The following is a 56,964-nucleotide window of genomic DNA, read 5'->3' on the forward strand; positions in this document are numbered from 1 at the left end:
GTTGTTGAAAAAAGCCAAAACATCGATTATTGAGCAATGCAAACTCTTCTTTACAACCACCTGTTATCATTTTGTGTGTAGTCTCGACCGCAAACAAAAAAGGGACCTGCGATTTCTCGCAGGTCCCTTTTTTGCAATTTGGCGCGCCCGGCAGGATTTGAACCTGCGACCCTCGGCTTCGGAGGCCGATACTCTATCCAACTGAGCTACGGGCGCTTGTGGGTGCGTATCGTAACCGTGCGGGGCGGCTGTGTCCAGCCGCGAAGCGGTTTTGCGGGCTTGTTCAATTGACCCTTTTCCCTTCTCTAGTGCATGCTTTGGAAGCACTTCTGCACCTTAGAAAAATCGGGAACACAATAATATGAAAACTTTTGCACGTAGCACGCTGGCACTGGGCATCTCACTGGCGCTGGTCAGCGCCGCGAACGCCGCTGATTTTGCTGATATGGACCCCGTTACCCTGCGCTTGGCCCACGTGGTCAATGAGCAGGATGGTTTCCATATCGCCGCCACCAAGTTTGAAGAGCTGGTGGAAGAGCGCACCGACGGCAAGGTCGATATCGAGATTTTCCCCAACGCCACCCTGGGTGACGAGCGCACGCTGCTGGAAGGCATGCAGATCGGCACCGTGGATATGGGCGTGATTACCAACGGGCCGGTGGCCAACTTTGTGGAAGAGATGGCGGTGTTTGAACTGCCGTTCCTGTTCCCCTCCCCGGAAGCCGCTTACGAAGTGCTTGATGGCGAGATCGGCCAGGAGCTGCTCGACAAGCTTTCAGAAGTGAACCTGAAAGGCATGGCTTACGCCGAGCGTGGTTTCCGTAACCTGACCAACAGCGAGCGGGCGATCAATACGCCGGAAGACCTGGATGGCCTGCGCATTCGCGTGATGGAAAACCCGGTTTATACCGACACCTTCCGCGAGCTGGGCGCCAACGCCATCCCCATGGCGTGGACAGAAGCGCTTACCGCCATGCAACAGGGCACCATCGACGGCCAGGAGAACCCAGTGAACGTGATTCACTCGTTCAACCTGGATGAAACCCAGAACTACATGACCCTTTCGCGCCACACCTACGCCCCGGCGATTTTTGTGATGGGCATGCCTGTCTGGAATCAGCTGCCAGAACAGGCCCAAGAGGTACTGCTAACGGCCGCCCAGGAAGCCGCAGAGCATGAGCGTCAGGTGAACGCAGAAATGGAAAGCGAGCAGCTGCAAGCGCTGCGCGATGCAGGCATGGAGATCAACGATAATCCGGATATGGAAGCCTTCCAATCCGCCGTGGCGCCGGTGTATGAGAAGTACGGCGAACAGTTCGGTGACTACCTGCCGCGCATTCAGGAGGCGCTCAAGTAAGTGACCACCACGACTCAACCGCTGTTAAAGCTGCTGCGTCGAATCGAGCGCGGGCTGGATGCCATCATCCAGCCCGTGGTCTTTGCGGGCATGGCAGCGCTGATTGGGGTGATTACCCTGCAGATCGTCTCGCGGGTGCTGTTCACCGCCGTCGGCTGGACGGAAGAGGTCGCCCGCTTTCTGCTGGTGTGGATCACCTTTCTGGCCGGCACCCTGGCATTTCAGCGTGGGCGACACATTGCCGTGACCTTTGTAGTGGACGCCCTGCCCGGCCGCCTGCGCCAAATCGCGAGCATTGCTGCCCTGCTGATTGTTTTGGCGTTCATGATCACGCTGATCGTGATCGGCTACCGCTACATGCAGGTGCAGAGCTTCCAGAAATCCGCCTCGCTGCGTCTATCCATGACCTATGTCTACGCAGTGATGCCGATCTGCGCGGCGATCATGGCCTGGTATGCGCTGGTCGATATCATTGAACTGCTGCTAGGCGACGAGACGACCCACGCTCAGGAGGAGCCGCTATGACGCTGCTGCTCTTTGGGCTGTTCTTCCTGTTTATGCTGCTAGGGGTGCCAATTGCCTTTGCGATTGGCGCCAGCACGCTCTACGCCCTGTATCAATCCGGCGTGCCGCTAATGGTGGTCACCCAGCAGATGTTCCAGGGCATCAACTCCTTCGCTTTGGTGGCGATCCCGATGTTTATCCTCGCCGGGGATCTAATGGCCCAGGGCAAGGTGAGCGAAAAGCTGGTCAGCTTTGCCGATTCGTTAGTTGGCTTTATGCGCGGCGGGCTGTCGGTGGTCTCGGTGATGGCGGGCATGTTCTTTGCGGCCATCTCCGGCTCCGGTGCCGCAACCACGGCGGCGGTGGGTTCCAGCCTAGTGCCGGAGCTCAAGCGCAAAGGCTACGACCCCGCCTCAGCGGCCAGTTTGATCGCCGCCAGCGGCACCATCGGGGTGGTGATCCCGCCCTCGGTGCCGATGATCATCTACGCGGTCATCGCCCAGCAGTCCGTCTCCAAGCTGTTTCTGAACGGCTTTTTGCCGGGGCTGGCGATGGGGCTGGGGTTGATGGCTATTGCGATAGCCCAGGCCTACAAGCGCCAATACCCCAAGGGTACACCGCTCTCGCTAACCACCATCTGGCATACCTTTAAAGATGCCAGCTGGGGGTTGATGACCCCGGTGATTATCCTCGGCGGTATCTTCTCGGGGATCTTCACGCCTTCAGAAGCGGCGGTCGTGGCGGTGAACTACGCCATGTTGGTGTCGCTGTTCGTGTACCGTGACCTAACCCTCCCGCAGGTTTATAAGCTGCTGATCCGTTCGGCGATGACTACCGCAGTGATTATGCTGGTGATTGCCATGTCGGCAGTGCTGAGCTGGACGCTCTCAAGCTGGCAGGTGCCGGGGGCGATTGCCCAAGCCGTGCTGTCGCTCTCCACCAATCCTTACGTGATCATGCTGCTGATCGTCGGAATTATTCTGCTGACTGGGGTATTCATCGAAACCGCCAGTGCGCTGATTATCCTCACCCCGGTGCTGTTACCGCTGGTGCTGCAGCTGGGCATTGATCCGATCCACTTTGGCTTGATTATCGTAGTGGGGCTCTCCATCGGGATGATTACCCCGCCGGTGGCGATCAATCTGTACGTGGCATCTTCGATTACCCAGCTGCCGCTGGAACGCATTACCCGCGCCATCATTCCTTACCTGCTGGGGTTGATCGGGGTGTTGCTGCTAGTCGTCTACGTGCCGATTTTATTAGGCTGGTCAGGTGGTTAGCCACGCGCTTTCTGAGGGCGGTAAACGCAACGGGGCTTGCCACTTGGCAAGCCCCGTTTTTTACTGATGGCTAAGCAACCGTTAGAACGCTTCCCACTCATCCTCTGCCTGATGGCTAGATGACGGCTGTGACGAAGGTTTTGCAGCAAGCGCTGGGCGTTTCAGCCCGTTGGCATTGCCCCGCTGGGAGGCAGATGGCGAGGCCAGCGCTTGGTGCCGCGGCGTGGGCTCATCGTCACCTAGCACAAAGGAGTTGATTAGCTGGTTCAGGTGCTCCGCATGACGACGCATGTTAGCGGCGGCGGTAGTCGACTCTTGCACCATGGCCGCGTTTTGCTGAGTCATGGTGTCCATCTCTGCCACGGCGGTGTTGATCTGTCCGATGCCGCTGCTCTGCTCTTTAGCACCGGCAGTGATTTCGCCAATCACATCGGTGACTTTCGCTACACTGGAAACGATTTCGCGCATGGTATCGCCAGCATTGCGTACCAACTTCGCGCCGGAATTCGTGTGCTGCACAGAGGCATCGATAAGCGTCCGGATCTCTTTGGAAGCATCGCTTGAGCGGCTGGCCAAAATGCGCACTTCTTGAGCAACGACGGCAAAGCCGCGGCCATGCTCCCCTGCCCGCGCAGCCTCTACCGACGCATTAAGCGCCAGAATATTGGTCTGAAAGGCAATCGCGTCGATCATGCTAATGATGTCGCTAATGCGCGATGCGGAGTCGTTGATATCCTGCATCGTCGTTTCGACCTGCCCCATCGCGGCCTCGCCTTCGCGGGCGACTTCAGCGGTGGAGAGCACTAGCGTATTGGCCTGCTGGGCATTGTCAGCGCTGTGATTGACGTTGGAGGTAATCTCTTCCATGGAGGCGGAAGTTTGTTGCAGATTAGCCGCCGCCTGCTCGGTGCGTGTGGCGAGTTCTTCAGAGCTTTGCGAGATTTCACCCGCTGCCTGATGCACGCTAAGCGTGCTGCTGCGCACGTCACGTAGCGTCTCCTGCATGCGTGCCACGAAGGCGTTGAACTGAATGCCCAACTCGCCAATTTCATCACTGCTCTCGACCGTTAACCGGCGGGTTAGGTCACCGCGCCCTTGGGCGATATCGTGCATAGCCGCAGAGGTGCGCTTGATAGGCCCTACGGTGCGACGCACCAAGCCGTACGTCAGCAGAGCAATGACAACAAATAGACCCAGTCCCAACAGGGAAGAGAATATAATACTTTGGCGCAAATCGGCGGCAGCCGCGGCTTCAAGCTCGGCAACGGCGTCGTCGACATCGGTCATATAAACACCAGCGCCGACTATCCAGCCCCACTTCTCTAGTTGATCAATGTAAGAGTGCTTAGGCTCTGGTTCGTTGGTGCCAGGATACTCCCACGGGTATTCGTAAAAACCGCCGCCCCCTTGGCCCACCGAGATAAAATCACGCACGATATAAGTACCGTCAGGCGCCTGTAAGTCGTTTAGATTGGTGCCTTCACGCGCAGGCGAGAGGGGTAACACCACATTGGTGCCGTCAAACTCATAAACGAAGATGTAGTTTTCACCTTCAAAACGCATCGCGCGCAATATTTCTGCAGCGCGTGCTTTGGCTTCACGGTCGTTCGCGTCAGCTTCGGCATAAATAGGGGCAATCGCGGTGGTCGCCATTTGTACGATGTCACGTACCGACGCTCGACGCTCTTCAATCAACAGCTCTCTCTGTTCGGCTAGCGTGTCATTGGTATCTTGGGTAGTGCTAAAGGCGTTAAACCCCACCAGCGCCACGGTCACGACCAAAAGAGGGAGCAACACCAGTATCAACACCTTGGTTTGCAAGCCAAGACCTGACTTAGGGGGAGCCGTATTAGAAGGGATAGGCAAAGTGGGCATTGTGTGTCTTCCAGGTTCGATCTTTAGAAAGGGTTTTAGTAAAGAGATGGAGTATATATCGACTTACTATGTGTCAACTTTAACCACTTTTTTGGTTTTTTTACTTTATAGGCAACTATTTAGCTAAAAAAATTGCGTACCATAACCTAGATTAAGGTAAAAGCACCCTGATCCATTCATGGTGGGGGAGTGGTGGCCAGGGATGGCCCGTTTTAGCAAGAAGCTAACACATGTTCTTCGGTTGCCTTGACCTTTTCTACCGCCTGGTCAGGGCGACCTTTTTATTGCTAATGTCTTTTTCCCTCTTTTAATAACCTCGTTATCTAATCTCGATCTGACATCTCCTGACGTCCTTGTTATTTGCGCTTGTTACTTGCTTTTGTTACTTACTTGCGCCAGCAGCGTATCATGGCGCTAGCGTACAAGGAGAACGGCAAGCCATGGTTCAAAATTCCTCGTTTATTAGTGCTGCCCTGCTCCTGATCCCTAAGTTGGTACTCTTTGCTTGGCGTGTATTACGCAATTTTCTCAAAAACCACGGCATTCTACTGGCGGGCGGCGTGGGCTATAACATTTTGCTCTCTATCGTGCCGCTATTTGCGCTGCTCGTGGTGCTATTAACCCAAGTGGTCGATCAGCAGCATCTGCTCAACGTGCTGGCTATTCAGGCCCGCCACATGGCGCCCGCCCACGCTGAAGTACTGCTGGATGCCGTACGCAGCCTGCTTGAAACCCGTGATGTGATCGGCATTTTGAGCTTTCCTATTCTGCTACTGTTCAGCTCATTTGCCTTTCGCATGCTTGAAGATGCCCTAGCGATTATTTTCCATGCGCCGGATAGCCCGCATATCAAGCGCAGCGTGTGGGTGTCGGTGATGCTGCCTTACGCTTTTATGGTGGTTCTCGGGGCCGCACTAATGGTGTTAACCCTGGTCGTCACCCTCGCCAGTTCGCTAAACACACTGGTCATGCTGCTTTTCGACCGCGAGTTGCCCTTAGCGGGGTTGTCAGAACCGGTGCTTAACCTAGCCAGTTTCATCGGCGTTTTCTTACTCTTCAGCGCCATCTACAAAGTGCTTCCGGTGGTCAAGATCGCTTTACACCGAGCGATAGTGGGTGGCTTCGTCGCGGCCTTAATGTGGGAGGGAGTGCGGCTAATATTGGTTTACTATTTCGTCAATCTGTCTTTCGTCAACGCTGTTTACGGCTCGCTGGCCACCCTGGTAATCGTGCTGATCAGCTTGGAAGTGGGCGCAATCATTTTACTGCTTGGCGCCCAGGTGATTGCCGAACTGGAGCGCAACACCCGCCTTGGTCTGCCATGGCACATCGACCCAAGCCGTCAGCCGGTTACCCGGGTTGATTGAGCAACTCTGGCGCGGCTGAGCTAGTCTTTAAAACGCTTACTGCAAAACGATGCTTAAAAATACAATGCTACAAGGGGTGAGAACGATGACGTTGTTCGATCTAACCGGCCGCACGGCGCTGATTACCGGTTCATCCGGCGGGCTGGGGCTTGCGATGGCTCGCGGGCTGGCGCAGTCAGGCGCTCAAATTATTATTCATGGGCGCAATCAGGACAAACTTGAAGCCGCACGCAAGACGCTCTCTGAGGAAGGCCATAAAGTGCTCACAACATCGTTTGATGTTGCTGACGAGGACGCCATTGAGCAGGCCCTTGAAGCACTGAAAAATGATGGAATCAGTATCGATATACTGGTCAATAACGCAGGTATGCAGCTCCGCCGCCCGCTGCTTGAGGTCGAACACGACCAATGGGATAAGGTCATCAACACGAACCTAACCAGTACGTTTCTACTGGGCCGTAATGTTGCTCGGCAAATGATTGAGCGCGGCAAGGGCGGCAAAATCATTAATATTGGCTCATTGATGAGTTCTGTTGCGCGGTCAACGGTGGGTGCTTATACGGCGTCTAAAGGCGGCGTTCGCCTGTTGACCCAATCCATGGCAGCGGAGTGGGCTGAACATGGCATTCAGACTAACGCTATCGGCCCAGGTTACATGATCACCGAAATGACCCAACCGCTGGTCGATGACCCAACATTCAATGATTGGCTCATTAACCGCACTCCTTCCAAACGCTGGGGCGTCCCTGAGGATCTTGTGGGAACGGTGGTTTTCCTCGCCTCTCCGGCGTCGAGCTACGTCAACGGTCAGATCATTTACGTCGACGGTGGGTTGCTGGCGGTTATTTAATCGCTTTCATACCAGCAGCTGCCAGTCGGACGTCCACAAAGACCGCCTTACATTTGGCGGTCTTTTGCATAGAACGTCGTTAAATAACATTCACCCAGCGGAAGCCGCAGCCCCTTCACTGCTCTGCGGGCGCCGCTCATCCAGCATTCCTTTGTCGAGAATAAAGCGGATGATCTCTTCAAGCCCTACTCCGTCATAAAGGTTGGTAAATACGAAGGGGCGTTCGCCACGCATTTTCTTCGAATCGCGTTCCATCACTTCTAATGAAGCGTGAACATACTCGGCGATATCGATTTTATTAATGATCAGCAGGTCAGACTTGGTGATACCCGGCCCACCTTTGCGGGGAATCTTGTCGCCTGCGGAAACGTCGATGACGTAAAGCGTCAGGTCGGAAAGCTCGGGGCTGAAGGTGGCCGAGAGGTTGTCACCGCCCGACTCGACCATGACCAGTTCCAGCTTTGGGTGGCGCGTCTGTAGCTCATCGATGGCGGCCAGGTTCATTGAGGCGTCTTCGCGAATCGCGGTATGTGGGCAACCGCCGGTCTCTACGCCCAAAATACGATCCGCCGGGAGGGCGTCGTGCTTGAGCAAAAAGTCGGCGTCTTCACGGGTATAGATATCGTTAGTGACCACGGCGATATCGTAGTAATCCCGCAGCGCTAAACAGAGCTGCTTGAGCAGCGCGGTTTTGCCGGAGCCTACCGGGCCGCCCACACCAACGCGTAAACAGTGAGTCATCGTTCTCTCCTCGTTAACTTCTAAGCTTTTCAATTTATGAGCTTTTTAACTTCTAAACAGGCGCGAATATTGCGTTTCGTGCAAGGCGCTGGCCAGTGCTAGGCCGGGCAGCACCGGGCCTAGCTCGTCATCTTCCAGCATTAACGCCTGATTGACGGCATCCACTAGCGCTGGGCGCAGTTGCTCAATCACGCGCTGAGCAGCTGTATGGCCCAGCGGAAGCGCTTTACAGGCCACCGCCAGTTGGTTCTCTAGCCACGCCCAGGCAAATCCCAGCAGGGTTTGGCGCACGGACACGCCACGCAAGTGAGCCGTGTAGGCAAACAGCGTCACATAGCCTGCCTGATGCGGGAGCAAAGGCGTTAGTAAGTCCTCACTTGGCAGCTGTTGGTCTCTTGGCAATAAATCCAAGCTACCCAATAGGCGCTTAAGCGAGGCGCCTAGGCGGCTGTCTTCAGCGGCCAGCTCGGCGGTTTCCCGAGTGGCGGCCAGCCACTCATCCCACGCCGCTATGGTTGCGCGACCCGCTTCGCTATCAGCTTGGCCAAACGCCTGATGCAATCGCGCCAGCACGGGAAGCTCGCAGCGGGTTAAACCATCGTCCAGCACGCCGCTTAACCATTCAGCAAGACTCGCTTCATCACGTACCCAGTCCAGCTCAAAGGCGCTCTCTAGCCCTTGTGAAAAGGCAAAGGCGCCAATCGGAAGCGCGGGGCTCACCAACTGCATCAGCCCCAGCAGCGCCAGTTCGTCGCTTTGGCTTTCTAGTGCGGTAAGCTCAGTGTGCATGGTGGTGCTCATGCGGATGGTCATGATCGTGGGAATGGTCATGGTCGTGTGAATGCCCGTGCGAATGGCCATGACCGTGGGAATGCGAATGCCCGCCGCCCACTTGGTTATAAGCGCCTGGCTCCGGGTCGAAGGTGGCGTTGTGGTGCTCTAGTTCGGCACCCAGTAGCTCGGCGAGTTCTTCCAGCACGTGATCCGGCGGGAAGCGCACCCAGCCGCCCTTTTCATCTTCACCCAACGCCAGCTGTACATGGCGATTGCCCAAGTGGTAAGCGAGCCGCGCCAGCGGTAAGCCAGTACTCACTCGCGCGGTAACCACCGGCTCCACTGCCGCGCGGATACGCACGACTTCGCCGCTTTCGGCTTTCAGGCCTTCGCCGCTGCGCAATACCGGACCGCGATCCAGAAACAACCCCAGCTCACGGCCGCTATCGCTTTGCGCTTTCAAGCGCCCGCGAATGCGTAGCTCGAAGGGCAGCGTTAGCGTGTCGCTGGCTGCGCTCTCCTCCACTGGCCCTAAACGTTCTATCAGTTTTAGCATGACTAGCGTCCTTTCTCGCTCGGTGCGGCCGTGCCGGGGGTAGGCCGTAGAGAGGGTCTTTTGCCATGGCCGGAAAATGTTCCATACATTTCCGGCATTTCCTCCATCCATGGAGGGCAGATGGCAAAAGTAGCGTACACGGACGTATTCACAGCGCCCTCTCGTAGGCCTACCCCCGGCGCCCCGGATAATGGCTCAATCAAAACAAGTGATACCGCTGAGCCAGTGGCAGTTCGGTGGCGGGCTCGCAGGTTAAAATTTCACCGTCGCAGCGCACTTCGTAGGTTTGCGGGTCGACGGTCAAATCGGGGCAAGCATCATTGAGCTTCATATCCTTTTTGCGCACTTGGCGCACGTTTTTACACGCTGCTAGCTCGCTATTAAGTCCCAGGGTCTCTTTAATGCCTGCATCCAGCGCGGCCTGGCTGACAAAGCTGAGCCGGGTTTGGCTCGCTGCGCGGCCAAAGGCACCAAACATATAGCGGTAGTGAACCGGCTGCGGGGTGGGAATCGAAGCATTGGGGTCGCCCATGGGCGCCGCTGCAATCATGCCGCCCTTGATCATCATCGCCGGTTTCACGCCAAAGAAGGCCGGTTTCCACAGCACCAGATCCGCCAGTTTACCGACTTCGATGGAGCCCACTTCATGGGCGATGCCGTGGGTGATCGCCGGGTTAATGGTGTACTTGGCGATATAGCGCTTGGCGCGCAGATTGTCAGCGCCCATAGCTTCGTCTTCCGGCAGCAGGCCGCGCTGCACCTTCATTTTATGCGCTGTTTGCCAGGTACGGCAGACCACTTCACCGACCCGCCCCATGGCCTGGGAATCCGAGGCGATCATCGAAATCACGCCCAGGTCGTGGAGGATATCCTCGGCGGCGATGGTTTCGCGGCGAATGCGTGAGTCGGCGAAGGCCACATCTTCGGGGATATTGGGGTCAAGGTGGTGACACACCATCAACATATCGAGGTGTTCGTCGATGGTATTGACCGTGTAGGGCCGCGTTGGGTTAGTCGACGATGGCAGTACGTAGGGTTTGGAACAGGCGGTGAGAATATCCGGTGCGTGACCGCCGCCCGCGCCTTCGGTGTGATAGGTGTGAATGCAGCGCTCTTTGAACGCGGCCAGGGTATCTTCCACAAAGCCTGATTCGTTCAGGGTATCGGTGTGGATCGCCACCTGCACATCGTAGGCATCCGCCACGTTCAGGCAGTTATTGATCGAGGCGGGTGTGGTGCCCCAGTCTTCGTGCAGCTTGAGGCCCATGGCGCCCGCTTCTAGCTGCGCTTCCAGTGCTTCCGGCAGGCTGGCATTACCTTTGCCTAGCAGGCCAATATTCATCGGCAGGTCGTCCACCGCCTGGAGCATTTTGCCAATGTGCCAAGCGCCTGGCGTGCAGGTGGTGGCGTTGGAACCTGTCGCCGGGCCGGTGCCACCGCCGAGCATGGTGGTCACACCGCTCATCAGCGCTTCTTCGACCTGCTGGGGGCAGATAAAGTGGATGTGAGAGTCGATGCCGCCTGCAGTCAAGATCTTGCCTTCGCCGGAAATGATTTCGGTACCGGGGCCAATCACGATCTCCACATCGGGCTGTACGTCGGGGTTACCCGCCTTGCCAATCGCGGCGATGCGACCTTTCTGAATACCCACGTCGGCTTTGACGATGCCCCACCAGTCCAGAATCAGCGCATTGGTGATTACCGTATCCATCACCGTGTCGTCAGCGCGCTGGCTTTGGCCCATGCCGTCGCGGATGACCTTGCCGCCACCGAACTTCACTTCATCACCATAATGGGTGGCGTCTTTCTCGACTTCGATCCACAGCTCGGTATCGCCCAGACGAACGCGATCGCCCACCGTGGGGCCGTACATATCGGCGTAGGCTTGCCGGCTGATCTTGTTGGTCGGCTTCATTGTTTATCCCCCTCTAGCGCGCCCATCACATCACCCCGGAAGCCGTAAATTTCGCGCTTACCCACAAAGGGAATCAGCGTGACTTCCCGGGTTTGGCCGGGCTCAAAGCGAATCGCTGTGCCGGCGGCCACATCCAGGCGAAAGCCTCGGGATTTGTCGCGATCGAACACCAGCGCTGGGTTGGCTTCGGCGAAGTGGTAGTGGGAGCCGATCTGAATCGGGCGGTCGCCTGTATTGGCCACTTCGACACTAATTCGCTCACGCCCCACACACAGCTCAATATCACCCTCTTTTAATTGGTACTGTCCTGGAACCATTGGGCCGGGAATCATGATGCTCTCCTGGTTGCTGACAACTAGTTGATAGGTGTGTGGACAGTGACCAGCTTGGTGCCGTCGGGGAAAGTGGCTTCCACTTGCACTTCATCGACCATCTCGGCGACGCCGTCCATCACATCCTCACGGCTAAGAATCTCGCGACCGTAGCTCATCAAATCAGCCACACTGCGGCCATCCCGGGCGCCTTCCATAATCTCGAAGCTAATCAGCGCCACCGCTTCAGGGTAATTGAGCTTTAAACCACGTGCTTTGCGGCGCTCGGCCAGTTGGGCGGCAGAGAAGAGCAGCAGCTTGTCTTTGTCTCTTGGGGTTAATTCCATGGGGCGTTTCTCCAGCAATCTATTCGATTAGGTTAACCAAATACGCGGTGTGTGTGCGTCTCGCTCGATCCATAGGGGGCGCAAAAGTTGCCAAGCCTGCTCGCATAATGCCCAGGCTTCATTACGCGCGTTACCCAAGTAGCGTAGTAGCAGCACGCCATGGCGGACGGTCACCGCCCAGCGTGCGTTATCCGGCAGCGCTTCACGCAAGGCTTCAATCGCCGCAGGTGCATCTTCAATGCCTACCGCCCAGAGCGTGGCCTGCACCGTGGCACCGCCCTGCCCCCAGCGCCCAATAAAGCGTGGGTGAAGTGGGTCTAACGGTTGGCGCTCTAACCACAGCGGCTTGCCGTCCAGGGTTAAGCGGAAGTGTTGCTCAATGCGGCCAGAAATGTAGGGTAAATCGCTCGCCGGGCGGCCCAGCGCCATCACTTCCCAGCCCAGGCAGCGGGCGCTGCCGTGGAGATCAATCTGGGTGCGCTGCTCGCCTTTCGAGCCATCGAAGGCGATGGTTTCCTGTGGCAGCCATTCCAGAGTGGCGCCATCTTCAACGCTTAACCGGGTGTGCTGAGCCCACGCCACGCCTTGGCTGTCGGCTTTATAGAGTTTATTGGCGGCAGGCGTTGTGAGGAGCGCATGGGCACCGCGCTCGACATGAGCGCTAATGGTAAGCGCGTCGCCGCTGACCAAACCGCCCGGTGGGTGCAGCACGTACACATGGCACGCCTCACCGCGCCCTTCCGGGTAGAACGGCCGCTGCACCCGCAGCGGCCCCTGGTGGCGCGCCTGTACCATTCGGGTAACGCCGTCGCGTTGGGCAAACCGCAGATCTAACGATGCCGCCCAGTGGCGGCCTTGGTCAAAGCGGTGGCCAGAGGCAAGGGGAGATTTTGCGATATCGCATAGCATCATAATTAGCTATCGCTTCCTTTCAGTAAGCCATTAGCTAACTAGTGCAATTAATGCGCCAAAATGGTGAAAGGCGCTGAGCAGCGCCTTTCATCGAACAAAAGCCGCGTTTTGTTAGCGGCACAAACTGAAAAACGCACCAAAAAAGTGCGCATCTGCACTAAAAGGCACCATGCAAGGGCGCCACTATTCGTGCTCTTGACGAATGTGCCATCAACCTGTATATCATTTGATAGATAAAAAGACATCAAATGGAAAACACAATGGATATCCATTTCACTCAATATCAGCCACCCAAAGCTTTGGCGTCCGGATTCTGGCAGCAGGTTGGTCTTCCTGCTCGCGGCCGTAAGCTGCATGAATTGCTACATGCAGGCGTCGAATATCGTGTTTACCCCCAGCTTGCCAAGGTGTCAGGTATTGAGCAGAAGGCGCTGGCACGCTATGTGGATATCCCTTCTGCCACGCTGAGCCGCCGTGCCAAGTCGGGCCGTTTCAAGATGGCAGAGAGTGATCGGCTGTATCGCTTTGCCGAGCTTTTCAAGGCAGCGCTGGACCTGTTCGAGGGTGACGCGGAGGGCGCCCGTGCCTGGCTGCTCAAACCCAATGCCGGACTAGGCGGGCGCCGCCCCGTCGAAATGAGTGCCACCTCGGCGGAGTATCAAACGGTACTGAACCTGATCGGGCGGTTGGAGCACGGGGTGTCGGTATGAGCGAGGTCACCGCTTACCGGCTAGTGAAGCGCAAGTTTCAGGAGAGCGCGTTTGATGGCGAGGGTGCACGGCTTTACGGAGGGCGCTGGAACAGCCCAGGCAATGCCTGTGTGTATGTGGCAAGCTCCGAGTCGTTGGCGCTGCTGGAAATCATGGTGCATCTGGAAAGCCATCGACTGCTCAACGCCTATGCGCTACTGCGCCTGACGCTACCCACCGAGAGCATTCTCAGCGTTGGCGTAGAGGATTTACCCGAAAACTGGCAGGAAGCGCCCGCGCCTGCTGAAACGGCTGATCTAGGCGATGGCTGGCTGGCATCTGGCCAGAGTTTAGCGCTGGCGCTGCCCAGTGTGGTGGTACCAAGAGAGCTTAACTACATGCTCAACCCGGCCCACCCCTTATTCGAGCAAGCCATGGCAACAGCCGAGCCGCTGCCATTTCAACCCGATCCAAGACTTTGAACCGGGTGTGGGTAACTTAAACCGTTCTTAGCAGATTCCAAAGGCGCGTTAATAGCCCGTCTTACGTTTATTCCCGCAATACTCAGAAACCCTTTTCAGCTCACCTCAGCGTCTGTTATCCGCTTGACATTGCATGAATAGCGTCACAAACTTAGCCAAGGCTATACTTCTTTCCTTAGGACAATCAGTTTACACAAAGCAATTTTAACCCATCTACCTCATGACGAGTCTGGAGCTACTACATAATGGCAACAAAATATGCCGTGATTCTATTGGGAACGCTTCCTTTAAGTGCATTGGCAACTGCCGATGAAACGCCCTTAAGCGTGGTGGCAACGATTGGGATGATTGCAGATGTAGCGCAGGAAGTAGGCGGCGAATGCGTTAATGTGGAAGCCATGATGGGCCCCGGCGTAGACCCCCATCTGTATCAGGCAAGCGCTAGCGACGTGGCCTTGCTGCGGGGCGCCGAACACATTCTCTATTCAGGCTACTCATTGGAAGGACAGCTGGGGAGCGTGCTGGAGAATTTCTCGGCACGAACACCCACGCTTGCCGTGGCGCCCGCTTCCATTGATCCGGCGTCGTTGATCACCGCTCAGGATGTCTACGGGGTCGACCCTCACCTGTGGATGGATGTCTCTTTATGGGCCCAAACACTGCCCACCCTGAGCGATGCATTTAGCGAAGCACGCCCTGAGTGCGCCACGACGATTGAAACCAATACCGAGCGTTATCAGGCTCAGTTACTAGCCTTGCATGAGTGGGTTAAAGAGAGCATTGCCAGCATCCCCGAAGAGCAGCGTATTCTCGTCACCGCCCACGACGCTTTCAGCTACTTTGGCCGTGCCTATGACATTGAGGTAGAAGGGATTCAGGGCATCAGTACCGAAACCGAAACCGGGATCGCCGATATTCGCAGCATGGCGGATAGCGTCGTTGCAAATAACGTGCCCGCGGTATTTATCGAGAGCACGATCAATCCGCGTACCATTCAGGCAGTGATCGATGCCGCCAGGCAGCGCGGCCATGAAGTGACCATCGGCGGCCAGCTTTATTCCGACGCCATGGGCGATGAAGGCACGGTAGATGGTACCTATATGGGCATGATCTACCGTAACACCCAGCACATTGTCGAGGCGCTAGGCGGCTCCTTGGCGCCGCTGCCAAAGGCACTGGATGACTGGGCCAGCGAGTGGCAACTCGCTCAATGAGCATTCGATAAGGCAGTGCATCCATGGCGACATCCGACCTTACAGACACCGCTCTGAGCATTAAAAACCTGACGGTGAGCTACCATAACCAGCCCGTGCTTTGGGATATCGATCTGGATATCCCCGCCGGTGTCATGGCGGGCATTGTTGGCCCTAACGGGGCGGGCAAGAGCACGTTGATCAAAAGCCTGCTGGGGCTGGTGCCGTCGTTGTCAGGAGAGGTGATGGTGCATGGGCGACCCTACGCCACGCAGCGTAAACGGGTGGGCTACGTGCCCCAGCGCTCAAGCGTTGACTGGGATTTTCCCACCACTGCACTGGATGTGGTCACCATGGGGCTTTACGGGCGCTTGGGCTGGCTCAAAAGACCGGGGCGCAAAGAGCGCCATGAGGCGCAGGAAGCACTTGAGATGGTCGGTATGAGTGCCTTTGCTGAGCGCCAGATCAGCCAACTCTCAGGTGGCCAGCAGCAGCGCGTATTTTTAGCCCGTGCGCTGGTGCAGCAAGCCGATGTGTATTTTCTTGATGAACCCATGGCGGGCGTCGATGCCACCACCGAGCGGGCCATTATCGATATCCTGCGCCGCCTGCGCGATGCGGGCAAGACGCTGATTGTGGTCCACCATGATCTGCAAACGGTTCGCACCTACTTTGACTGGCTACTGCTACTCAACGTGCGGGTCATCGCCAGCGGCAAGGCCGAGGAGGTGTTCAAGATCGATCACCTACGCCAAGCTTACGGCGGCCAAATCGCGCTACTTGATGACAATGAATCGTTAATGTTTTCCGCCTCAAAGGTGAAGTAACCCATGGCGTGGCTTGAGCTTTTATCTGACTACACCTTTCAGAATGTCGTCATTGGCGCCTCACTGCTGGGGCTGATTAGCGGCCCGCTGGGCTGTTTTGCGGTGCTGCGTCGCCAAAGCCTGCTGGGAGACGCAATCTCCCACGCCGCCCTTCCCGGCATCTGCTTAAGCTTTATTATCACCGGTAGCCGCGATATTGGCGGGATCATTATTGGCTCACTGATCACCGGTTCCGCCGCCGCGCTGATCATGCTGATGCTGACGCGTTTGAGCCGCCTCAAAACCGACGCAGGTCTGGGCGCCTGCCTGAGCATCTTTTTTGCCGTGGGCATTGTGCTGCTCACCTATATCCAGGGCACCAATAACGCCTCTCAAGGTGGTCTTGAGGCCTTTCTGTTCGGCCAGGCCGCCGCGACGCTGCGCTCCGATTTATGGGTGATGGGAAGCATTACGCTGGTCACGCTGCTGCTGCTTGCCGCCTTCTGGAAACAGGCCAAGCTGGTCACCTTTGATGCGGAGTACGCCCGCACGCTCGGCATGCCTACCACCGTGATTGAAGCATCGCTCACCGCTATGGTTGCACTAGCGGTCGTGGTCGGCCTGCAGATGGTTGGTGTGATATTGATGGCCGCCATGATCGTGGCACCCGCGGCCGCCGCGCGACAGTGGAGCCGCCACCTAGGCGGCATGCTCACCATCGCCGCAGGCGTCGGTATTGTCAGTGGTGTTTCAGGGGCGACCATCAGCACCCTGTCGCGTGGCCTGGCAACCGGCCCGCTGATTGTCCTTACCGCAACCGCCATCGTGCTTATATCGTTGGCATTGGCACCCGGCCGTGGCCTGCTATGGGGCATGATAAAGCACTATCGCCAGAAGTCAGCGCTGCAGCAACAACAGCTACTTTATGCGCTGTACAAACACTCGGCCGATCCCGCACGCGCTTCCTCAACACTTGGGTCACGCCGGATGTTCAACAAGCTTAAGCAGCAAGGCTACCTAACCCGCTCTCTACGCGGTGCCACCCCAAGCGACGACGGCTGGGGGCTAACGGCACAGGGCCAGGCGGAGGCTAGAAGAGTGGTCGCGGCCTTTGAGGAATTAGCATCATGATGGCAGAGCTACTGACCACAACTGCCCTGCCCATTATGCTAGTGGGCGCGATGGTAGGCATCGCCTCCTCGGCGGTGGGCACCTTTTTAGTGCTACGCGGCAACAGCATGTTATCCGACGCAATCAGCCATTCGATTGTGTTTGGCATCGTTATCGTCTGGCTGCTGACCAAGCAGCAGAGCGGGCCGGTACAATTGATCGGGGCCGCCCTCACCGGGCTGTTGACCGTCCTGCTCACCGAAGCCTTAGCGAGCACCAAACGGGTCAAGCAGGATACCGCTATCGGGCTGGTCTTCCCGGCATTATTCTCGATCGGCGTGCTGCTATTGAATATTTATGCCAATGATGTGCATATCGACACGCATACTGTGCTGCTCGGTGAGATCGGTTTTGTCTGGCTGGATACCCTCGACATCTTCGGCCTGCCCATCCCCCAGGCGCTGGTATCGATGAGTGTGATGACGGTGCTCAACTACGCGTTTATCGGACTCTTTTATAAGGAGCTGAAGCTGGCCACCTTCGATCCGGCGCTGGCCAAAACGTTCGGTTTTATGCCCTCGATTCTTTTCTATGTGCTGCTCATGCTAACAAGCTCCACTGCCGTGGCGGCCTTTGATGCGGTAGGCGCGGTGCTGTTTATCGCCTTTGCCATTGTTCCCGCCTCCGCCGCCTATTTGCTGACCGACCGGCTGTGGATGATGTTTATCATCGGTGCGCTAATTTCTATCGCCTCGAGTATTTCTGGCTACTACCTCGCCGTGTATCTCAACGTCTCCATTGGCGGCATGATGGCCGTCATGACCGGCGTATTCCTGATCCTCGCCTTTCTGGCAGGGCCACGCTACGGCGTAATTACCCAACTGGTCAAACGCCAACGGGCACGTCAGGCGCCGATGGAGCCGCCGCCCAGCATTTGAAGCCCAGCTTTTGGAAACACGGCTCATCTGCGCGCAAAAAAGCGACCGCCTTTCGACAAACGCTTGGCCAGGCAGGCGGTAACCGGGTGTGGGTAACTCAAACCGTCAAGTGCTGCTTAATCAGCTCATTGGAAAGCTCACTGATCTCGCCTTTGGCTACCGGGCGGCCGCGATCCATAATCACAAAGCGGTCAGCGTACTTGCGGGCGAAAGGCAGTTTCTGCTCCACCAGTAGCACCGTGAGGCCATCCTCGTTGATCAACTGCCGAATCACTTGGCCAATTTGAGCGACGATATTGGGCTGAATACCCTCCCCCGGCTCGTCCAAAATCAACAGCTTGGGTTCAATCACCAGCGCACGGCCAATCGCCAACTGCTGCTGTTGGCCGCCGGATAAATCACCGCCGCGGCGGTTTTTCATCTCTTTAAGCACAGGGAAAAGCTCGTAGACCCGCTCGGGGATTTTCTTCAGTCCGTCACTGCGGGCAGCTAGACCGGTGCGCAGGTTCTCCTCCACGGTCAGCAGCGGAAATATCTGCCGCCCTTGGGGCACGTAGCCAATCCCCAAGCGAGAGCGCGCCTCAACGGCTTTTTTCGTCAGCTGGATCTCGCCTTCCTCGCTGGCGTAGCGCAGCTCGCCACTTTTGACGGCTACCTCACCCATCACGGCTTTCAGCAGCGTGGTTTTACCCACGCCGTTGCGACCCATTACGCAGGTACACTGCCCGGTGGGCACGTCAAGGTCCAAATCCCACAGGGTATGGCTTTCACCGTAGAACTGGTTGAGCTTTTCAATCGCTAGCATCAGGCGGCCTCCTCGTCGTCGGCACCCAGGTAGACCTCGATAACGCTGGGGTCGCTGGAGACTTGGTCCATGGTACCTTCCGCCAGCACGCTGCCCTGGTGTAGCACGGTCACTTGGCGAGCAATGGAGCGCACAAAGCCCATATCATGCTCCACCACGACCACCGATTGTTTACCGGCAAGCCCGGTGAGCAGTTCGGCGGTGCGCTCCATCTCCTGCTCGGTCATGCCCGCCACCGGTTCGTCCACCAGCAGCAGACGCGGGCGCTGCATCAACAGCATGCCAATCTCCAGCCACTGTTTTTGGCCGTGAGAAAGGATCCCGGCGGGCTGATGGCGCAGTGCTGTCAGGCCGATGGTTTCCAGCACTTCATCGATGCGGTCTTTGATCTCCCCCGTCATGCGCGCAGTCAGGGTGGGGAAAATACGCTTGTCGGCGGCCATAGCCAGCTCCAGGTTTTCAAATACCGAGAGCGCTTCGAATACTGTGGGCTTTTGAAACTTGCGACCAATGCCCAGGCTGGCGATATCAGGCTCGTTCATATGCAGCAGGTTGTGGCGGCTGCCGAACCATACGCTGCCGCTATTGGGCCGGGTTTTGCCGGTGATGATATCCATCATGGTGGTTTTGCCCGCCCCGTTGGGGCCGATAATGCAGCGCAGCTCACCGTCGTTGATGGTCAGGTTAAGGTTATTGATGGCTTTAAAACCATCGAAGCTGACGGTGACATCTTCCATATACAGAATCGGCCCATGGCGAACGTCCACCGGTGAGGCTTGAGGCGCCATAAAATCGAACACCCGGTCACGCTGGGTCAGCGATTGCAGCAAACTCATGCGGAGGCCTCCTTGGATGTCTGTGGTTGGTCAGGGTTAGCCGAATCGTCGCGCTTACGGCGCTTGAGATAGCCAAACAACCCCGCCACCCCCTTGGGCAGAAACACCGTGACCAGTACGAACATCGCGCCCAGCGCAAACAGCCAGGCATCGGGCATAACGCCGGTAAAGATGGTTTTGGCGTAGTTGACTAAAATGGCGCCAATCACCGCGCCATACAGAGTGGCGCGACCGCCCAGTGCGACCCACAGCACAATCTCAATGGAGAAAATCGGCGAGAATTCGCTGGGATTGATGATCCCCACTTGTGGCACGTAAAGCGCCCCGGCCAGGCCCGCGAGCATGGCCGATACCACAAACACAAACAGTTGAAAGCGCTCGACCCGGTAGCCGAGAAAGCGCGTGCGCGCTTCGGCGTCGCGAGTAGCCACGCTGACCCGGCCCAGCTTACTGGTGACAATCGCACGGCAGAGGATATAGCCCAGCGCCAGCGCAACGCCAGTGGCGAGGAACAGCCCTAACCGCGTGGCGTCGCTGCGCAGGTCAAAGCCGACGATCTCGCGGAAGTCGGTCAGGCCGTTATTGCCGCCAAAGCCCATCTCATTGCGAAAGAAGGCCAGCATCAAGGCAAAGTTCAGCGCCTGGGTAATGATCGACAGATACACCCCGGTAACCCGCGAGCGGAAGGCCAAGAAGCCGAACACCAGCGCCAGCAGCCCGGGGGCCAGCAGCACCATGATGAAAGCAAACCAAGCCATATCGAAGCCGTGCCAGAACCACGGCAGGCTGTCCCAGTTGAGGAACACCATAAAGTCGGGCAGTACCGGGTGGCCGTAGGTGCCTCGATCACCAATCTGGCGCATCAGGTACATGCCCATTGCGTAACCGCCGATAGCGAAAAAGGCGCCATGGCCGAGGCTTAAAATACCCAGATAACCCCACACCAGATCCACCGCCACGGCGAGCAACGCATAGCTTAGGTACTTACCGAACAGGTTGACCGTATAGGCGCCAATATGCAGCGGGCTATCCGGCGGAACCGCCACGTGCAAGAGGGTAACTAGCGCCAGCGCGGCCACCAGCACGCCAAGAAAAATCTGCGTAGAGCGTTCGCTAAACGGGCGAGTTAGCCAAAAATTCGTCGATGATTCGGTCGTTAGTGACATCGTTTAGCCCTCCGCAGCCCGGCCCTTCTGCGGGAAGAGTCCACGCGGGCGTTTTTGAATGAATAGGATGATGAAGACCAGCACGATGATCTTGGCCAGTACCGCGCCTGCCCAAGGTTCCAGCACTTGGTTGATGACACCCAGCGATAGCCCGGCCACCAGCGTGCCCCACAGATTACCCACGCCGCCGAACACCACCACCATGAAGGAGTCGATGATGTAGTTTTGCCCCAGATTAGGGCCGACGTTGGTGAGCTGGGAGAGCGCGACACCGGCAAGCCCGGCCACGCCGGAGCCCAGCGCAAAGGTCATAATATCCACACGGGTGGCGCGAATGCCCATGGAGCGGGCCATGGCGCGGTTCTGGGTAACAGCACGCACCTCAAGCCCTAGCCGCGTACGGCGCATGATCAGCATCAGGCCTACAAACACCACCAGCGCAAAGCCGAGCACATACATACGGTTAAGGGTGAGCGAAAGCGCATCGTTCACTACCAATGAACCGCTCATCCACTCGGGGGTGATGACGGTACGGTTGAGTGGAGAAATCACCGTGCGCACCAGTTGCTGCAGAATCAGGCTGATACCGAAGGTTGCTAGCAGCGTCTCCAGCGGGCGGCCTTTTAGGAACTGAATCACACCGCGCTCGATCGCCACGCCTGCTAAGGCGGCAACCATAAAGCCAGCGGGAATCGATAGAATCAACGCCAATCCCGGCTGGCCGGGCAGCAGTTGCTGCATCGCCCAGGTGGTGTAGGCACCCAGCATCATTAGCTCGCCGTGGGCCATGTTGATCACGCCCATAACCCCGAAGGTAATCGCCAAGCCAATGGCGGCCAGCACCAGCACCGAACCAAGGCTCAAACCGAAATAGAGCGTTTCCAGGCCGCGGTTGATCTTGAGCTGCTGCTCGATGCCCGCCAGTGAAGCGGCAGCGGCATTGGCGACGACGGGATCATCACTGTTGGCTGCCCGGCTTAACGCCACACGCGAACGGGGGTGAAGGCTGCCGTCCAGCGCTTCAATGCCCGCCATTTCGCCCGCTTCGGCCTGGTAGATCGCTACGGCCTGTGTCAGGCGATAGCGCACCTGTTCATCGTCTTCCTGTTCGATCAAGTCCTCGAGGGTGGGCACCAGCTCACCATCTACTTCACCTAGCAGGCGCTCGGCCGATGTGCGGCGGCGCTCCACGCTAGGCGAGTAGAGGTCAACGACCGCGATGGCACTGCGCAGTTGGTTACGCAGGTTGTTATTAATACCAATACGTTCCAGGTCACGGCGGGACATCTCGCCCAGCGCTTCGCCGGTCAAAACATCGGCTACCGGCCAATCGCGGCCGCGGTTTTCCAATACCAGTACAAAGCGGCCGTCTTCGGTGCGCTGTAGGCGGCCATCCAGCAAGGCCTGCAGCCAATCACGAGCGCGCTCATCGTCGCTTTGCAAAATAGCGGTAATGGCTTCGCCTTTGGCGGTGTAGGACTCAACGTCCAGTGCTTCCAGCAATTCAAGGGCGGCACTGTCGTTAGCGCCCGTATTGTCAGAACCAGCGTTGTTAGCGGTGTCTGTTTGTGCCTGCGCGGTGAGGGTGGCCCCCAACAGCAGGAAGCAGAGCAGCGCCAAGGAAAGGAAACGCCTCATGGGGTTCTTCCTTTGGTTATTTAAAAACGGTTATCTAAGAGGGAAAGATAGCGTGCTCCTTGCCGCGCCAACCTCAAAATAACGGCGCGGCAAGGGAGTTGATGCCTTACTCAGCGAGTGCCGCTTCGGCTTCTTCTGCTGCGGTGCTGCCGCCGCACGAGCCGTTAACGACGTTGAAGTTGCCGCATTCCATCGGCTTGCGCCAATCGGCAATCAGGTCACGCGAGCCAGGCAGGTAGTCCGACCAGGCATCGCCTGCCACGGTAGACGGTGTCTGCCAAACGATATCGAACTGGCCGTTGTCCTGAATCTCACCGATCAGCACCGGCTTGGTGATGTGGTGGTTGGGCATCATCGCCGCATAGCCGCCGGAAAGGTTAGGCACGGTGACACCAATAATGGCGTCTTTAACCGTGTCGACGTCTGTCGTGCCCGCTTTGCGAACCGCTTCGGCCCACATGTTGAAGCCAATGTAGTGCGCTTCCATTGGGTCGTTGGTCACGGCCATATCCTCGCCGGTGTACTCAATCCAGGCATCGATAAAGTCGTAGTTGTCATCGTTATCGACGCTCATGAAGTAGTTCCAGGCAGCCAAGTGGCCCACTAGCGGCGCGGTATCGATACCGGTCAGTTCCTGCTCACCCACCGAGAAGGCGATGACCGGAATATCGGCCGCATCGATGCCCTGGTTGGAAAGCTCGGTGTAGAACGGTACGTTGGCGTCGCCGTTCACGGTCGAGATCACCGCAGTGGGTTTACCCTCTTCACCGAAACGGCGAATTTCGGCCACGATGTTCTGCCAATCGGAGTGACCGAAGGGCGTGTAGTTGACCATGATGTCCTCATCCGCGATGCCGTGCTCATCCTTGAGGAACGCTTCGAGGATACGGTTGGTGGTGCGCGGGTAGACGTAGTCGGTACCCACCAGCGCAAAACGCTCGATACCCACTTCGTTGATTAAGTATTCAACCGCTGGAATCGCCTGCTGGTTAGGCGCCGCGCCGGTGTAGAAGACGTTTTCAGAAGACTCTTCGCCTTCATACTGCACCGGGTAGAACAGTAGACCGTTAAGCTCTTCGACAACGGGCAGTACCGATTTACGCGATACCGAGGTCCAGTTACCGAAGATGACGTCGACTTCTTCTTGTGCCAATAGCTCACGGGCACGTTCGGCAAACAGCGGCCAGTTAGACGCCGGGTCAACCACCACGGCTTCCAACTGACGACCCAGCAAACCACCGGCTTCGTTCTGCTGTTCAATCAACATTTCGACGGTGTCTTTGAGTACGGTCTCACTAATCGCCATGGTGCCGGAGAGTGAGTGCAGGATACCGACTTTGATGGGGTCATCGTCTTGCGCGATGGCCTGGGCACTGGCTCCCATAACCGCCGCGGTGAGCAGCGCGGTGGCGAAACGGCCAGGCGAGCGGCTTGAGCGCGCTTGTTGTTGGTAAGAGAGCGTCGAGCGAGTATGGGTATTGTGCTGCAATGTGGTCACTTGAACCTCCTTGCACCCCTTATCTCTGGGGCTTGTTTATTGGCTTCGTATTCAAGGAGCCGGTTGGAAACTCCTCAATACGTCCACTAGCCATTAATACCTGCAAGGGGTGCGCCAGTTTGGCACAACGTCCATTTTAAATTACTTAATCAATTACTTAGCAGTCTTAAATTATTCTCAAATATAACCCCATGCACCAATATACAGCGCAAAACGGCGACTAAAGCACGCCATCAATGCACCAATAAGTTTCAGTGCACCATATGGGCGCTCTGGTCTTTTTGTATTCTGGTTAATTACTTAATACTTACTGATCAGTTACAAACGACAAGGTCAACACAACACAGTTTTGACGGCTTCTAAAGGTATTGTAAATAAAAAACGGGGCGTCAACTTTCGCCGACGTCCCGTTGTTCACGATTGATCTCTTTAAGTATCAATCGCTTTCAGGCGAGCCTGAAGAGGGTGTTTTTCCCTTCATTCCACGACGCAGGAGGGGACCCACAATATAAGGCAAGATCAAGCCCAATCCAGCAAAGACCCAAAGGCCGATAGCCAGGCCGCTATCCCAAAGAATCATCCAGTCGCCATCAGAGATATCCATGGCATGGCGCAGGTTCTTCTCCATCTCAGGCCCCAGCAACAAGCCAAGAATCACTGGCACCAGCGGAATCTCAAGCTTGCGCAGAACGTAACCGCCCACCCCAAAGGCCACCATGAAGTAGAGGTCAAAGATGGTGTTACTGATCGAGTAGATACCCACGAAGGCAATCATCGTGACGATTGGCAGCAGGTACATGGGTGGTACGGACAGCAGTTTGACGAAGATGCCCACCAACGGAATGTTAAGGATCAGCAGTAAGAAGTTACCAATCAACAGCGCCGCGATCACGCCCCAGACGATGTCGGCATTCTGGGTGAACATCAACGGTCCTGGGGTGATATTCAACGAAATCAGCAGCGCTAGCAGCACCGCTGTCGTGCCGCTACCCGGCACACCCAGTGTCAACATAGGAACCAAAGCACCGCTGGACGCGCCATTGTTACCAGCTTCAGGCGCCGCCACACCGCGCGGGTCGCCTTGCCCAAAATAGCCTTTCTTACCCAACACACGTTTTTCAAGGGTATAGCTGATGAAGCTACCCAACGAAGCACCGGCACCCGGTAGCACGCCGGCAACAAACCCCAGCACCCCGCCACGGAAACTGGTGGGTAGAATGTCGCGGATATCCTTCCAAGAGAGAGAAAGCTTGTTGACCTTCATCTTCTCCTTACCACCGCCAGCACGCTCCTCAATGAAGAACAACAGCTCGGAAATGGCAAACAGACCGACGATAGCAATAATGAAGTCGACACCTTCAAAGAGTTCAAGCACGCCGAAGGTGTAGCGCTGAACGCCGGTATTGTCGATACCCACCGTAGCGATCATTAGACCAATACAGGCGGCAACCACTGTTTTGATAGGGTTTTTGCCGGTGATGCCGCCTAAGGTAGCGAACGCCAGCAGGAAGAGCGCGAAATATTCTGCCGGACCGAACGTCAGGGCGAAATTAGCCAGCAGTGGCGCCAGCAGAATCAAACCAATAGTGGCGATTAGACTACCAATAAAGGAGGCGACGGCAGAGATTGCCAGTGCCTCGGAAGCCTTGCCTTTCTGGGCCATGGGATACCCGTCAAGACAGGTCATCATGGCGGGTTCATCGCCGGGAATATTCAACAGAATCGATGAAATACGCCCACCGTACATGGCACCCGCATACACGGAGGTCAGCATAATCAGGGCGGTTTCTGGTGCGAGTCCCAAACTGAACGCCAGCGGAATCAGGATGGCCACACCATTGGCTGGGCCTAATCCCGGCAAGGCGCCGATCAAGGTGCCTAGAAAAGCACCCAGCAAGGCGAACATTAGGTTATGGGGCTGCAGAGCAACGCCAAAACCATCCATCAAATAACCTAGAGTTTCCATTAGTTCATCTCCAGGAATGACAACAGACCCAGCGGCAAGGCGAGATCAAGTGCGAAGCTAAACAGAAAGTACACCACCACACCCGAAACTGCCCCGGTCATGTAAGCATTGAACGGCCGAGCCCCCATGCGCCAGCAAAGCGTTCCCACCGCCAACGCCGTGCTAATAATAAAGCCCAGCGGCTGAAGCAACATGGCGTAAAAGATCAGCACCACCACGGCGATAATCAGCTCGATACCGGTACGGCTCCATGGCCAGGCGTTGTCGGGATCAGGGCGTACAATCAGATAAAGGCTGGAAATTGCCAGCACCACGGCCAGCAACTTCGGAAAAGTGTCGGGGCCGACGGCTTCGGCCCCACCAAACGGTTCCGGGAACTGAGTCGCGGCCCAGCCGTACGCGACGGCCAGGACGATCATCAAGACCCCAAAGATGCGGTCGTTAAAGGTCATTATTGAATTAGCCCAATATCTTTAGAAAGCTGCTCAATGTCATTGATCTGGTTGAGTACGAATTCTTCAAACTCACCAGCGGTCATGTGGAAAGGCATCAAACCGTTCTGTGTCATGACACTCTGCCACTCTTCACTTTCATAAATAGTGTCCATGGCATCGGTCCAATACGCTTGCGCTTCTTCGGAGACATCCGCCGGCATATAAAAGCCGCGCCAGTTGGGGCCAATGGCATCGATGCCTTGCTCACGGGCGGTGGGGATGTCAGCCAAGTCACCGGGCAGGCGCTCTTCAGAGAGAACGGCCAGGACGCGCAAGTCACCGGACTCCATAAACCCTTGGGCTTCGGTTATATCACCGGTAAAGGCGTCCACGTGGCCACCGATCACCTGGGTTAATGCTTCGCCACCATTGTTGTATGACAGGTAGGCGACGCGCGGAAGGTTCTCGACATCAGCTGCCTGAGCAGCGATCAGCACTTTGAGATGATCCCAGCCGCCTTTGGCGCTACCACCAGCGAACTTGACGCTGCGCGGGTCTTCCTTGAGCGAGTCCATCAGTTCATTGAGGTCATCAATCTCGGAATCAGCGGCCACGGCGATAATCCCGTAATCCGCCCCTAGGGCACCGATCCAATTGACCTGATCGGCAGTCAACCCTGGGAATTGCCCTTGGGCCAGACGAGTGGTCGTGGCGGTAGACGCGGCAACCAGCAGGTGGTCGTCGCCAGCGCGCTTGCTGACGGTATGAGCAAACGCCACACCGCCACCAGCGCCAGCCATGTTGATGGTTTGTACATTCGCCGGAACTAGATCAAGTTCCTGCATGACATTCCCTACGCTACGGCAAGTAAAGTCCCAACCGCCGCCTGGGTCAGAGGGCGCAATACACTCTACCTTTCCTTCTGGCTCGAAGGCTGAAGCGGTACTGGAAAAGGTGGTAACAGCCGCTAGCGGAAGGCTCAGCAGAGTTAGGAGTTTAAAACGAGTCATGGCGTTCTCCACGTATCAGTGTTGTTGTGTGGGTGCGGTTGTATTGATGTTGTTGTGTGAGGCGTCTTATTGTGAGACTGCACGCCGCGAACGTTAGAAGACCACTGCCCTGACCGACAAGCTTGTGCGCATAAAAGACAAAAAGTTCTTTATGGGCATTTTGTTCATTTTGTTCACGCCTGTTTGCTTGCAGTACGCACTTACAGAGCATCTAGCCATTTGTGTGCCGTTGCTAACAATCGGTAGCGTCGCTCGGGCCTCCCTACATCACCATAGCCCAGCTCGGCACTCACCGCCTGCTCGGCGACCAGGAACTCTAGATAACGCCGCGCGGTCGAGCGGCTGGCGCCCATGATGCGTGCCATCTGCATGGCGGTAAGCGAGTCAGGGGCGCCAGCCAGTGAATCGATCACCCGGCGCAGCGTCAGCCGATCAATCCCTTTGGGCAGGGCTTGAGACAAGGTTTGAGTTTTAGCACGCGGCGTTTCGCCGGGCTTCAAGCGCGCCAGTACGTGATCCAATTCGTCCTGGCTCATCTCGACTCGATTGGCCAACGCCTCTCTCTCGCGACGAAAGCGGGTCAGCATCTGGGACATCCGCGCGGCCTCAATGGGCTTGATAAGATAGTCAAACACCCCACCGCGTAGCGCTTCGCTGATGGTTTCCACTTCCCGGGCGGCGGTAACCATCACGATATCCACATGCACATGGTCGCGGCGAATCGCCCATAGCAGCTCTAAACCCTCAACGTCGGGAAGAAAGGCATCCAATAAAATTAGCTGGATGCTGGCAGCATGCTCCGCCATGAGCGCTTTAGCTTCGCTGCCATTACGTGCCATACCCACTACATAAAAACCGTCGCTCTGTTCTATAAAGGCCCTGTGGATATCAGCAATGCGAAAATCGTCTTCAACGACCAAAATGCCGTACTGCCCATCAGACATTACTTTCCCCCTAGCCGTTGTGGTCACTGTTTTTGAAATTGTTGTTGAGACTGTTCTTGAGACTGTTCTTGAGACTGTTGTTAAAACTGTTGTTGATACTGCTGCGCGCACAGCGAACGGTCGAGCACTGCAATAAAGCAGGCGCCACCCAACTCACTCTCTTCCAGCGTCACCGCGCCGCCGTACTGGCGGCAGAGCCTGGCCACCAGCGCCAGGCCAATGCCCTGGTGCTTGCCAGTTTTGGTCGAGAAACCCTCCTGGAAAATCGACTCAGCAAATTGAGCGGGCACCCCCGGCCCGTTATCTTCCACTTCGATCAGCAGCTGTTCGCCCAAATCGGTAAAAAATAATCGCACTTTGGGCTCTTCACTCGGCCCATTCAGCGCTGCGTGACAGGCGTTGTCCAGCAGGTTACCCACCACGCTCATCATCACCTCTTGACCGGTGGGCGTTAGTGGGCAAGAGAGTGAGCTTTGCTCATCGATTTCCAGCGCCACGCCGAGCTCCCGCGCGCGGGTTAGTTTACCCAGTAGCGTGCCGCTAAGCACGGCGTCAGCCACGTTGCGCATTAAAAAGCTCATCTGCGCCTGGGCGCGCTCGGTTTCCTGATGGATCAGCGCCAGGGCTTCCTCGATGCGTTGTAACTGCAGTAATCCGGAGATGGTGTAAAGCTTGTTGGAAAACTCATGGGCCTGGGCGCGCAGCATATCCACATCGCGGCTGGCCTGGGTTAACGCTTGGGAGAGATCGACTATCTCACGACGGCTACGGAAGGTGGCCACCGCCCCTTCAATCTCTCCTTCGTACAGAATCGGCACCCGGTTGACGACAACAGGATGATCACCCAGCCACATTTCCTGATCGAATTCCTGCTCACCGCGACGGAGCACCTCCTGCAGCCTCGAATTGGGCACCACCTCACGAATGGGTTGCCCCAGCAGTACATGCTCGTCATCCAAGTTAAGAAAACGCCGCGCCTGCTGGTTGACCAGCGTGATATGCCCTTCTCGGTTAACCGCCAGGATGCCTTCGTGGATCGACTGCAGAATGGCCTCTTTTTCCATCGCCAGCCGCGCAATCTCGTAGGGCTCCAGGCCTAAAATGACCTTTTTAAGGTGCTGCGATAGCCAATAGGCACCGGCAAAGCCCAGGCAGATCATCAGCGCCACCAATATCCAGCCAAAGCTGTTATAGCGCGCCACGTCCATCTCGACGCGATCCATCATGAAACCGACGGACACCAAGCCAATAATATTGCCCTCTTCATCCCAGATAGGTGCTTTACCACGCATGGCGGTACCTAGTGAACCGGTTGCCTCGGAGACATAGAACTGACCATGGATCAGCGCCTGATCGTTATCTCCGCCCACCATCCGTTGTCCTATTCTTTCCGGCAAGGGGTGGGAGTAGCGGATGCTTTGGGCATTGCCCACCACGACATAGCGCGCCCCTGTTTCTTGGCGTACCCGTTCTGCCAGCGGCTGGATAATAAAAGCGGGATTAGGGATATCAAATGCGTTGATAATTTGCGGCATTGACGCCACCGTTTTGGCTACCGCCAGCGCCCGTTCGCCCATCTGCTGGCTAATGATTTCCGCCTTGCGGAGATTGAGATACGTGCCCTGTGCCAGTAGCATGCCCGCCAGCAATAGCCCCACCAGCAGCATTACCTGCAGGCGAAAGCTGCGTTTGTACCAACTGCGCCTAGCGCGGGTACGGCGCCAGCGCTGCAGCTCGGCGAGTGTTCGGGGGCGAGTAGCACTCATAGATAGACTCGAAATACATGACCGCACCATTATGGCACGCGCCAGCAGACGGCGTTAATCGCCGTCAACCTAGGCCTTCGTTCGCTGATATAATGCTCGATTGCCGAAACCAAGGAGGGATGTAGTGGCTATTGTTGCGAGAATTGTTCGATGGATGCTCTTGCTGGCCTGCTGGCCACTGTGGTTAACCGCAGCCTATGCCAACCCATTTTATGCCCCACCACCGCCTAAGGAAGATGCCCCCGTATTCAGTGGCGATGCAGAGCTTGGTTTTACCCACCTTTCAGGCAATACCAACAGTCAAACCCTGATTGGCAAAACGCGGCTGACGTGGCTGACTGGTAAGTTTACTTACTCCTTGCGTGGTGAAGTGCGCAATGTGAGTAAGGATAACGAAACCAGCGCCGAGCAGTACCTGGTCGCAGGACGCGAACGCTATGAACTGGATGGCCCCCACTACCTGTTTGGGTTTGCCCGCTGGGAGAAGGATCGCTTTGCCGGTTACGACCAGCAGTTGTCAGCGATTGGCGGTTATGGGCGCCAGATTCTTGAGAATGACACCCATACGTTGTCGCTGGAAGCGGGCCCTGGCTATCGTCACGATCGACTGCGCGATTACGACGATGAGCGCTTGATGGTGACCTACACCGCGCTGGATTACCGCTGGGAATTTTCTGACTACGCCGATATCGAGCAGGAAATGTCCCTTGAGTATACCGACCAGAACACGACGTCCCGCTCGCTAACGGCGCTCACCGCTAGGCTAAATTCAAAGCTGTCGCTGCGCCTATCCCACGAAATCAAGCACAACTCGCAGCCGCCCGACGACACCAGCGAACGCACGGACAGCACCACCAGTGCGTCGCTGCTTTATCGTTGGTAGCGCCTGGGCGGCGCTTCCCCTTGACGATCAGAAGTGGAATTTAACCAGCGCGCTGACGGCGCTTTCGGTGTCCATGACATCGTCGGCAAGGCCATATTTATGGTGCCAGTACGAGTACTCGATCCCGGCGTAAAGTACGCCTGGGTGGCCGCGATAGTGGCCCAAATCAAGTTTCAACTGCGGATTGAAATGAAACTCTGCGGCATGATCCGACGCCGCCGACGAGTAATCGATGTAGCCATCAAACAAGAAGCGCGACGCCCCTACCTCGAAAGGCGCTCCCCAGGTCAGCGTCAGCTGCAGGTCATCGGCGATTTCACTGTTGTTCACGTAATAGAACGTGCTATTGAAATACTGGGTTCCTGGCACGTCCCAGGCAAAGCTAACGCCCGTCAGGATATTGGTGGCATCGGTGCCGCCGCCAAATTCGTAAGTGCCCGCCAGCGATACGTCTTTAAGCAAACCCCGCTGCAAATCAACGCCGCTCAGCCAGCCAAGGCTTAACGCCGGGGAGAATTCGCCGTACAGGTCGTCGTCGCCATCGGCCCGGCCCCTCCCCTGATTGCGATCTACAAACAGAAAGGTGCCACCCCAGTCGTGCGCGGTGACGTTCTCAAACGTCACGTAAGTATCGGTGCGTTCCTCTCTGCCAAATGCTTGATACTGATCGCTATACAGCAGTGAGATACTCGAGTCTGAAAATAACTTCTCAGCCGATGCAAACGGTGATATCAACATGGCAGCGACTAAACCGGCTGTGGATAAATAATTCATGCGTTCCCCTCGTTCATAAAAGCTGACAATGCCAGCGAGTCAATACCACAACGATACGTTGCCGCTGCGGCAGTTAACGCCCCTGACCACGATGGGCCCAGGCGGTCATGCGTTTTTCTAATTGGGCAAACAGTTCGTACATCACCATCGCCATGGCGCTAATCACCAGCAGCCCGGCAAATACCAGCCCCATGCGCATTTGCGAACCTGCGCTCATCATCAAGTAGCCGATACCTTGATTGGAGGCGACGGTTTCCGACACTACCGTGCCTACAAAGGCCAAGGTAATCGCCACTTTTAGCGAGGCAAAAAAGTACGGCAGCGAACGCGGTAAACCGACCTTCAAAAGCACATCCATACGCCGCGCACCCAGTACGCGCAGCACGTCTTCCATCTCAGGTTCCAGCGTTGCCAGGCCAGTCGCGACGTTGACCACAATGGGAAAGAAGCAGATTAAAAAGGCGGTAAGAATCGCCGGTACCGAACCGATGCCAAACCAGACCACTAAGATAGGCACGAACGCCACTTTGGGAATGGCATTAAAGCCCACTAGCAGCGGGTAACAGGCGTTATATAGAAAGCGTGACGAGCCGATAATAAAGCCCAACACCAATCCCACCGCGACGCCCAGACCAAAGCCGATCAGCGTGGTCCAGAAGGTCTGCCAGGAATGCATAGCGATAGGCCCGGCGTAGGTCACCAGCGCTTGGGCGGTTTCCAGGGCGCTGGGGAGGATAAAGCTAGGCACATCAAACACCCGCACCGTGACTTCCCAGATGACGACCAGTGCGACCACTGCAATCCAGGGCGCCAGCCTTTCAATTAACTGATTATTTTTCGTCATAAGTGCGCCTTTCATTAAGTGCTACGTACGTTTATTAAGTACGGTTATTAACTACTGCCATTAAGTACTGCGCACTTCGCCAATCTGGGCGCGCAGTTCCTGCACCAGATCAATAAAGGGTTTTTGGTAAGTGGTTTCCAACGCCCTGGGGCGAGGAAGCTCGATTTGGCGACGCTCGATCACTCGCCCTGGGCGACAGCTCATGATGTAGACGGTATCGGCGAGAAAGGCTGCTTCGCGCAGGTCATGGGTTACCAACACCACGGTGAAACGCTGCGCTTCCCACAGGTCGCGCAGCACGCACCACAGCTCTTCACGGGTAAACGCATCCAGCGCACCAAACGGCTCATCGAGCATTAATAAGCGCGGCTGGTGAATCAGCGCTCGGCAAATCGACGCACGTTGCTGCATGCCACCGGAAAGCTGCCAGGGGTACTGGTCTTCGTAGCCTTCAAGCCCGACCGTTTTGAGCAGCTTGCGTGCCCAACCGACAAACTCTTCCCGGCGTTTGCGAAACTGATAGCGGTAGGGTTTAACGATTTCCAGCGGCAGCAAGATATTTTCAAGGGTAGTGCGCCAGGGCAGTAGGTTAGCGTTCTGAAACGCCATGCCCGATATTTTAAGCGGCCCGGTCACTGGCTCACCATCCACATTAATGGCGCCGCCAGTGGGCGACTGAAGACCCGTACACAGCTTCATGAAGGTCGACTTTCCACACCCGGATGGGCCCACGAAGGCCACAAATTCACCCTCGTGGATGCTCAAATCGATCGCTTCAATAGCATTGCCGCTGCCATCGTAGGCGTGACTCACGTTGTCAAAAGTAACAAAACCAGCCGCCATTCTTATTTGCCTTCTTGATCGAATAGTTGGCGTTCATCGCTCGGCGGGAGGTAGTGTGAATCGAACACTTGATCAGGCGATGGCAGCGTCGGCAGGTCGTAGGCATCGGCAACCAGCTGAATAGCTTCACGCAAGCGCTCTTCATCAACACCGCCAACGCCATACTCGCGTGCATCCGGGGTGTCTACCACGCTATCCAGGGCCAGTTTCAAGCGCCGGGTTTCCATGTCCACATCGATTAAACTATCGCGCTCTCGCACATACTCAATTGCCGCTTCTGGGTCTTCAAGTGTTTCCCCCAGGGCGCGATTGAAGGCACGCAAAAAGCCCTGCACGGCGTCAGGATGCTCCTCAGCAAACTCATCGCTGGCGATAATGGCATTTCCGTAAAGCGGCACCCCATAATCGGAGAATGGCATGATGGTGAGCTCATCTTCACTCATGCCACGCTCTTCAAGGTTGAGCAGACTGGTGAAGTAGAAACCGGTAATGGCATCCACATCACCACGGCTCAGCAGCGTTTCGCGTAGAGAGGGGTCGACGTTCTGCCACTCAACGGCGTCGGCTTCGAGATCATTGGCCTCGGCAAAAATCCCCCAGGCACGGTAGCCGGTATCAAAAGCGGGCGCGGCAATGGTTTTACCGGCTAAATCCGCCGGGCTTTCAATACCGCTATCTTTACGGGCAAAGACAGCCGCAGGCGTGCCGTCGTATACAATATAAACACCGCTGATGCCGGGGCCATCAGGGTTTTCGGCTAAAAACTCCACCAGCGCATTAAGATCACCAAATCCCATTTCGTAAGCACCAGAGGCAACGCGGTTAATCGCCCCCGCGGAGCCGCTACCGGAATCAATTTGTACATCAAGACCTTCATCTGCAAAGTAGCCGCGGGCTTCAGCCATTAGAAAGGGCGCCGCTGGCCCTTCAAAGCGCCAATCTAGTTGGAAGCGAATCGTTGTCTCTTCGGCCTGCCCCAGAGTAGGCAGCCACAAAAAAGCACTAGCGCCTGCTAGTGCAGTGCGTTTCAACCCTCGAATAACTGACAATGAAGCGTTCATAGCGAGCTCACCTTGTATACAAAAAACGTGCTGTATACTTAGCATGGACACTGCCAATTTTTAATAAAACAATTAAATTCAAATAGTTAACAGCCAGTCATATTAACTAATTGAGTATTTAGAAGATTTTTCATGCCCCAGTACTTGCTCCCAATGTCCCACATGCTTTATTAGGGTGCACTTAAATAGCATTGCGCACCAAACTAGTAACTTTATTAGACGTTGGTCTATATTGGCGTTATACTGTGCTTAGTTTCCTGTCCTCGCGCCATTCATTGAATGGCGCTTTTTTTTATCCGTAATTTCTCTGTGTTCGTGCATGACATGCTTAACGACGCACTTTGATAGGCTAGATTTCCGCTCCTTCCTGCTCCCCATAAGGTAATTTGATATGACCCAACCAAGCCCCAACGCTGAGGGCTCTCAACGGTTTTCGCTTGGCGATCCTATTGTGCTGATCTTGAGTATCGGCTTTATTGTCGCTTTTCTGGCGCTGTCGTTTTACGACGTAGCGCTGGTGGCGGATAGCATCAGCGCAGGCTTCGCGTGGACGGCGTTAGTTTTAGGTAGCTACTTTCAGCTACTACTTTTGATGACGTTCTTTATTGCCATCGGTTTAGCCATGACGCCAGCTGCAAAAGCGAAAATCGGCAATTTAGATGCACCAGAAATGAGCACGTTTAAATGGCTCTCGATCATTTTGTGCACTCTGTTGGCGGGTGGTGGCGTATTTTTTGCCGCAGGTGAGCCGATTTATCACTTTGTAGTAACGCCGCCCGCCTTTGATAGCGAAGCGGGCACTGCCGAAGCTGTTTCTGGTGCGCTAGGCCAATCCTTTATGCACTGGGGTTTTATGGCCTGGGCGGTACTGGGGTCATTAACTGCCGTGGTTCTCGCGCATGCGCACTACGTAAAAGGCCAGCCGCTGCAACCACGTACGCTGCTCTACCCGATACTCGGTGAGCGCTTAATGCGTGGTCCACTGGGCGGTTTAGTCGACGCCTGCTGTGTGATTGCGTTGGTGGCGGGCACGGTTGGCCCGATTGGCTTTCTGGCCACTCAGGTTAGTTTTGGTCTTCATGAGCTGTTTGGCCTGCCGGAAGGCTATACCGGCCAACTGATTATTCTGGGCATACTTGCCAGCATCTACGTGCTCTCCTCCATGAGCGGCGTACATAAAGGCATTCAAATACTTAGCCGGTTTAATGTGCTGCTGGCGCTGGCCATTGGTGCGGTGATTATTGTCTTTGGCCCAACCCTGTTCCTGGTCAATAGCTACGTTTCCGGTATGGGCGCTTATATCAGCGAATTCTTTACCATGGCGACCATGACCGCTGAAACCGCCCCTGCGTGGTGGATGCAGTGGTGGACGGTGTTTTTCTTTGCCTGGTTTATCGGCTACGCACCGGTGATGGCCATTTTTGTGGCGCGAATTTCCCGCGGTCGCAGCATTCGCGAAATGATTGTGGCGGTGGCGATTCTCGCCCCTATCGCCACTACCGTTTGGTTTACCCTGCTCGGCGGCTCGGGTATCTATTACCAGCTCACTGGCGTGATTGATTTAACCGAAGCACTTAATAACTTTCAGTTTGATGTCGCGACGCTGACCGTCGCCCAGGCGCTGCCCGGCGGCACCTGGATGGCACTGGCAATTTTAGTGCTGACGACGATTTTCGTAGCCACCACCGGCGACTCAATGAGCTATGCCATTGCTGTGGTCGGTGCGGGTCATGACAACCCCAGCCCAGTAATGCGAGCCTTCTGGGGCATCGCTATGGCGCTAATGGCAGCGGTACTGCTCTATATGGGTGCCGGTCAGATTGGCGCATTGCAGCAGTTTATCGTCATCACCGCCATTCCGGTGTCGTTGATACTGCTGCCATCGCTCTGGAATGGCCCTCAAGCGGCCTACGCCATGGCCCGCGAACAGGGCATTATTGAATAGGTAAGCCGCTCTGGCCCTGGCTACTTTATAACCCTTCCAGTAGGCGCAAAATCATCTGCGGCTGCTGGTTGGCCTGGGCCAACATAGCGATACCTGCTTGCTGAAGGATCTGTGCGCGAATCAGGTTTGAGACTTCCTGGGCGTAATCGGCATCCTGAATACGCGAGCGGGCGGCGGAGGTATTGATAATATTGCTATTGAGGCCATCGATCACGCTCTCAAAACGGTTCTGCACGGCGCCCATATAGCTGCGTTGACGATCTAGCCGCTTAATCGCCTCATCCACCCTATCAATAGGTTTTTCCGTCCCATTGCCATCATCCAGTACGCTTAAGCCTTCCAGCGCCAACCCCTGCAAGTCCATACCTTCAAAACGCACCGCGATGCTATCGCCAGCGTTCGCGCCAACCTGAATGTTTAATGATTTAGTCTCATTAACCAGTCCAATGCCATTGAAGTTACTCTGCTCGGCGATGCGGTCAATCTCTTCCAAGCGCTGGTCAATCTCGTCCTGAATCGAGACAAGATCATCAGACGAGTTGGTGCCGTTGGCCGCTTGTACTCTTAGTTCGCGAATGCGCTGCAGGTTATCGTTAATCTGATTGAGCGTGCCTTCCGCCGTTTGCACCATGGAGATGCCGTCATTGGTATTGCGAATTGCCTGAGTCATACCGTTGATTTGCGCCGTCATGCGGTTGGCAATCGCCTGTCCCGCCGGGTCATCTTTAGCACTATTGATACGCAGCCCGGATGAGAGGCGCTGCATAGCGGTCTGCATGGCTTGCTGACTGCCGCGCAGGTTATTTTGCACGGTAAGCGACATCAGGTTGGTATTAAGGCTGAGCAACGCACGCCTCCGGAGGAAGTTAACCGACCCAGACGCTGGCGGCTATAACGTTACTATCGGCCTAGCCATAAAAATCATAAGCGTTTTACTGGCTCAAGGGTGCGGCCGCTGCTAGCGAGAACTTCGTCGACCGGTACTTTGACATAGTCATGCTGGTAGTAACCCTCATCCACAACTTCCCCATCCCACGCCACCATATCGAGATCCATCGTGCGTGGCCCCGACTTAATCGCGCCGCGTACTCGACCCAACCGGTCTTCCACTTCCTTGAGATAGGCACGAAACGCTGCTTGCTCAAGTGAAGTGCTGACTAATAGTGCAGCATTTAAGAAATCAGGCTGCTGCTGATAACCTACCGGTGTTGTGCGTATCGCTTTTGAGCGCGCCAAGAGCTTGCACTCCTGGCTAAGGATCGTTAGCGCCTGATCAAAATAGTGCTCAGGGTCGATATTGGACCCCAGGGAGATCAAACATTCATGAAGGGAGACAGCCTGTTCGCTAGGCAATGTCGTGGGGGGCATGGCGACATCCTATGTTAGTGGCGTTTTCTAGGAAACATGGAACTACCCTATTGTGAGCCAGCGTTATAAATACCTCCAGGCCCCTGCCATGTTCAAGCTCTGTATAAGTTATTGACAAACGCTGCACTCACGCAGAGAGTTTTGCATATCCATAAAACGATAGGGAACGCTTTATGCATCAACAAGCTGCTTTGGTCACCGGCGGTGCCACTCGCTTGGGCCGATACTTTTCTGAAGCATTGGCCGACGCGGGGTATGACATTGCACTGCACGTTAATCACTCCCGCGAAGAGGCTGAAGAGGTCGCCAGCGGTATTCGCGCCAAAGGACGAGAGTGTGAAATATTTCACTGCGATTTTTTAAACGACGACCTAAACGTCTTAATACAGTCGGCAAAGCAGCGTTTCCCAGGGCTTAATTTGCTGCTGAATAGCGCCTCCGCCTATGAGCCTGCACCGATTGCCGGGACGGATCTGGCGATGCTGGAAGCTCAGTTCCGAGTCAATATGTTTACCCCGCTACTGCTGACGCGCCACTTTGCCGAGGTGGTTCAAGAGGGCCAGGTGATCAATATCATTGATAACAAAGTGGCCTATCACCAATACCCGTATGCGGCGTATTTACTATCGAAAAAGAGTTTAGCGGAGATGACCCGCATGGCGGCGCTTGAGTTCGCCCCGCGTATTCGCATTAATGGCCTTGCCCCTGGCGTGGTGCTGCCTGCCTCCCAGCGCACCAGTGACTATGTGCAGTGGCGTATTGAAGGCATTCCGCTGAAACAGCAGGGAGAACCCGCCCACCTTGTACAAGCACTGTATTACTTGTTGGACAATACTTTTGTAGCTGGGCAAATTCTGTTTGTCGATGGCGGGGAATCAATCAATATTGAGGGGCGACACTCGGAAAACTATACATTATAAGCATGCGTTATAAGCCGATGCTTCTTTAAGAAGCGGCAGCCCCTAACAATGAGCGTCGTTAAAACGCAACGAGGCCGCCCTAAGGCGGCCTCGCTTATGCTTACGGTGTCGTCAATCACACACTACCTTTCATCGACGTCATCGTGGTCAGGCTTAAGATGATCGGGTTCACGGGTTTGCTGAACACTCGCCTGGCTCTCTTCCTGCTCGATGGGCTTCTCTTCCACATCCTTCTCTTTAGCGGTTGACTCCAAGACCCGCACATTGGCAGGTGGTGTCTTCCCATTTTTGGTCTCACCAAAGTAGAGCGTGGTGTGTGGGAAGGGAATTTCAATACCCGCCTCATCAAAGCGCAACTTCACCAAGCGATTATAAGCGCGGCCAACACCCCACTGGTCGCCCGGCGTGGTTTTGATCACCACACGAATGTTCACGGAGCTATCCGCCAGGGCCACCACGCCAGCCACGGTTAGGTCAGCGAGCAGCTTATTCCCGTACTCTTCGCTGGCTTTGAGATCTTCAAAGGCCAATTGGAGCTGCTCAATAGCTTCGTCGATGCTCTCGTTATAGCCAATACCGTATTCGCCCACATGGTTGCCGTACTCACGCATGTAGTTGGAAACGGTGTCCACACTCGAGAACGGCACGATGTGATAGGTGCCAGACAAGTCGCGGATGCCGACCGAGCGAATGCTGAGCCGTTCGGCGGTACCTGTCACGCCACCTACCGTTACGACATCGCCGGTGTTCATGGCATTTTCTACCTGAATAAACACCCCGGTAATAACATCTTGCACCAGCTTCTGCGCGCCAAAACCAATCGCCAGACCGAGTACACCAGCACCGGCGATCAGCGGGCCAATATTGATGCCGATTTCCGACAGCACAATCATGCCGGTAATGGTCACCATGGCGATGGCCAGCGCATTACGGAACAGACTAAGCAGCGTTTTCGCCCGCGCGGAAGGTTCGCCGTAGCCGGTTTCCGGGTTGAGTTTATGCTCGATCAGGCTCGCCAGCCCCAGCCACACCGCTAGCGCGACAATCAAAATTACCGCGACACTGATCAAATTGCCGACCAAATTGGCACCACGTTCAGAGGCATACCAAGCGGCTAGATCAAACGCGCCCCAGGCGTTCAACACCATCATGATGACCACGATCAGAATGACGGTACGCAGCACACGCAGTGCATTGGGAACGTAACTATTCAGACGCTTTTCAAGCAGCGGCAGTTTGCGCCGCAGGTCGTCTGACAGCGTGATACGGCGGCCAATGGTCTGGGTAAGGAAGGACGACACCAGCAGTCCGACCACGATGGCGGCCAGGGACTTCAGGGTGGCAAACATCACAAAGGGTAGCGCATCGCCGGGCCGCGTTAACGTCAGCACAAACACGATTAAGAAATACAGCAGCGCGAACAGGTGCCAAGTGCGGGCAAATAGCTGCAGGGAAACACGGCTGGCGGTTAAGGTTGATTTTGCCGCCATATCATTCAAGTTATTGCGAATGCGGAGGCGGTTCTTAAGCACCACTGCCACGGCATAAATAAACGCCAACAGCATGATCAGCGTGCCGACTGCCTGGCCTAACGACGCCGCCACATAGAAATTAATCAACGGCACCACGACCATCAGGCCGTAACCTACCATGCCAATCAAACGCGCCAACCAGCGGTTCCAATAGGACGCTTCCTGGGTCGAAATAGGCAGTAGGCGCAGCCCTTCATAGTGTGAAGAGAACAGCATCCGCACCCCAGCTTTGAGCAACTCGATGACCAGGAAGGCATTTAAGAATAGGGAGGCGCGGGTAGACAGCTCACCCGCTTCACCAATCGCAAAGGTAGCTAATAGGTTGCCGCCTACGTAGGAAACGCTTACCAGCAGTACATCTATCACCGCCGCAATGGCCACACAGGTAATCAAGCGCAACACGGGTGTTAAGTTACTACCGTTCAGCGACCAGCCACTGATTTTCGTAAACAGCGGCTTCGCCAAGCGCCTGAAAATCATAAACATCGCAAATGTCGCGACAATCACAAGGCCCAGATTAATCGCCGCACTGGTGAACGCGGCCATGTCAAAGACACTATCGGCTTCTTGACCGGCGAACAGCCCGCCTACAATGCCAACCACTTGCTCAAACTGCCCGCCCACGTCGCTAACCACACGACTAGTGAGTTCGGCTAGCTGGCGCGGCAACGAGACATCCTCCGGCGCTATCTCACTGCCTTGAGCGGCAGCTTCTGGCGAAAGCTCATTGGCAATTCCCTCGGGCAGCGCTGAGGCTTGACTGCGCAACATCTCAATCAACTCTTGGCGCGACTGCTCATCTTCCAATAAATTGGCCAGCGCCTCGTAAGATGTCGGGGCCGAGGCTTCTGATGATGCCGTGCCTTCGGCGCTGGCCGATTCACTCGGCGTGCTCTGTGCCATGGCTGGCGTGGCCAATAGGGCAATCATTGCCAACAGCCAGACACCTAGCCAGGGTAGTAAACGAAGTGGCTTCACACCTTAACCTCCTTTTGGGTGAGTGTTCTTTTCAATCTAACGGCTGCCTACACTCTACACTGCCTGTGCAGCTTGTTAAAAAGTTGTACAGGGTAACATGCCTTAATTAATAAGACGTTTCACTGACACAGTGGCGCTAGCCAATAGTGCGCGAGCAGTAATATCACAGCGTAGCGGGCGCCCTTAGCGATCACAATCCACGCCAGCGCCCGCCACCAGGGCAGCCGGAACACGCCGGCCAACACGGTAAGGGGGTCGCCAATAATCGGCGCCCATGAAACCAGTAGGCTCAGTTCACCAAAGCGGTGATACCAACCCTCTGCACGGGCTAGGCTACGTGGCGAGGCAGGAAACCAGCGACGGTCTTGAAACCGGCGGGCATAGCGGCCTAATGCAACGTTGATCATGCTGCCCAGGGTATTGCCGGTAGTGGCGACTAGCCACAGCGCCAGCGGTGGTTCGCCCATACACCACAGCCGGGCCAGCCACACTTCGGACCCACCCGGTAACAGCGTCGCGCTGATGAGGGCGACAAAAAAAAGGCTCAGCATCAATTAGCGAACCTCGTTAACGTGGCACCTGGCCGCCCAACTGCTGGGTGATTTCATCGGCCGTTTGGCGAACCAGTGCGCCCAGCGTTAACAGACGCGCTTCAGGGATACGCGCCATGGGGCCTGAAACGGAAATCGCCGCCAGCGGGGTACTGTGTTCGTCAAAGACGCAAGCGGCCACGCAGTGCAGGCCGATCGCGTGTTCCTCTCGATCACAGGCAAAACCCTGAGCGCGAATTTGCTGGGTTTCCTCTTGCAGGGTCTCGGGCTGATAAAGCGTATTAGCGGTCACTCTGGCAAGCTCGCGGCCATCCAGCAATTGAGCTCGCTCATCATCAGGCATCCACGCCAGCAACGCTTTACCGACACCGGAGGCGTGTAACGGCGCGCGGGAGCCAAGACGGGTGATCATGCGCATCATCTGGGGCGACTCATGCTGGGCGAGAAACACTGCCGTTTCCCCATCGCGGATACCCAGGTTGGCGGTTTCGCCGGTTTCGGCCGTTAGGCGGCGCAAAAATGGCCGGCTGGTGGCCACCACGTCCCGCGCTTCAAGGAAGCTATTGCCGATGCGGAAGGTTTTGACATCGATTCGCCACAGGCCCTGCTCGTTCTCCTGGGTGACAAACCCCTGGCTTTGCAGTGCTTGTAACAGGCGATGGGTGGTCGATGGCGCTAATTCGGCCATTTCCGCCACTTCCGAAAGGGCGAGCCCAAGGGGGCTCGCCGCAAGATACTCCAGCAGCGTTAAGCCGCGTACCAGCGACTGGCTGTGCCCGCCGCTGGCTTTGGCGGTATTCGCCGGACGACCGACCGTCCTGCGCTTGGCTTCACTCACCTGGCGATCTCCTAAAAGGCGCTCCTAACTGAAAACGCCTTTGCTGACGGCGCCTTCCCTGAAAACATAAAGGGCGTCAGGATAACGTGCCAACACGGCCGTTGTCGCGTTTACGGAAACGAATTCCATTCATTCAATGGCGTTATCTTAGCGATGTCGCCATTGCGGTGGCCGTTTAGCCATAAACGCATCAATCCCTTCGCCCACATCCTCGGCTAACATGTTGCAGGCCATGGTTTCTCCGGCGAAGGCGTAGGCTTCATCAAGCGGCATAGCAAGCTGACGGGCAAACATGGCTTTTCCCGTTCGCACCGCCACGGCGCTTTTCGCGCAGATACTGGCGGTCAGTTCTTTCGTTGCCTCATCCAGCGCATCATCTTCGGCCACACGATTAATCAGCCCCCATTCCACCGCCTGCTCGGCGCTAATAAACTCGCCCGTCAGCAGCATTTCCATGGCGCGCTTACGTGAAACGTTACGCGACAGCGCCACCGCTGGGGTGGAGCAAAACAGCCCAACGTTGATACCGGAAACCGCAAAGCGGGCGCTGCGCGCCGCCACCGCCAGATCACAGCTCGCGACCAGTTGGCAACCCGCGGCAGTGGCGATGCCCTGAACTTTAGCAATCACCGGCACGGGAAGATTCACAATGGCCTGCATCACTTCGCCACAGCGGGCAAAAAGCGTTTGGTAGTAGGCTTTATCGGGGTTAGCGCGCATCTGCTTAAGATCATGGCCAGCACAGAAGGCTTTGCCTTCGGCGGCAAGTACCACACAGCGCACGCTGCTATCGTCGGCAATATCGGCGAAGGCGTCGTGGAGGGCTTGCAACATAGCTTCCGAAAGCGCGTTAAAGCGCTCTGGCGCGCTCATCGTCAGCGTTGTGATGCCCTGCTGGTCAAGGCGTTGCAGGATGGTGGCAGGTGAAGATAGCTCTTCAGAAAAGGATCCGTCAGAGGTGATGGGCATGGTGAACTCCTGAATGTGAGTAACACAGTGCCCATCAGTCTAGCGCACAAGCTTTGCGTGCAATGCTTGTGCGCTAGACCATTTTTATCAGGATTTTTTCATTAAGCGGGTATCACGGCCTAACGGGTGCGGCTCGCCGCGCGCTTTGGCGAGGTCAATTTGGCGCTGGCGCTCACGCGCAGCGTTGCGGGTCTTCTCCGGCAGCGAATCGATGCAGTGGGGGCAGCTAATGCCCGGCTCATACGCAGATGACTGCATATCCTCGGCGGAGATCGGCATGCGGCAGGCGTGGCACTGCTCGAACTCGCCTTTGCTCAAGTCGTGGCGCACTGTGACGCGGTTATCGAACACAAAACACTCACCTTTCCATAGCGACTGCTCTTCCGGGACTTTTTCCAGGTAGTTCAGCACGCCACCTTTCAGGTGATAGACCTCTTCAAAGCCCTCTTTAAGCATAAAGCTGGAGGCTTTTTCGCAGCGAATACCGCCGGTGCAGAACATGGCCACTTTTTTGTGCTTTTCAGGGTCGTAGTGCTCGCGCACGTACTCAGGAAATTCGCGGAAGGTGGTGGTCTTAGGGTCTATCGCCCGCTCAAAGCTACCTATCGCCACTTCGTAATCGTTGCGGGTATCGATCACCAGCACTTCCGGGTCGGCGATGATGTCATTCCAGTTTTCCGGCTCGACGTAGGTGCCCACGGTGTCGTTGGGGTCGATATCCGGTACGCCGAGGGTAACAATCTCTTTTTTGAGTTTGACCTTGGTGCGGTAGAACGGCGTTTCGTCGCAATAGGACTCTTTGTGATCAATATCGGCCAGGCGGGGATCAGCAGTCAGCCAGGTAAGCAGGCCGTCAATGCCTTCGCGACTGCCCGCCACCGTGCCATTGATGCCCTCTTTCGCGAGCAGCAGGGTGCCTTTCACGCCGTTATCGAGCATGGTTTGGTGAAGCGGTTCGCGCAGCGCTTCGAAGTCGTTCAGGGTGACAAATTTATACAGCGCCGCGACCACAATGGGCGGCGTTTGGGTAGGTACTGACATGTGAAGCTCCAGGTAGTCATCCTCGTAAAGGACGGACCGGGTTTATTAAGACGCGCATATTCTAGCGCAACCTGGCGCTGAAAACGTCGATTTATTCGACAGAAACGTACTGAAAGCTTCACCCCACGCGGCGTCAACGAGGCGTATATTGTCTCTATTCCACATCACATAACTTCGGAGTACAGCATGATTATTCGTCGTTCAAACGAACGCGGCTACGCCGACCACGGCTGGCTACGCTCATTCCACACCTTTTCATTTGCCAACTACGTTGACCACAACCATATGGGCTTTCGCGCCCTGCGCGTGATCAATGAAGACCGCGTCGCGGGCGGCCACGGCTTTGGTGCCCATCCTCACCGGGATATGGAGATTATCTCCTACGTGCTGGAAGGTGAGATGGAGCATAAAGACAACATGGGCAATGGCGAGGTGATGCGCCCAGGCGATGTGCAGCGTATGTCCGCAGGTACCGGGGTGCTGCATAGCGAGTTCAATCACTCCAAGACAAACGAGCTGCACTTCCTGCAGATTTGGATTGAACCCAAGCAGCTCGGCATTAAACCCAGCTACGAGCAGAAAGCGTTTCCTACCGCCGAGCGCCAAGGCCAGTGGCGGTTAGTAGCTTCTGAAGAGGGCCGTGAAGGTTCCGTGAGCATTAATCAGGACATGAACCTGTACGCGGGCCTGTTTAACGCTGGCGAACAGCCAACCGCGCCGCCTTCGCGCCACGCTTGGCTGCATGTAGTGAACGGTGAAATGGAAGTGAATGGCGAGACGCTAGGCGCAGGCGATGCTGCGGCGTTTACGCCAGATGAGTCGATTAGCCTCACCGGCAAAGAAGCAGGCGAAGTGCTGCTGTTTGATTTGGCTTGATCACCGCGTTGACTAAACCGCACCAACCAAAACGGCGCCTCTTGCGAGGCGCCGTTTTTACAGCCAACTTATTTAATAAAGGCTTTAGCTGTTTTGTGACGAGTAGAGCGCACGAATTTTCAGCGTGTAATCTACCTCACGCAACGCTTCCAGCGCCTGAGGGCCGTAGGCTTTATCGACATCGATCACCACATAACCGACTTTCTCGTTGGTCTGCAGATACTGGCCTGAGATATTGATGCCGTTTTCAGACAAGACGCGGTTGATCTGTGACAGTACGCCCGGCACGTTGTCGTGAATGTGCAGTAAACGATGCTTGTCTGGGTGAGCGGGCAGCGCCACTTCGGGGAAGTTGACCGACGTCACAGTAGTACCGTTATCGGAATACGTGATCAGTTTTTCCGACACTTCGATACCGATGTTCTCCTGGGCCTCCAGGGTAGAACCACCGATATGCGGGGTCAGGATCACGTTTTCCAGGCCGCGTAACGGGCTCTCAAACTCTTCTTCGTTGCCTTTCGGCTCTACCGGGAAGACGTCAACCGCCGCACCGTTGAGATGGCCCGCTTTAAGCGCTTCGGCAAGCGGTTCGATTTCAACGACGCTACCGCGGGAAGCGTTAATAAAGATCGCGCCGGGCTTCATGGCGGCAATCTCTTTGGCGCCGATCATCCAGCGGGTAGAGGCAAGATCAGGCACGTGCAGGCTGATGACATCGGCACGACCCAGCAGCTCTTCAAGGCTTGCGACCTGGCTGGCGTTACCCATCCCCAACTTGGTGATCACATCGTAGTAAATTACGTTGAAACCCAATGACTCCGCCAGCACGGAAAGCTGCGCACCGATGCTGCCGTAGCCCACGATACCTAACGTTTTACCGCGTGCTTCGTGGGAATTCTTGGCTGATTTCAACCAACCGCCCTGGTGGGCACGGGCGTTTTTCTCAGGAATACCGCGCAGCAGCATAATCGCTTCCGCCAACACCAGCTCGGCCACCGAACGGGTATTGGAGTACGGCGCGTTGAACACCGCGATACCACGAGTAAGCGCAGCGGTTAAATCGACCTGATTGGTGCCGATACAGAAACAGCCAACGCCGACCAGCTTCTCTGCTGCCTCGAACACGCGCTCAGTCAGCTGTGTGCGGGAACGGATGCCGATGAAGTGAACGTCGCGAATCTTTTCGATCAGCGCTTCTTCATCAAGCGATGTGGGCAGATGCTCGATATTTTCATAACCGGCGTTGTGAAAATTGTCCACCGCACTTTGGTGGACGCCCTCGAGTAGCAGGATCTTGATCTTGCTCTTGTCCAGGGACGTTTTGGCCATGGCTGAATCAACCTCTATGGTCGGCGGCATGCGCCGTGTATCGGTTCACGGGAGGCGCATATCGTAGCACAGACCGCCCCATTCACGCCGGGTCAAGATGATGAAAAGTGTGCGTACTGACAATGAATGAACCGCAAGTCGTTACCACAAGCGTAGGCTGAAAGGCAGACGCCACCCCCAGGCGTCGGTGTATACTGTGGGCCTATTTCAGCTTATTTTAAAAAACATACCGGTTTGCAGGCACACCCCAATGAGCGACACGACATCACCTCCGCAGGATTTTGCCGCGACGGTTGAGCAACTCGAAACCATCGTTGAACGTCTTGAGTCAGGCGAGCTCTCATTGGAGGATGCGCTGACCGCGTTTGAACAGGGCGTGCGGCTAACCCGCGATGCCCAGCAGCGGCTGGATAGCGCCGAACTTAAAGTGCGTGCACTGAGTGAAGACAGCGAAGGCCGCTTGAATGTGGCGCCTTTTGCTGGCCCCGACGACCCCAAGGATGCGGCCGACGAAGAGAGCAAGGAGACGCCCCCATGGTAGCCACCCAGCCGAGCCAGCTTGCCACCCTGCGCCACAGCAGCAATAGCCGCGTAGACGCCACCCTGGCGGCTCTGTTTGATAGCCGCCCGGCGGTAGCGCCACGGCTTGAGGCAGCCATGCGCCACGGCTTGCTAGCGGGAGGCAAGCGCCTGCGCCCACTGCTGGTGTACATGGCCGGTTATGCACTTGGGGCAGACGACGAGGCGCTGGATGCTCCCGCCGCGGCGATCGAGTTAATCCATGCCTACTCGCTGATCCACGATGATTTACCCGCGATGGATGACGACGACCTGCGCCGCGGCCAGCCCACCGTGCATAAAGCCTTTGATGAAGCGAGCGCGATTCTGGCTGGCGATGCTTTGCAGGCGCTAGCCTTTGAAGTGCTGGCCGGTACCGCTCATCCTCGGCTGGGCAGTTTAGTCCATACGCTTGCCTCAGCCGCTGGCCGCGACGGCATGGTGGCAGGGCAGGCACTGGATTTAGACGCCGTTGGTGGTCACCCGGATGTCGATGCTCTTGCCCACATGCACGCCCATAAAACCGGCGCGCTGATTGTTGCCGCTGTGCGCCTCGGCGGCTTAGTAGCCGTTGCCGACGACGACCCCCGTTTAACCGCGCTTATTCGCTACGCGCGCGCCATTGGTCTAGCCTTTCAGATTCACGATGACATTCTGGATGTAACCGGCGACACCTTGACCCTAGGCAAAACGTCAGGCGCCGATGCCGCCCGAGCCAAGCCCACCTACCCCAGTCTGCTGGGATTAGAGGGCGCTCAACGTAAAGCGCACAGCCTGATTGACGAGGCTATTGCCGCGCTCGCCCCTCTGGGCGAACGTGCTGCACCGCTGGCCGACTTAGCCCACTATATGATTGAGCGTGACTACTAAACGATGTCCTTGAATACGATGTTCTTGAATACAATACCCATGAAAACATGCCTATGAAAACATGCCCATGAAGCTGTTCGACGAGATTCCCCGTGAGCGGCCCGCAACGCCGCTGCTCGACTCCTTTGATCACCCCGCTGCCCTGCGGGCCATGAATGACCAACAGCTCGCCCAACTGGCTGATGAGCTGCGTGCTTACCTGTTATATAGCGTGGGCGTGTCGGGTGGTCACTTTGGCGCCGGGCTCGGCGTGGTCGAGTTAAGCGTTGCCTTACACCACGCCTTCCATACGCCCGATGATCGCTTAGTCTGGGACGTTGGTCACCAGGCTTATCCGCATAAAATACTTACTGGCCGTCGTGAGACGATGTTGAGTATTCGTCAGCACGGCGGTTTGGCTGCGTTTCCGCGCCGTGCCGAATCCGAGTACGACACCTTTGGCGTTGGCCACTCCAGCACGTCGATTTCGGCGGCGTTGGGTATGGCGCTGGCGGCCAAGGCACAGGGAAAGAAGCGGCGCGTGTGTGCAATCATTGGCGACGGCGCGCTAACCGCCGGCATGGCCTTTGAAGCCCTGGCCCACGCAGGCCACGTAGACGCCAACCTGCTGGTGGTGCTTAACGACAACGAAATGTCGATTTCCGAAAACGTCGGCGGCATGGCGACCTATCTTGCCCGCGTGCTCTCCAGCAAGCCCTATCTCAAAATACGCGAAGAGGGCAAAAAAGTGCTTTCTCATTTGCCCGGCGCGCTTGAGCTTGCCCGGCGCACCGAAGAGCATATGAAAGGCATGGTCAGCCCCGCCACGCTGTTTGAAGAGATGGGTTTTAACTACGTTGGCCCCATTGATGGCCACGACCTCAACGCGCTAACCGATACGCTGGAAAACCTGCGCGACCTCGACGGCCCGCAGTTCCTGCATATCAAAACGGTAAAAGGTAAAGGCTTCTTGCCTGCAGAGGCCGACCAGATTGGCTATCACGCCATTACCAAGCTGGAAAAGCCCAGCGCTGCTGCCAGTAACGGCGCCGCCAAAAAACCCATTATTAAACAAGCCGCAGCCAAGAAAAAATACTGCAATGTGTTCGGTGATTGGCTCTGTGATATGGCTGCGGCTGATTCGCGCTTGATGGGCATTACCCCCGCGATGCGCGAGGGCTCCGACCTGATTCGCTTCTCTAAAGAGTACCCGCAACGCTATTTCGATGTCGCGATTGCCGAGCAGCACGCCGTCACGCTCGCAGCAGGTATGGCCTGCGAAGGCATGAAACCAGTGGTGGCGATTTACTCTACCTTTCTACAACGCGGCTACGATCAGTTAATTCATGATGTGGCGGTGCAGAACCTGGATGTCACCTTTGCCATTGACCGTGCAGGCTTAGTGGGCGAAGACGGCCCCACGCACCACGGCAGCATGGATCTCTCGTTCCTGCGCTGTGTGCCCGGCATGGTGATTCTGGCCCCGGCGGATGAAGCCGAATGCCGCGCCATGCTCAGTGCGGCTTACCATCATCCTGGCCCCGCTGCGGTGCGCTACCCACGCGGCACCGGCCCCGGCGTGGAGATTCCCGCCCACCTTGAGCCGCTAACGATTGGCAAAGCCGAGGTACGCCGAAACACCTCAAGCGACGGCGTTCGCATTGCGCTGTTGGCGTTTGGCAGCATGAATAGCGCTGCCGCCGACGTCGCCGAACGGCTCAATGCCACCCATATCAATATGCGCAGCATCAAGCCACTCGATCGGGATGCGGTGCTACACGCCGCCGACGAACATGAACTGCTGGTAACACTGGAAGAGAACGTGATTGCGGGTGGCGCAGGCAGCGCTGTCAATGAGTTGCTCCACGCCGAAGGCGTTCAGGTGGAAGTGCTTAATCTCGGCTTGCCTGACGCCTTTGTCGAGCACGGCACGCCAGCGCAGCTACTTGCCGACTGCCAGTTGGATATTGAAGGCATCGAGCGCGCTATTCGTGTCCGGCTGCCCTAAAACTTATTGCTATTCGGTTGCCATCAGGCATTACCTTTAAACTACTTTTGAGATTTATATGCTACTGCTTATTGTTATTTTCGGCCTGATCGGTCTTGCGTTTGGTGGCCCGGTGGGGCTTCTGATTGGCGGCGGCTTGGGCTGGTGGTTGGGGCGACGCATCAGTCGTCGCTTGAATATCGCCCGAATGCGTATTCAGGAAGGTTTTCTTGAATCGATCTTCTCGGTCATGGGCTGCCTGTGCCAAGCCGATGGCAAAGTAACCGATGGCGAGCTGGATGTAGCCGAGAAACTGTTTGATCAGATGCATCTGCAGGGTGAACAACGCGCCAAGGCCCGCGCCGCCTTTGAGCGTGGCCGCGCCGATGACTTCAACTTAGACGCCGAATTGGCCAATGTTAACCGCCTCACCCAGCGTCAACCGGTGCTGCGCCAAGTGTTTATCCAAGTCCAGCTTTCGGCCATCGCCGCGGACGGTGTGCTCCATCCAGCTGAACAAGAGATGATCCTGCGCGTTGCCCGTGGCGTGGGTTGCAGCGATACCGAACTACAGCAGATCGAAGCGATGCTCCACGGCGCTGCTGCTAACTCCCAAGGCGCCAGCGAAGAAGCCCTAAAAGATGCTTATCGCGTACTGGGGGTTTCCGATGACGCCAGCGATGCTGAGATCAAGAAGGCTTACCGTCGTCTAATGAGCCAAAACCACCCCGACAAATTGGCGGGTAAAGGCCTGCCCGACAGCATGCGCGACATTGCCCAAGCGCGTACCAGCGAAATCGGCAACGCCTACGAGCGTATACGTACGGCGAGGGGCAGCGCCTAAAGGCAGCCTTAACAACAAGATAATCGACAGGTTCGCTAACGCCCGCTAGATTGAAGCATCGACTGTTTTCGTCAGGAGCACGCCATGATCACGCTGTATAGTTTCCCCCAGTCGCGCTCGTTAAGAGTGGCGTGGGTACTTGAAGAGCTTGGCCTTGAGTACCAGTGCCAGCACGTGGCGCTGGATAAAGGCGAGGGCCAAACGGTCGAGCATTTGGCGCGCCACCCGGACGGCAAGGTACCGGTCATTGAAGATGGCGATGTGCATCTATTTGAGTCGGCGACTATTTGTCGCTATCTGGCCGAGACCTATGGCGATGGCACACTGCTGCCCAGCGACCCCGCGGCCCGTGCCCAAGTTGATCAATGGCTCAGCTTTATCGTGACGGAAATTGAGCAGCCGCTGTGGAATCAGGCCAAGCATAAGTTTGCCTTGCCCGCTGATAAGCGCGTTCCTGCTATTTTGCCAGTTTGTGCCTGGGAATTTCAGCGTGCAATAAGTGCCCTGGCGCGCCGTTATAACGGACAGGAATATCTGGTAGGTAACACCTTTACTCTGGCGGATCTGTTTCTGACTCATACCCTTTCCTGGGCGGCCAGCATGAAGCATCGCCTGCCCGAGCCGCTACTAGCTTACCGCGAGCGGCATATCAAGCGTCCCGCCATGGCTAAAGCCGTCGCGCGTGAGAAAGCCGCCGCTGAGGGTTAAGCAGACGTAGCGGGGAGAACCGCGCTATAAATAGCAAAGTAGTGGCAGACGCTTCCAGCGATCACAAACAGATGCCAAATAGCATGGTTATAGGGGATGGCACGCACGGCGTAGAAGATAACCCCGAGCGTGTAGGTGATGCCGCCCGCGGCCAGTAGGGTGATGCCGGTTGATGACAAATTGGCCGCCATTTCTTCTGCGGCGAGTAATATCATCCAACCCATCAGCAAATAAATCGTGACGCGCAATACCGCAAAGCGATGCGGCCAACATAGTTTGCAGACAATGCCCGCCAACGCGAGCGACCATACAGCAGTAAATAGTATCCACCCGGTGGGGCCGCGCATGTTCACCAATAAAAAAGGCGTGTAAGTACCCGCGATGAGGAGATAAATCGCGCAGTGGTCAAGTAGTTGAAAACGCAGCTTCCAACGCCGATGCGGAATGCCGTGATAAAGGGTCGAAGCGGTATACAGCAGTACCAGCGTAGTGCCGTACAGGCTAAGGCTAACCACCTTCCATGGGTCGACGTGCGCCGCTAAGCTCGCCACTACGAGCAAGACCACCATACCTACCAAACTAAGCGCGGCACCAATCCCGTGGGTAATACTGTGCAGCCACTCTTCAATAACGCTGAATTCGCCCAGCGAGTCGTCGATATCGGTATTTTTCAAACTTGGCACCTCTAAACGCCCTTATTAACTTATATCAGTCATGTAAAAAATAGCGAGTAGCTGACTATAAAGAGAGTGCTAGCGGCAGTTTGTTCCTTAGTTTAAGCAAATAGAAACAAAGCAACTAAAGCCGAGCCCGAAAAATAAAGCCAGGCTCGGTATTGATTGGAGAAGAAATTCTACCAATGCACGCAATGGGAATCTTTTTAAAGCGTTGGCGAGGGTAAAGCATCCTGCATATCGGCGGGCACTTGAAAACCTAGCGCAGCACCGCTCGCACTTGCTAACCCTTGGGGAAAGCCACTTCGATAGCGGTAATCAGGAGTAGCGCCCCCTTGATAGGCATGGCGCTGGCTCAACGCCTTGGCACAGGCATAATCAATGGCAGTGAGAATACCCACCGCGGTTAACGCCAGGTAAACGTTCTGCTTCTTGGGATTATGCTTATCCTTTAGTGCAAAGGAGAGGGCCGCAAGATCTAACACATCGCCGCCAACGCGGCTCCATATTGCAGGTGTAGGGTTATCTGAAAGCGCGCCGATACCACTTATTACACCTCTCGCCCCGCAGGCACGCAGGCTGTTTTCGCTGCCTTGCATACCGAGCTCACGGGTAATCCTTTCTGGCGCTAGCAGTTGATAAAGCCCGACACCCAGGCTTAGCCAGCCGAGCCCCCGCGCCAGTTTATCCGCTGAGCTTTGCGACTGGGTCATGTCTGTGTGCTTATGCATACCTACCTCCATGTCGGTGTATTCAAGGCTGAAGAATTACCTTGACGCAACCATCCTGTTTATCGCGGAAGGTCTTATACATTTCGGGCCCTTGCTCTAGGCCAACGGAGTGAGTAATAACAAATGAGGGGTCAATTTGGCCCTCTTCAATACGCCGCAGCAGATCATCGGTCCAGCGATTAACGTGTGTCTGGCCGGTACGCACCGTCAGCCCTTTATTCATTAACGCACCAATAGGGAGTTTATCCACCAAGCCCCCATAGACGCCGGGAATAGAGAGCACTCCCGCAGGGCGACAGACGTAGATCATTTCGCGTAATACGTGGGCTCGGTCGGATTCCAACAACATGGCTTGTTTAACGCGATCGTACATGGAGTCCAGCGAACGGGTAGCGTGTGCCTCCAGGCCCACCGCATCAATACACTTTTCTGGCCCCTTACCGTTGGTCAGGTCTTGCAGGCGGCTCAGCACGCTCTCTTTATCAAAATTAATGGTGATAGCGCCGCCCGCTTCTGCCATGGCGAGCCGCTCGGGGACATTATCGATCACCACCACTTGCTTTGCGCCCAGCAGCACAGCGCTGCGAACACAAAACTGGCCTACCGGCCCAGCGCCCCAAACAACCACCGTATCGGTAGGCTGAATGTCACACTGCACCGCCGCCTGCCAACCGGTGGGGAAAATGTCGCCTAGGAAGAGTACTTGTTCGTCAGTGAGCGTACTGGGCACTTTAATATGGGTGGTATCAGCAAATGGTACCCGGACAAATTCAGCTTGGCCGCCTGCGTACCCGCCAGTGAGATGGGAATAGCCAAATAATCCCGCACCACCATGCCCAAACGCCTTATCAGCCAATGCTTTATTGCGATTAGAGCGCTCACAGACTGAATAATTGCCACGCTGGCACTGCTCGCATTCACCACAAAAGATAGTGAAGGGAATTACGACACGATCACCTACCTTTAAATTCTTTACTTCGCTGCCTACCTCCATCACTTCGCCCATAAACTCATGGCCAAGCACGTCTCCCGACTCCATAGACGGTATGAAGTGATCGTAAAGGTGGAGATCAGAGCCGCAAATAGCACAGCTACTTACATTAATGATAGCGTCGCGTGGGTGCTCAATTTGTGGATCCGGTACCGTGTCATAGCGAACGTCGTTTTTACCATGCCAGCAAAGTGCTTTCATCGTCGCTTCTCCTTAACCTTTATACCCCTGGGTTAGCATCCTGCTATGTATCAACATAGCTCAGTTGCCGGGCAAAAAAGCTTAAAAAAAAGCAAGTTTCCGGATCGGTTATCGCCTTATTCGCTAATCATCACCCCTTACGTTCAATATCCACATCGCTGGCTTGGGTAAAGTCATCCAGGGCCATCATATGGCCGAGCTTGCCCGCTTTAGTGGCAAGGTACTGCTCGTTATGCGGGTTCAGACCGGTGGTGATCGGTAAGCGCTCCACCACGTTCACTCCATCGCGGGTCAAAGCATCCACTTTGCGTGGGTTATTAGTCATCAACCGTAGTGAGGTAATGCCGAGATGGTTGAGCATAGGCACGCACAGATCATAACGGCGCATATCAGCACCAAAGCCAAGCTGCTCGTTAGCTTCGACCGTGTCAGCTCCTTGGTCCTGCAGATGATAAGCGCGAATTTTATTTAACAGGCCTATGCCACGGCCCTCTTGGCGCAGATAAAACAGCACCCCACGCCCCTCTTCCGCGATACGCTTGAGCGCTTCCTGCAGCTGGTAGCCGCAGTCGCAGCGCATGGAAAAGAGCGCATCGCCGGTCAAACATTCAGAATGTACCCGCCCCAGTACCGGTGCGTCGCCGGTCACATCACCCAGCGTTAAGGCGATATGATCCTTGCCAGTGGCCTCATCTTCGAAGCCATGCATCGTAAAGGTTGCCCAGGGGGTGGGCAGTTGGGAAGCGGCAATAAAGCGAATGGTCACAGGTTACCTCGCTGATTGACCAAACCAGTTAACCACACCAGTGTTGGCAAAATGGGCAAGTATTCTAACAGGAAGCGGCGCCCGCCTCACGATGGCAACGCAGCTAAAGTTGGCTAATTAGAGGAGAAAAATTGATCGGGTGCGACGATTTTTTGCCACCGGTTACGCCGCCCTAGCGCCTATCTTCAAGTACAATTGCTCGCATATGGTTTCCAATACGACCCCAAGTACTGTTTCAAGTACTGTTTCAAGTACGATGCCAAGCACTGTTACAAGTACCATGCGGGCAAATTTCTTAAGAGCAAGCATTTATGACCACCACACCGTTACAAAATGACCGTTTCCTTCGCGCATTAGCGCGCCAGCCCGTTGACCGCACACCCGTATGGATGATGCGCCAAGCGGGCCGCTACCTGCCGGAATACCGCGCCAGCCGTGCCGATGCGGGCAGCTTTATGGACCTGTGCCGTAATCATGATCTGGCCTGTGAAGTCACCATGCAGCCTTTAGAGCGCTATCCGCTGGACGCCGCGATCCTGTTTTCGGACATTTTAACCATTCCAGATGCCATGGGCCTGGGGCTCTACTTTGAAACCGGCGAAGGCCCCAAATTTCGCAAAACCGTGCGCACGCAGGAAGAAGTCGCTGCACTGAGCGTGCCCGATGCCGAGCGTGACTTGGATTACGTAATGCGTGCGGTGTCGACCATTCGCCGCGAGTTGAACGGCCGCATGCCGCTGATTGGCTTCTCCGGCAGCCCCTGGACCCTGGCGACTTACATGGTGGAGGGCGGCTCAAGCAAGGATTTCCGCCACCTGAAAACCATGCTTTACGATACGCCAGATACCATGCACCAGTTGCTGGATACACTGGCCCATGCGGTCACCGATTACCTGAATGCGCAGATTCGCGCTGGCGCCCAGGCGGTACAGATTTTTGATACCTGGGGCGGCGCGCTATCCACGCCTGCGTACCTGGAATTTTCGCTGCGCTATATGGAGCAGATCGTTTCAGGATTGATTCGCGAACACGACGGTCGTCGCGTGCCGGTGATTCTGTTCACCAAAAACGGCGGCCAGTGGCTTGAGCATATCGCTTGCGCCGGTGCCGATGCCCTGGGCATCGACTGGTCTACCGAGCTTTCCGATGCCCGCGCCCGCGTTGGCCATAAGGTCGCACTGCAGGGCAACCTGGATCCCAACGTACTGTTTGCCCGCCCCTCGGCTATCCGCGCTGAAGTGGCCCGTGTGCTGGAAAGCTACGGCCACGGCCCTGGCCATGTGTTTAACCTGGGCCACGGTATTAGCCAGTTTACTAACCCGGATAACGTCACCGCCTTCATGGAGGCGCTGCATGAGCTCAGCCCACAATACCATCGGGATATCCCCACCCAATCACACACCCCGCATTCAGGAGCCAATTGATGAGCGAATTACGCGACGACCAGTGGTTTACCGAAGTCTTTGATAGCCATGGCAGCGCCTTCTCGCTGAAAATCTCTGAAAAGCTGCTGGATGTGCAGAGCCAATACCAGCACCTGGAGGTCTACGCCACAGAGACTTACGGCAACCTCATGGTGCTGGACGGCTGTGTGATGCTGACTGATCGCGATAACTTCCTCTATCACGAGATGATTGCGCATCCGGCCCTGTTTACCCATCAAGACCCTAAACGGGTGGTGATTATCGGCGGTGGCGACTGTGGCACTTTAAAAGAGGTACTTCGTCATCCAGGCGTTGAGAAAGTCACCCAGATTGATATCGATGAAGAAGTGACGAAAGCTTCTGAGCGCTTCTTCCCCTCATTGGTAGAATCGAATAATGATCCGCGCGC

Annotated in this window: 56 protein-coding genes and 1 tRNA gene (1 of these 57 only partly in view); 22 read left to right on the forward strand and 35 right to left on the reverse strand. The window is 56.0% G+C overall.

What is annotated here, in order from left to right; genetic code table 11:
* Window positions 1-139 precede the first annotated feature (139 nt).
* A tRNA-Arg gene (locus CXF87_RS12575) sits at window positions 140-216 on the reverse strand.
* Window positions 217-361: 145 nt separating this feature from the next.
* Between CXF87_RS12575 and CXF87_RS12580 the strand changes: the two genes are divergently transcribed.
* Genes CXF87_RS12580 through CXF87_RS12590 form a run of 3 tightly spaced genes read left to right on the forward strand, consistent with a single transcriptional unit; the run spans window position 362 to window position 3,141 of the window.
* Window positions 362-1,357, forward strand: coding sequence for a TRAP transporter substrate-binding protein (locus tag CXF87_RS12580; protein ID WP_101146805.1), 996 nt, complete (start codon window positions 362-364; stop codon window positions 1,355-1,357).
* A complete protein-coding gene (locus CXF87_RS12585; RefSeq protein WP_101146806.1) occupies window positions 1,358-1,882 on the forward strand; it encodes a TRAP transporter small permease in 525 nt (174 codons plus the stop codon).
* Window positions 1,879-3,141 (forward strand): TRAP transporter large permease, encoded by a 1,263-nt coding sequence (locus tag CXF87_RS12590; RefSeq protein ID WP_101146807.1) that lies wholly within the window; start codon window positions 1,879-1,881, stop codon window positions 3,139-3,141. Before CXF87_RS12585 ends, CXF87_RS12590 begins: the two co-directional genes overlap by 4 nt.
* An 81-nt stretch (window positions 3,142-3,222) precedes the next feature.
* Here CXF87_RS12590 and CXF87_RS12595 read toward each other — a convergent pair whose 3' ends face one another.
* Window positions 3,223-5,016, reverse strand: a complete 1,794-nt coding sequence (locus tag CXF87_RS12595) for a methyl-accepting chemotaxis protein (protein WP_101146808.1) — start codon at window positions 5,014-5,016, stop codon at window positions 3,223-3,225.
* 440 nt (window positions 5,017-5,456) lie between these two features.
* On the opposite strand from CXF87_RS12595, the gene CXF87_RS12600 reads away from it, so the two are divergent.
* Together CXF87_RS12600 and CXF87_RS12605 are read left to right on the forward strand one after the other, a co-directional pair.
* Window positions 5,457-6,383 (forward strand): YihY/virulence factor BrkB family protein, encoded by a 927-nt coding sequence (locus tag CXF87_RS12600; RefSeq protein WP_101146809.1) that lies wholly within the window; start codon window positions 5,457-5,459, stop codon window positions 6,381-6,383.
* Window positions 6,384-6,468: 85 nt separating this feature from the next.
* The gene (locus CXF87_RS12605) at window positions 6,469-7,233 is read left to right on the forward strand and encodes an SDR family oxidoreductase (protein ID WP_101146810.1); all 765 of its coding nucleotides are present in this window, start codon (window positions 6,469-6,471) and stop codon (window positions 7,231-7,233) included.
* 90 nt (window positions 7,234-7,323) lie between these two features.
* Here the strand turns inward: CXF87_RS12605 and ureG are convergent, their stop codons facing one another.
* The 7 genes from ureG to CXF87_RS12640 form a co-directional block, all read right to left on the reverse strand.
* Window positions 7,324-7,974, reverse strand: a complete 651-nt coding sequence (gene ureG, locus CXF87_RS12610) for an urease accessory protein UreG (RefSeq protein WP_101146811.1) — start codon at window positions 7,972-7,974, stop codon at window positions 7,324-7,326.
* 45 nt (window positions 7,975-8,019) lie between these two features.
* Complete coding sequence (locus tag CXF87_RS12615) at window positions 8,020-8,763, reverse strand: urease accessory protein UreF (protein ID WP_101146812.1); 744 nt, start codon at window positions 8,761-8,763, stop codon at window positions 8,020-8,022.
* Window positions 8,753-9,304 (reverse strand): urease accessory protein UreE, encoded by a 552-nt coding sequence (ureE, locus tag CXF87_RS12620; RefSeq protein WP_101146813.1) that lies wholly within the window; start codon window positions 9,302-9,304, stop codon window positions 8,753-8,755. The genes CXF87_RS12615 and ureE overlap by 11 nt, the downstream gene beginning before the upstream one ends.
* A 199-nt stretch (window positions 9,305-9,503) precedes the next feature.
* On the reverse strand, window positions 9,504-11,219 hold the full coding sequence (ureC, locus tag CXF87_RS12625; protein WP_101146814.1) for an urease subunit alpha: 1,716 nt from the start codon (window positions 11,217-11,219) through the stop codon (window positions 9,504-9,506).
* Window positions 11,216-11,536: an urease subunit beta gene (locus tag CXF87_RS12630; protein ID WP_101146931.1), complete on the reverse strand. Its 321-nt coding sequence runs from the start codon at window positions 11,534-11,536 to the stop codon at window positions 11,216-11,218. The genes ureC and CXF87_RS12630 overlap by 4 nt, the downstream gene beginning before the upstream one ends.
* A 38-nt stretch (window positions 11,537-11,574) precedes the next feature.
* Entirely contained in the window at window positions 11,575-11,877 is a 303-nt protein-coding gene (locus CXF87_RS12635) for an urease subunit gamma (protein WP_008956141.1), read from the reverse strand.
* Window positions 11,878-11,904: 27 nt separating this feature from the next.
* On the reverse strand, window positions 11,905-12,789 hold the full coding sequence (locus tag CXF87_RS12640; RefSeq protein ID WP_101146815.1) for an urease accessory protein UreD: 885 nt from the start codon (window positions 12,787-12,789) through the stop codon (window positions 11,905-11,907).
* A 248-nt stretch (window positions 12,790-13,037) separates the two neighbouring features.
* Between CXF87_RS12640 and parS the strand changes: the two genes are divergently transcribed.
* The 6 genes from parS to CXF87_RS12675 all read left to right on the forward strand — a co-directional run bounded on the left by parS (window position 13,038) and on the right by CXF87_RS12675 (window position 18,007).
* Window positions 13,038-13,499, forward strand: a complete 462-nt coding sequence (gene parS, locus CXF87_RS12650; protein WP_232774919.1) for a type II RES/Xre toxin-antitoxin system antitoxin — start codon at window positions 13,038-13,040, stop codon at window positions 13,497-13,499.
* Complete coding sequence (locus CXF87_RS12655) at window positions 13,496-13,960, forward strand: RES family NAD+ phosphorylase (protein WP_101146818.1); 465 nt, start codon at window positions 13,496-13,498, stop codon at window positions 13,958-13,960. Before parS ends, CXF87_RS12655 begins: the two co-directional genes overlap by 4 nt.
* Window positions 13,961-14,205: 245 nt before the next feature.
* Complete coding sequence (locus CXF87_RS12660) at window positions 14,206-15,174, forward strand: metal ABC transporter solute-binding protein, Zn/Mn family (RefSeq protein WP_101146819.1); 969 nt, start codon at window positions 14,206-14,208, stop codon at window positions 15,172-15,174.
* Window positions 15,175-15,197: 23 nt separating this feature from the next.
* Window positions 15,198-15,980: a metal ABC transporter ATP-binding protein gene (locus CXF87_RS12665; RefSeq protein ID WP_101146820.1), complete on the forward strand. Its 783-nt coding sequence runs from the start codon at window positions 15,198-15,200 to the stop codon at window positions 15,978-15,980.
* Between the two features lie 3 nt (window positions 15,981-15,983).
* Complete coding sequence (locus CXF87_RS12670; protein ID WP_101146821.1) at window positions 15,984-17,090, forward strand: metal ABC transporter permease; 1,107 nt, start codon at window positions 15,984-15,986, stop codon at window positions 17,088-17,090.
* On the forward strand, window positions 17,087-18,007 hold the full coding sequence (locus CXF87_RS12675; protein WP_101146822.1) for a metal ABC transporter permease: 921 nt from the start codon (window positions 17,087-17,089) through the stop codon (window positions 18,005-18,007). Before CXF87_RS12670 ends, CXF87_RS12675 begins: the two co-directional genes overlap by 4 nt.
* Before the next feature lie 97 nt (window positions 18,008-18,104).
* Here CXF87_RS12675 and urtE read toward each other — a convergent pair whose 3' ends face one another.
* The 10 genes from urtE to CXF87_RS12725 form a co-directional block, all read right to left on the reverse strand.
* The gene (gene urtE / locus CXF87_RS12680; RefSeq protein WP_101146823.1) at window positions 18,105-18,812 is read right to left on the reverse strand and encodes an urea ABC transporter ATP-binding subunit UrtE; all 708 of its coding nucleotides are present in this window, start codon (window positions 18,810-18,812) and stop codon (window positions 18,105-18,107) included.
* Window positions 18,812-19,648, reverse strand: coding sequence for an urea ABC transporter ATP-binding protein UrtD (urtD, locus tag CXF87_RS12685; protein WP_101146824.1), 837 nt, complete (start codon window positions 19,646-19,648; stop codon window positions 18,812-18,814). The genes urtE and urtD overlap by 1 nt, the downstream gene beginning before the upstream one ends.
* Complete coding sequence (urtC, locus tag CXF87_RS12690; RefSeq protein ID WP_101146825.1) at window positions 19,645-20,814, reverse strand: urea ABC transporter permease subunit UrtC; 1,170 nt, start codon at window positions 20,812-20,814, stop codon at window positions 19,645-19,647. The genes urtD and urtC overlap by 4 nt, the downstream gene beginning before the upstream one ends.
* A gap of 3 nt (window positions 20,815-20,817) precedes the next feature.
* Complete coding sequence (urtB, locus tag CXF87_RS12695; protein ID WP_101146826.1) at window positions 20,818-22,452, reverse strand: urea ABC transporter permease subunit UrtB; 1,635 nt, start codon at window positions 22,450-22,452, stop codon at window positions 20,818-20,820.
* Between the two features lie 106 nt (window positions 22,453-22,558).
* Complete coding sequence (urtA, locus tag CXF87_RS12700) at window positions 22,559-23,950, reverse strand: urea ABC transporter substrate-binding protein (RefSeq protein WP_442906368.1); 1,392 nt, start codon at window positions 23,948-23,950, stop codon at window positions 22,559-22,561.
* A 436-nt stretch (window positions 23,951-24,386) separates the two neighbouring features.
* Entirely contained in the window at window positions 24,387-25,916 is a 1,530-nt protein-coding gene (locus CXF87_RS12705) for a tripartite tricarboxylate transporter permease (RefSeq protein ID WP_101146827.1), read from the reverse strand.
* Entirely contained in the window at window positions 25,916-26,368 is a 453-nt protein-coding gene (locus CXF87_RS12710) for a tripartite tricarboxylate transporter TctB family protein (RefSeq protein WP_101146828.1), read from the reverse strand. Before CXF87_RS12710 ends, CXF87_RS12705 begins: the two co-directional genes overlap by 1 nt.
* Window positions 26,368-27,360 carry a Bug family tripartite tricarboxylate transporter substrate binding protein gene (locus tag CXF87_RS12715; protein WP_101146829.1) on the reverse strand — a complete coding sequence of 331 codons (993 nt, stop codon included), beginning with the start codon at window positions 27,358-27,360 and terminating at the stop codon, window positions 26,368-26,370. The genes CXF87_RS12710 and CXF87_RS12715 overlap by 1 nt, the downstream gene beginning before the upstream one ends.
* A 200-nt stretch (window positions 27,361-27,560) precedes the next feature.
* On the reverse strand, window positions 27,561-28,304 hold the full coding sequence (locus CXF87_RS12720; RefSeq protein WP_101146830.1) for a response regulator: 744 nt from the start codon (window positions 28,302-28,304) through the stop codon (window positions 27,561-27,563).
* Window positions 28,305-28,384: 80 nt separating this feature from the next.
* Window positions 28,385-30,070: an ATP-binding protein gene (locus CXF87_RS12725; RefSeq protein WP_101146831.1), complete on the reverse strand. Its 1,686-nt coding sequence runs from the start codon at window positions 30,068-30,070 to the stop codon at window positions 28,385-28,387.
* A gap of 154 nt (window positions 30,071-30,224) precedes the next feature.
* On the opposite strand from CXF87_RS12725, the gene CXF87_RS12730 reads away from it, so the two are divergent.
* Window positions 30,225-30,953: a DUF481 domain-containing protein gene (locus tag CXF87_RS12730; protein ID WP_101146933.1), complete on the forward strand. Its 729-nt coding sequence runs from the start codon at window positions 30,225-30,227 to the stop codon at window positions 30,951-30,953.
* Window positions 30,954-30,980: 27 nt separating this feature from the next.
* Here the strand turns inward: CXF87_RS12730 and CXF87_RS12735 are convergent, their stop codons facing one another.
* The 4 genes from CXF87_RS12735 to CXF87_RS12750 all read right to left on the reverse strand — a co-directional run bounded on the left by CXF87_RS12735 (window position 30,981) and on the right by CXF87_RS12750 (window position 34,475).
* A complete protein-coding gene (locus CXF87_RS12735) occupies window positions 30,981-31,727 on the reverse strand; it encodes an outer membrane protein OmpK (protein ID WP_101146832.1) in 747 nt (248 codons plus the stop codon).
* Window positions 31,728-31,800: 73 nt separating this feature from the next.
* Window positions 31,801-32,571 (reverse strand): ABC transporter permease, encoded by a 771-nt coding sequence (locus tag CXF87_RS12740; protein WP_101146833.1) that lies wholly within the window; start codon window positions 32,569-32,571, stop codon window positions 31,801-31,803.
* A 60-nt stretch (window positions 32,572-32,631) separates the two neighbouring features.
* Window positions 32,632-33,414: an ABC transporter ATP-binding protein gene (locus CXF87_RS12745; protein WP_101146834.1), complete on the reverse strand. Its 783-nt coding sequence runs from the start codon at window positions 33,412-33,414 to the stop codon at window positions 32,632-32,634.
* A gap of 2 nt (window positions 33,415-33,416) precedes the next feature.
* Window positions 33,417-34,475 (reverse strand): ABC transporter substrate-binding protein, encoded by a 1,059-nt coding sequence (locus tag CXF87_RS12750; protein ID WP_232774920.1) that lies wholly within the window; start codon window positions 34,473-34,475, stop codon window positions 33,417-33,419.
* A 391-nt stretch (window positions 34,476-34,866) separates the two neighbouring features.
* Between CXF87_RS12750 and CXF87_RS12755 the strand changes: the two genes are divergently transcribed.
* On the forward strand, window positions 34,867-36,420 hold the full coding sequence (locus tag CXF87_RS12755; RefSeq protein ID WP_101146836.1) for a BCCT family transporter: 1,554 nt from the start codon (window positions 34,867-34,869) through the stop codon (window positions 36,418-36,420).
* A 25-nt stretch (window positions 36,421-36,445) separates the two neighbouring features.
* On the opposite strand, the gene CXF87_RS12760 is transcribed toward CXF87_RS12755, so the two are convergent.
* Window positions 36,446-37,267, reverse strand: a complete 822-nt coding sequence (locus tag CXF87_RS12760; RefSeq protein ID WP_101146837.1) for a flagellin N-terminal helical domain-containing protein — start codon at window positions 37,265-37,267, stop codon at window positions 36,446-36,448.
* Window positions 37,268-37,341: 74 nt separating this feature from the next.
* On the reverse strand, window positions 37,342-37,788 hold the full coding sequence (gene folK / locus CXF87_RS12765; RefSeq protein ID WP_101146838.1) for a 2-amino-4-hydroxy-6-hydroxymethyldihydropteridine diphosphokinase: 447 nt from the start codon (window positions 37,786-37,788) through the stop codon (window positions 37,342-37,344).
* A 173-nt stretch (window positions 37,789-37,961) separates the two neighbouring features.
* Between folK and CXF87_RS12770 the strand changes: the two genes are divergently transcribed.
* Window positions 37,962-38,708, forward strand: coding sequence for an SDR family oxidoreductase (locus CXF87_RS12770; protein WP_101146839.1), 747 nt, complete (start codon window positions 37,962-37,964; stop codon window positions 38,706-38,708).
* 122 nt (window positions 38,709-38,830) lie between these two features.
* On the opposite strand, the gene ybiO is transcribed toward CXF87_RS12770, so the two are convergent.
* The 5 genes from ybiO to trhO all read right to left on the reverse strand — a co-directional run bounded on the left by ybiO (window position 38,831) and on the right by trhO (window position 44,617).
* On the reverse strand, window positions 38,831-41,218 hold the full coding sequence (gene ybiO, locus CXF87_RS12775) for a mechanosensitive channel protein (RefSeq protein WP_101146840.1): 2,388 nt from the start codon (window positions 41,216-41,218) through the stop codon (window positions 38,831-38,833).
* A gap of 119 nt (window positions 41,219-41,337) precedes the next feature.
* Entirely contained in the window at window positions 41,338-41,769 is a 432-nt protein-coding gene (locus tag CXF87_RS12780) for a YqaA family protein (protein ID WP_101146841.1), read from the reverse strand.
* A gap of 16 nt (window positions 41,770-41,785) precedes the next feature.
* Complete coding sequence (locus tag CXF87_RS12785) at window positions 41,786-42,607, reverse strand: IclR family transcriptional regulator domain-containing protein (protein WP_101146842.1); 822 nt, start codon at window positions 42,605-42,607, stop codon at window positions 41,786-41,788.
* Window positions 42,608-42,754: 147 nt separating this feature from the next.
* A complete protein-coding gene (locus CXF87_RS12790) occupies window positions 42,755-43,576 on the reverse strand; it encodes an enoyl-CoA hydratase (RefSeq protein WP_101146843.1) in 822 nt (273 codons plus the stop codon).
* 87 nt (window positions 43,577-43,663) lie between these two features.
* A complete protein-coding gene (gene trhO, locus CXF87_RS12795; RefSeq protein WP_101146844.1) occupies window positions 43,664-44,617 on the reverse strand; it encodes an oxygen-dependent tRNA uridine(34) hydroxylase TrhO in 954 nt (317 codons plus the stop codon).
* Between the two features lie 186 nt (window positions 44,618-44,803).
* Between trhO and CXF87_RS12800 the strand changes: the two genes are divergently transcribed.
* Window positions 44,804-45,493 (forward strand): pirin family protein, encoded by a 690-nt coding sequence (locus CXF87_RS12800; RefSeq protein WP_101146845.1) that lies wholly within the window; start codon window positions 44,804-44,806, stop codon window positions 45,491-45,493.
* Between the two features lie 84 nt (window positions 45,494-45,577).
* On the opposite strand, the gene serA is transcribed toward CXF87_RS12800, so the two are convergent.
* Complete coding sequence (gene serA / locus CXF87_RS12805) at window positions 45,578-46,822, reverse strand: phosphoglycerate dehydrogenase (protein WP_101146846.1); 1,245 nt, start codon at window positions 46,820-46,822, stop codon at window positions 45,578-45,580.
* Window positions 46,823-47,072: 250 nt separating this feature from the next.
* Between serA and CXF87_RS12810 the strand changes: the two genes are divergently transcribed.
* From CXF87_RS12810 to CXF87_RS12830, 5 genes are all read left to right on the forward strand, one after another.
* A complete protein-coding gene (locus CXF87_RS12810; protein WP_101146847.1) occupies window positions 47,073-47,363 on the forward strand; it encodes an exodeoxyribonuclease VII small subunit in 291 nt (96 codons plus the stop codon).
* Window positions 47,357-48,250: a farnesyl diphosphate synthase gene (locus CXF87_RS12815; RefSeq protein WP_101146848.1), complete on the forward strand. Its 894-nt coding sequence runs from the start codon at window positions 47,357-47,359 to the stop codon at window positions 48,248-48,250. Before CXF87_RS12810 ends, CXF87_RS12815 begins: the two co-directional genes overlap by 7 nt.
* Before the next feature lie 61 nt (window positions 48,251-48,311).
* On the forward strand, window positions 48,312-50,237 hold the full coding sequence (dxs, locus tag CXF87_RS12820) for a 1-deoxy-D-xylulose-5-phosphate synthase (RefSeq protein ID WP_101146849.1): 1,926 nt from the start codon (window positions 48,312-48,314) through the stop codon (window positions 50,235-50,237).
* A gap of 58 nt (window positions 50,238-50,295) precedes the next feature.
* Window positions 50,296-51,060 carry a co-chaperone DjlA gene (gene djlA / locus CXF87_RS12825; protein ID WP_101146850.1) on the forward strand — a complete coding sequence of 255 codons (765 nt, stop codon included), beginning with the start codon at window positions 50,296-50,298 and terminating at the stop codon, window positions 51,058-51,060.
* Window positions 51,061-51,144: 84 nt separating this feature from the next.
* Window positions 51,145-51,768 (forward strand): glutathione S-transferase family protein, encoded by a 624-nt coding sequence (locus CXF87_RS12830; protein ID WP_101146851.1) that lies wholly within the window; start codon window positions 51,145-51,147, stop codon window positions 51,766-51,768.
* On the opposite strand, the gene trhA is transcribed toward CXF87_RS12830, so the two are convergent.
* The 4 genes from trhA to ribA all read right to left on the reverse strand — a co-directional run bounded on the left by trhA (window position 51,765) and on the right by ribA (window position 55,131).
* Window positions 51,765-52,442: a PAQR family membrane homeostasis protein TrhA gene (gene trhA / locus CXF87_RS12835; RefSeq protein ID WP_101146852.1), complete on the reverse strand. Its 678-nt coding sequence runs from the start codon at window positions 52,440-52,442 to the stop codon at window positions 51,765-51,767. The genes CXF87_RS12830 and trhA overlap by 4 nt on opposite strands.
* 206 nt (window positions 52,443-52,648) lie before the next feature.
* Window positions 52,649-53,173 carry a hypothetical protein gene (locus CXF87_RS12840; protein WP_101146853.1) on the reverse strand — a complete coding sequence of 175 codons (525 nt, stop codon included), beginning with the start codon at window positions 53,171-53,173 and terminating at the stop codon, window positions 52,649-52,651.
* A 22-nt stretch (window positions 53,174-53,195) separates the two neighbouring features.
* Complete coding sequence (locus CXF87_RS12845) at window positions 53,196-54,365, reverse strand: zinc-dependent alcohol dehydrogenase (protein ID WP_101146854.1); 1,170 nt, start codon at window positions 54,363-54,365, stop codon at window positions 53,196-53,198.
* 130 nt (window positions 54,366-54,495) lie between these two features.
* Complete coding sequence (gene ribA, locus CXF87_RS12850; protein ID WP_101146855.1) at window positions 54,496-55,131, reverse strand: GTP cyclohydrolase II; 636 nt, start codon at window positions 55,129-55,131, stop codon at window positions 54,496-54,498.
* A 311-nt stretch (window positions 55,132-55,442) separates the two neighbouring features.
* Here ribA and hemE point away from each other — a divergent pair, with 311 nt between their 5' ends.
* Window positions 55,443-56,555 (forward strand): uroporphyrinogen decarboxylase, encoded by a 1,113-nt coding sequence (gene hemE, locus CXF87_RS12855; protein WP_101146856.1) that lies wholly within the window; start codon window positions 55,443-55,445, stop codon window positions 56,553-56,555.
* Window positions 56,555-56,964 carry the beginning of a polyamine aminopropyltransferase gene (gene speE / locus CXF87_RS12860; protein WP_101146857.1) on the forward strand. The gene runs 457 nt beyond the window's last position, so 410 of the gene's 867 nt are visible here — the first part of the coding sequence; the start codon lies at window positions 56,555-56,557; its stop codon lies off the right edge, out of view. The genes hemE and speE overlap by 1 nt, the downstream gene beginning before the upstream one ends.

Source organism: Halomonas sp. MES3-P3E (assembly GCF_002836035.1).
Lineage (GTDB): Bacteria > Pseudomonadota > Gammaproteobacteria > Pseudomonadales > Halomonadaceae > Vreelandella > Vreelandella arctica.

Bases quoted from the DNA above. Each gene is read 5' to 3' on its own strand.
- CXF87_RS12580 (WP_101146805.1), top strand. From the start codon at position 362: ATGAAAACTTTTGCACGTAGCACGCTGGCACTGGGCATCTCACTGGCG.
- CXF87_RS12590 (WP_101146807.1), top strand. From the start codon at position 1,879: ATGACGCTGCTGCTCTTTGGGCTGTTCTTCCTGTTTATGCTGCTAGGG.
- CXF87_RS12595 (WP_101146808.1), bottom strand. From the start codon at position 5,016: ATGCCCACTTTGCCTATCCCTTCTAATACGGCTCCCCCTAAGTCAGGT.
- CXF87_RS12600 (WP_101146809.1), top strand. From the start codon at position 5,457: ATGGTTCAAAATTCCTCGTTTATTAGTGCTGCCCTGCTCCTGATCCCT.
- CXF87_RS12605 (WP_101146810.1), top strand. From the start codon at position 6,469: ATGACGTTGTTCGATCTAACCGGCCGCACGGCGCTGATTACCGGTTCA.
- ureG (WP_101146811.1), bottom strand. From the start codon at position 7,974: ATGACTCACTGTTTACGCGTTGGTGTGGGCGGCCCGGTAGGCTCCGGC.
- CXF87_RS12615 (WP_101146812.1), bottom strand. From the start codon at position 8,763: ATGCACACTGAGCTTACCGCACTAGAAAGCCAAAGCGACGAACTGGCG.
- ureE (WP_101146813.1), bottom strand. From the start codon at position 9,304: ATGCTAAAACTGATAGAACGTTTAGGGCCAGTGGAGGAGAGCGCAGCC.
- ureC (WP_101146814.1), bottom strand. From the start codon at position 11,219: ATGAAGCCGACCAACAAGATCAGCCGGCAAGCCTACGCCGATATGTAC.
- CXF87_RS12630 (WP_101146931.1), bottom strand. From the start codon at position 11,536: ATGGTTCCAGGACAGTACCAATTAAAAGAGGGTGATATTGAGCTGTGT.
- CXF87_RS12635 (WP_008956141.1), bottom strand. From the start codon at position 11,877: ATGGAATTAACCCCAAGAGACAAAGACAAGCTGCTGCTCTTCTCTGCC.
- CXF87_RS12640 (WP_101146815.1), bottom strand. From the start codon at position 12,789: ATGATGCTATGCGATATCGCAAAATCTCCCCTTGCCTCTGGCCACCGC.
- parS (WP_232774919.1), top strand. From the start codon at position 13,038: ATGGAAAACACAATGGATATCCATTTCACTCAATATCAGCCACCCAAA.
- CXF87_RS12655 (WP_101146818.1), top strand. From the start codon at position 13,496: ATGAGCGAGGTCACCGCTTACCGGCTAGTGAAGCGCAAGTTTCAGGAG.
- CXF87_RS12660 (WP_101146819.1), top strand. From the start codon at position 14,206: ATGGCAACAAAATATGCCGTGATTCTATTGGGAACGCTTCCTTTAAGT.
- CXF87_RS12665 (WP_101146820.1), top strand. From the start codon at position 15,198: ATGGCGACATCCGACCTTACAGACACCGCTCTGAGCATTAAAAACCTG.
- CXF87_RS12670 (WP_101146821.1), top strand. From the start codon at position 15,984: ATGGCGTGGCTTGAGCTTTTATCTGACTACACCTTTCAGAATGTCGTC.
- CXF87_RS12675 (WP_101146822.1), top strand. From the start codon at position 17,087: ATGATGGCAGAGCTACTGACCACAACTGCCCTGCCCATTATGCTAGTG.
- urtE (WP_101146823.1), bottom strand. From the start codon at position 18,812: ATGCTAGCGATTGAAAAGCTCAACCAGTTCTACGGTGAAAGCCATACC.
- urtD (WP_101146824.1), bottom strand. From the start codon at position 19,648: ATGAGTTTGCTGCAATCGCTGACCCAGCGTGACCGGGTGTTCGATTTT.
- urtC (WP_101146825.1), bottom strand. From the start codon at position 20,814: ATGTCACTAACGACCGAATCATCGACGAATTTTTGGCTAACTCGCCCG.
- urtB (WP_101146826.1), bottom strand. From the start codon at position 22,452: ATGAGGCGTTTCCTTTCCTTGGCGCTGCTCTGCTTCCTGCTGTTGGGG.
- CXF87_RS12705 (WP_101146827.1), bottom strand. From the start codon at position 25,916: ATGGAAACTCTAGGTTATTTGATGGATGGTTTTGGCGTTGCTCTGCAG.
- CXF87_RS12710 (WP_101146828.1), bottom strand. From the start codon at position 26,368: ATGACCTTTAACGACCGCATCTTTGGGGTCTTGATGATCGTCCTGGCC.
- CXF87_RS12715 (WP_101146829.1), bottom strand. From the start codon at position 27,360: ATGACTCGTTTTAAACTCCTAACTCTGCTGAGCCTTCCGCTAGCGGCT.
- CXF87_RS12720 (WP_101146830.1), bottom strand. From the start codon at position 28,304: ATGTCTGATGGGCAGTACGGCATTTTGGTCGTTGAAGACGATTTTCGC.
- CXF87_RS12725 (WP_101146831.1), bottom strand. From the start codon at position 30,070: ATGAGTGCTACTCGCCCCCGAACACTCGCCGAGCTGCAGCGCTGGCGC.
- CXF87_RS12730 (WP_101146933.1), top strand. From the start codon at position 30,225: ATGCTCTTGCTGGCCTGCTGGCCACTGTGGTTAACCGCAGCCTATGCC.
- CXF87_RS12735 (WP_101146832.1), bottom strand. From the start codon at position 31,727: ATGAATTATTTATCCACAGCCGGTTTAGTCGCTGCCATGTTGATATCA.
- CXF87_RS12740 (WP_101146833.1), bottom strand. From the start codon at position 32,571: ATGACGAAAAATAATCAGTTAATTGAAAGGCTGGCGCCCTGGATTGCA.
- CXF87_RS12745 (WP_101146834.1), bottom strand. From the start codon at position 33,414: ATGGCGGCTGGTTTTGTTACTTTTGACAACGTGAGTCACGCCTACGAT.
- CXF87_RS12750 (WP_232774920.1), bottom strand. From the start codon at position 34,475: ATGAACGCTTCATTGTCAGTTATTCGAGGGTTGAAACGCACTGCACTA.
- CXF87_RS12755 (WP_101146836.1), top strand. From the start codon at position 34,867: ATGACCCAACCAAGCCCCAACGCTGAGGGCTCTCAACGGTTTTCGCTT.
- folK (WP_101146838.1), bottom strand. From the start codon at position 37,788: ATGCCCCCCACGACATTGCCTAGCGAACAGGCTGTCTCCCTTCATGAA.
- CXF87_RS12770 (WP_101146839.1), top strand. From the start codon at position 37,962: ATGCATCAACAAGCTGCTTTGGTCACCGGCGGTGCCACTCGCTTGGGC.
- CXF87_RS12780 (WP_101146841.1), bottom strand. From the start codon at position 41,769: ATGCTGAGCCTTTTTTTTGTCGCCCTCATCAGCGCGACGCTGTTACCG.
- CXF87_RS12790 (WP_101146843.1), bottom strand. From the start codon at position 43,576: ATGCCCATCACCTCTGACGGATCCTTTTCTGAAGAGCTATCTTCACCT.
- trhO (WP_101146844.1), bottom strand. From the start codon at position 44,617: ATGTCAGTACCTACCCAAACGCCGCCCATTGTGGTCGCGGCGCTGTAT.
- CXF87_RS12800 (WP_101146845.1), top strand. From the start codon at position 44,804: ATGATTATTCGTCGTTCAAACGAACGCGGCTACGCCGACCACGGCTGG.
- serA (WP_101146846.1), bottom strand. From the start codon at position 46,822: ATGGCCAAAACGTCCCTGGACAAGAGCAAGATCAAGATCCTGCTACTC.
- CXF87_RS12810 (WP_101146847.1), top strand. From the start codon at position 47,073: ATGAGCGACACGACATCACCTCCGCAGGATTTTGCCGCGACGGTTGAG.
- CXF87_RS12815 (WP_101146848.1), top strand. From the start codon at position 47,357: ATGGTAGCCACCCAGCCGAGCCAGCTTGCCACCCTGCGCCACAGCAGC.
- dxs (WP_101146849.1), top strand. From the start codon at position 48,312: ATGCCCATGAAGCTGTTCGACGAGATTCCCCGTGAGCGGCCCGCAACG.
- djlA (WP_101146850.1), top strand. From the start codon at position 50,296: ATGCTACTGCTTATTGTTATTTTCGGCCTGATCGGTCTTGCGTTTGGT.
- CXF87_RS12830 (WP_101146851.1), top strand. From the start codon at position 51,145: ATGATCACGCTGTATAGTTTCCCCCAGTCGCGCTCGTTAAGAGTGGCG.
- CXF87_RS12840 (WP_101146853.1), bottom strand. From the start codon at position 53,173: ATGCATAAGCACACAGACATGACCCAGTCGCAAAGCTCAGCGGATAAA.
- CXF87_RS12845 (WP_101146854.1), bottom strand. From the start codon at position 54,365: ATGAAAGCACTTTGCTGGCATGGTAAAAACGACGTTCGCTATGACACG.
- hemE (WP_101146856.1), top strand. From the start codon at position 55,443: ATGACCACCACACCGTTACAAAATGACCGTTTCCTTCGCGCATTAGCG.